Source organism: Colwellia psychrerythraea (assembly GCF_000764225.1).
In the GTDB taxonomy this organism is placed as follows: domain Bacteria; phylum Pseudomonadota; class Gammaproteobacteria; order Enterobacterales; family Alteromonadaceae; genus Colwellia; species Colwellia psychrerythraea_D.
This window is the reverse complement of the sequence record NZ_JQED01000055.1, coordinates 519043-576713: the sequence shown is the minus strand read 5'-3', so window position 1 is coordinate 576713 and position 57671 is coordinate 519043. Positions and strand designations below refer to the sequence as shown.

Sequence of the window (57671 nt, the reverse complement as noted above, 5' to 3'; positions counted from 1 at the left end):
TTTGTGAAGTGCTTCGTCTAGCTCATAACAAATTGCGTTAGATAAAGTAGGAGATGAAACTGAACCGATAGTTAAAGATGACTTATAGCATACTAACTTTACTAATAATTCGGTGTCCTCCGCTTTCCAATCTTTTAATAAATAATTTGCTTTTGAATCGAGAAACTTAGCAATATTTTTTGAGGAAATTGATTCAAAGAAATTTTTGAAGTCCATTCTTAATAAATAACTTGCACCAATATGAACATTTGCATGATCAAAGATATTTAATTTTTTTCTATAAGCAAATGCTGAATTATGAATTGGCAGTTTAACTAATATATCTTCATGAATAATTCTTTGAAGTGTTTTCAATTCTCTTGCAGGATGCAGTATACTTCTAAAACCACCTGTTTTTTTAGGTATACTGAATTGCTTATATCTTTGTGAAGCAGTCTCTGCTAGCTCCATAATGTATGTTTTATCAAGTAGTAGGCTACTCGATAAATGATCAAGTAATTTCATTGGTTATACCTGACAGTGTTTCACGAAATTCATCAATAAATAATAGATCTGCTAAACATTTAGCTCGTAATTGTACTGATTTTTCCAAGGTGAGCTTCGTAGATTGGTGAGCATATAATTTAATATAATCAATGCATGTAAAAAGCATTATTCCCTTCACCTCAGTAAATTGAACTATACCCAATGCAATACATAAAGATAAAACAAATGATATCTCTTTAGCTTGACTCACTTGCTTACCAAAACCAATTTTTCGGCTTACGAGTTCGCATATTTCTTTCTCTGATACAGGACCAAGTGCTGTAACAACATACAATATAAAGAACAAGAACTCTTTCCGAGAGAATTTTAAATGGCCAAACAGTTCAGTTGACTCATTAAGCTTTTTCTTCTGCTTTCTGCTTAATCGTTCAACTACTTGTGGCATACAAGTTAATATAGTAGAAAAGTCTGTAAAAATTGTAGGGCCGAAATTTGAATCATTATCAACCCACCTAACAGGGCCTGTATTTATAAATGACTCATCTTTTTCAAACTTATTATTGATAATTGGTAAAAGCTTCTGCCTCAGGGGCGCACTAATAGAGAATGCCCCTAACTCAGCGACAGTACCAAATGACTCAACTAAAATAATCACTGCATCAGAAAATTCAGCCAGCCATTTTTCCAAATCAAGCGCATTTACTTTATTGGTATTCTTACTAGCAGCATTAGAAATAGCCTCCCAAGCATTCTCTGCACGGAAGAAAAGTAAATCTTTGTGGTGTTTTAATAAATACTCTTCAATTTTATGTCGGTTGAAACAAAATTTAGGATCACCTCCACAAATGAAGAGTATTTTAGGCAAGTGATTTGATAAGTCTTTTAAGCTATTTTCATCGGCTTCCTCTAGAAAACACTTTTTTGCGTTCAAGTATCTTGGATGATTAAACCACAATGCGATAACTTCCTTATATTAAAATATCCTTACTAGAGGAGCCTGCGACTGTACGTAACTACGTAAATTACGCTCAGCGAGTTCCGAGCGGTTCGGAATTTACGTAGTTACGTACTACAATTCCGAACAATACGAACGGGTCGGCTATACACCAACCACAAAAGAAAATACCGAGGCACTTTCTTCAAACTAAGGATAAGAGAAGAATAACATAAGGTTACGCTAGGAATAAAGGGATGATAATAATTACAATTGACTATTGCTAATGGATACATTGAAATTATCAAGTAAAAACGAATCATTTCAGATTCGCCTTTAAAGAATTGTACTGTTAAAACTTAAATGCCAGCTCCCAACTTTACATAACTAAACAAAATCTAAACCTAAAGCTTGCTCAGGCTCAGATTGACATTCCCTCCAACGTTTAATTAAGGTTGCAACACATGGGTTTCCAGCTAGTTGGTTTACCCGAACCCAGTCAACATCAACCAATGCAGCAATTAACTCTGGATTAAAGCGTCCTTGAAGACTGTGCCATTGTCTAATACTTGGTTGTCTTATAATCTTTGATTTAGGAGAAGCTAAACCACCTACAATAAAGTAATGTTGCTCGTCGTCGTACCATAAACGTTGTATGCCGGGTACATTACGTAACCACCCTTTTATATCTTTAAGAGGAAGATCAAGTACACGGCTTAATAATTCATCCCAAGCACCTATAAGTTGAGTATCAGCTCTTTCTTTCTTTTCACCTTCTGGTAGGGTTAAATTTTTGTCTATCCGCCACTTTTTGAATACTGATTTTTTAATATCCTTGTATAAGCTTTCATCATTACCTAATAATAACAATTCTCGTAACGTGTTATTCCAAAAAAGAAGTAACTTATCCAACTCTTCTAATAATTTAGTAGCAAGACCTTTTTTTAATACCTCTTCTTCAACTAACTCAGAGATCGATTGCTGCAAAGAATCTTTATTAGGGAGCAACCACTTTCCTAGTTTAAAACTAATTTCTTGCTTATTAAGAATCTCTTTTACTTCGTTTAGTCCCAATGGCAGCATGTGAGGTGTATCATACTTAGGATCTTGGAACATAACAGATACACCATTATTTTTTTCTATTATAAACGTCAACCTTCGAGCAAATCGTACTAGTTTTTCAGCCGGACTTCCAAAGCCCTGCATAACTACTTCAGGCCTATAGTTATACGGCCACTCCTTCTGTAATGATGCTAATAACAATGCAACAGATAGTCCATATTCTTTCAATACACTATCGCACTTTGAAACCTTTTCAGGTGTTGATGGATTAAATGGTAATAAAATAGGTCTGTCAGATTTAACAGTAAACAAATAACCATCGGTTATTACAACTAAGTTCTCATTTAAGAAACTAGCTTGTTCTGGTAGCGACTGAGCTATAGAAGTACTGCTATTTAAAAGTAAACTTTTTAACTCTAACTCTTTGACAACAATCTCAGCATTTCTCAATAAAGCACTTTTATTTTCCTTTGTTTCAAATTGCTCTAAGCTGTACTCAAAATAAGTTGAATCAGTTTGAAGAATTAAAGATTCCTTCCCTGTTTCTTTATCTGTTTGTTGAACAAGTAGATTGTCTACTATTGAGTCTGAAGATAGGTCATGTGGATTTACGTTAATATGCTGACATGCGACCTTACGCCTTAAACCTATGGTTAAAGGATATCTATCATCAACAATGTTTGGTTTCTGATCCAATAAAACTAAGATTCTTTGTGTAGACTTAAATTCATATTCATTTATGTTTTCAGGTGTTACTTCAGGCAATAATGTTAATTTAGAACCTAAGCTCTTTGCTTCTAATAATGATTGTAATTTGGCCACAATATCTTCACCAGAAACAGACTCAGAAACCCTAAGATCAATAACATCTATATTTTTTTCAAGGTTTAAACTAGAAAAAGAAGATTTTGTCTTATTACTCTTATATTTAGTATTCAACGGAAGTGGTTTTAGGTTTAATATCTTCGCCTTAAGTTTAAAACCAAAACGTCCAGCTTCACGAATAAATTCATCTTGAATCGGCTTTAAAATCCATGGCCAACTTTTCTCAAAGCCACGTTTAGAAGAAACATCAATAAATGCTCTTTGGGTTCTTTTATTCTTATTCTTTTGTATTTCTCGATATACAGGTCCCGCTGGCTTTTTAGTATGTTCAGGAAACCAACGCATCAATACCTTTTTATCTCTATAAACCCATAAAGATATTTTTTTTCCAGAAGCACTATTCAAGTCATCCACTTCTCTTAATGGAAGGTTTTCATGGAACAATACTACTTCTGTTGCACTTCTATCCTTTAGCATCTGAGTTCGACAATCTAAACTAATAGAATTAATGCCAGATCCTGACTTTCCTCGCCAAATATCAACCTGCATAATTGGTCTGCCAAGGGTATGACTTCCAATACAATGAGCACCAAATGCCCGTGTTTTACGCATAATTAATCTAATCCAAATTGGATTCAATTCGGATGCATATTCTACTTTAAGTGGTTCTACCTCAATTCCATCGCCATTTAAAATCTTTGGAGCAGCTTCTAACTCATTATCTACAGCAACAAAAAGTCCAAATTGTCCCTGGTGGCTTTTCATCAAGTATGGATAAAATTTATCTGAAAGTTGGTCATCTAGCTGGCTTTGCCACTCTTTCCATCTATAGCTTTTTGACAGCACATAATGATAAACAACTAAGGATTTTGCTTTATTTACATCAATTTCACTATCTACATAAGTCATATGAGATAATGGAAGATGTCCTGACACTACATTTTTATTCATTGATTTCATAATTCAATTTAATCCTTACCTTCACTTTCAATAATGGATACTAACTGTTCAAAACCTAAAGTGTGCTGCTCTATTGCTCCAGAAGTAATACAGCCATCTAAGATGAAAATGGATGCTCCTGATGCTGAAGCGCTCTTCAACTTGTCATCAAAACAATGTAACGCTTGTTCAGCATCACGACCTACAAAGTTAGCAATGATTAATTTCGCATTCTTTCCATAAACAGTTTGGAGTGATTCAAGTTTTCCTATTAAGCCCATTGGCGCAGTTTCTTCTTTAGCTCCATCAGATAACCACTTTTGGTACTGTTCATCAGTATTATCTAAGGTAATATTCCCCCAAAATTTAGCGTCGATAAATAGAGGTTTTTCCTGGACTTTAAAGTCAAACAGCTCAAATGACCTTATGTCATTAACTCTAGAGCTTGTTAATATTTGCCGATCACTTAGCAAAGCTTTAATAGCTTCCTCACCTAATCTTCCTTGTAATAATCTTTGGATAACTTTTGGGTGATAAATATATTGTTCTTCTAGGATATTAGCTTCTGGAAAGAAAGATGTTCTATAGCCACGCTTGTTAAACCAATCAACAATCACAGGAGATTTACTGATATGTTCATACAAGCGTGTCGGATTAAATTTTACTAATTTTGGTAACTGCTGCTCATAGAAAAACTGCCAAGTATCAGGGTCATACCATAGTGTATTTCCTTTTGCACCCTCTGGCCTTTCAATACATGCCCACTGATAAAGCTCACTATTAATACCAAAAACATTCTCTATAGGTTTCCATGCGTAATCGAACTGAAGAACAGCTTTTCCAAGCTGATTCCAAATGCTAACTATATTATTTTTATCAACACCGGATTCCCTCGCTTCCCTAATACCTTGAACTAATTTTAAATCAATTATACTTTCAGCAAGCTCTCCTTTTTGCTGCGGTGTCATTAGAAAAGCTAATAAATCTACCTGTTCATCTTCTCTTCTTCTAAGTAATTCATCTAAAAGTTGGTTATTTAAATCAGATATTTTATTTTTATTGTTGACATAAACAGGAAGTGATGAAAATTTACTCAGAATATTAGATAATTCTTTTGATAAATGAATTTCAATATTTGGAACATGGCTCCATGCTCGCTCGATACGTCCGATTTGTTGCTGTATATCTGACGCTGTATTCTTAATATAATCCGAGGTGTTTTTATAAATACTATTTAAGTCAGCAATACCCTTAGAGTTATTTTCCATAATAGGGAGGATATATTTTCGATGCTGTTGTCGAGATATTTCTCCAGCCCTCATTAATTTTTCAAGGTTTCTCAATTGATACCCTGCATGTGCCATATCAACCCCATCATCAGTACCTTCAGATGAAGAAAAATAAAAATGCCTTGATTCTAGTAGGTACAAGCAAGATAGATCCATCTGCTTACCAGTTTCTGGAAGTGTAAAATCAAGATTAATCCCATTAGTTGCAGAAGCTGTTTGAGTTAAAACCAAAACAATTTGGCCACTATCAAAAGCCGCTTGATATACATCTCTAAAGTGTGATCTTTTTTGGCTTTCTGCTGTTAATAAACACAAAATCATTTCCTTATCATGTGCCATTACAGGAACAAAAACATCTTCAAAGCCTGAACAAAATTCTGAAGGGACAATTTGGTCAATATGAACATCTGAAAGTCGTAACCAACTAGCCTTTTTTCTACTTAAGCTAGCTTCGTCTTCAAATAACCATTTTTTAAAAAAACGAATAGAATTAACGAAAGCTAATTGACCTTTATGCTTTGGTTTCTTTGAAGATAATTCAATTACATGAAGTATGTTCAGCAATAGATTGGATCGATGATCATTTGTAAATTGTGATATTGGCATTTCATCGATTCTAAAAAATGAAGAAGGTAAACTATTAACCAGTTCATTATCACCGGTGTTATCACTCTGCGACAGGCCCTTATCAACACAAAGTGAAAGCACTGACTTTCTGATACTTTTTTTAGTTTCCTGGATATGCTGTATGACTATTTCCTGATTAACTAAATCATCTTTACTAGGCAAATATGGAATTGGTTTTTTAAACCATGCGTCAGGTCTTTTATCAAATTTTTCCCCTAAAAAACTATTTTCTTTGTTACCTGTTCTAGCATCAGCCGTATACTTAAGAGCACTTTGAATCCACCTTAAATCAAATGAACCAACAGCCCTTTCTATACATGAAGTAGCAGATAGACCATAAACTAAGTTGCGACTGCACACTGAAACTAATAAACCTTCAGGAGTTGTAGGTAAAAATGCCCGTTTAATTTGTAATCTCAATGGGTCAATATCTGCATCTGCTGCATTTTGCTTGAGTAACCAGTTTGTAAGGCCAAAAATATTTGCATGAGTGTTTGGTAATAAATTACTTTTACGAATAGTGTCTAGTTCTGGTAAATCAGCCCTCGGAAGTGAAAACATTGAAACATTTGGCAAAGCAGAACTGTAATAAGAAGGCCGATAGTCATTTGCTGAGTCAAACAATAGTCTACTGAGCTTTAATAAATAATCTTGTGCTTCATCCTGAGAAACTGAAATATCAGAGACCAACAAACTAAACCGTCTTATAAATTGCTCCATAAGACGAAGAAAATCCCCTATAGGCAAAGCATCATTAGCAAGCTGTTGGCTAGGATCCACAATCCTAACTTCGTAACCATGTTCGGCTCTTTGCATAGAAAGTCGTTCACTAGTTACTAGATGATCTGAACGAAAGAGATATTGAGTCTTAAAACTATTTTGTTGCTCTATCGGTACTAGCAAAGCCCTAGCGTCAGATAAATTTATTTTTTTATCTGATAAAGAGTCTTCTAACTCCAGAATCAACTCGTTCAGGCTTTCATAAATTTTAGGAATAGGTGCTACATCTACCAAGTGCATTCGTTTGAGTAAGCGCTTCCCCCCTTCTAACAATTGCCCTAAACACTCAGGGGGCTCTTGAACTAATTGTGCTTGTGACAATAGTTGTTGTAATACATCAGCTTGATAATCAAATTCATCAATAAAAATAACATGTCCAGCAAGATCACCACTAGACATTCTAACCTTACTTTTACCATCATAAAATGAAGAGAAAAGCTTTTGAGTCGTCATTATCAACAGGTGTTGCTTTTCATCCTTCCACACTATCCCTGGAAATACTCTTCTTACCCATTTATTTTTTCTAAAACAAAACAATCGTTCTTCAGCGGCTTTATATTGCTCACTTTCATCACCATATTTTTTATGGTTAATTTTTAACTGCTTCTCTACCCCTTTCATATTATCAAGCAACAATCGCTCAACATACGAACATAAACGCCCGAGTTTTTCTTCATCTAGAGCAAGATATTCTGATGAATAAGTAGTACCTGCCTTCATGCGTTCTATTCGAATGGCAATTTGTTTGATTTTTTTACATGCACTAATTAGTTGTTCTTTAGTTTCTTGTTTTGAAAATAAGCCAGCTTTATCCATCCCTTCAATAGATATAAAAGGACAAGGAAAATCTGAACTCAAGTAACCTTCTTCATGTGGCAGCGGTCGCTGTGTTACAGCTGCCACAAGATTTTCACTTTGTGCATATAATACACTTGCCGTTATTGATGAACCATCCGTACCGATTGCTTCTGAGGCATTTTTATAAACTTCATGCAAAATATTCCAGCGGTGGGTAACAAAAATAGATTGGTAACCATTTTTATCTATGATTTCAAGGGCTGGGGCTGAATCGTCATCATGCCCTTTTTGAAATAGGCAGCTTGTTTTTCCACCTCCTGTAGGGCCTTGGAGTTGGCATAAACCTGAGATACCTCTGCGGTTTAAGGCTTGATTTTTGGGAGATTGTGCAGCTAAGTGAATAGCTTTAGATAGTGTACTTTCAATAATAGCGTTGTACGAACGCAATGATCCATCGTTCATTTTCTACCTCATTCAGTTTCGGGTTATCGAGGTTAATTTAATCGTGTAAAGTTTCACTTTCACGACATTTCAAATTGTCATTTTTATTATTAACTAAACTTTACATCCTGGTCAACAATTAGTCACCATTTTTTACTCAACTAAAAATAAAAGCATAATAAAACAAACACTTAAATAATTACAAACCACTTTATCTCTATACTCTCTTTAAATTTTACAAAATGTAATACTCTGTAATATCACATATTCAAATCTAATAACTTTATTTAATCTGGATATATTCGACGCGGTGCGTCGGTACCTCATTTCAAAGAAATGAGAAAAACGCCATAAACTTACATTTTTAGTTTATAAAAATAATTATCGGTAATATTTAATTTTTATTGTTCTCAATTATATAAGGAGCACCGATTTTAAAAAATTTACAGTTGAAGAAGTAAAAAGATTTAACTTCAAAGCAAAATACCAAATTTAAATTTATTACAGAATTTTGTGCTAGATTTTCAAGGATAACAGAACGTTGAAATTAACTTAAAAACTCTAATAATTACCCTTACTTATGACTAAATAGTGAAGTTTATGGATAAGTTCTGGCTGCATATACTGGTAAACATCATCAATATTGAGGACTTCAACTTTTTGAAGGTAATGTTTTCCAGCATACTCTGAAATCCTGTCAGCATGCATAGGTTTCATTATAAAAATTCTAGCAGCCCAATTTAGTAAATCGATTGTACAAAGCGTACTGCCATATTGTTTGCAATACTTCTCACTCAATCCTGCCGACTTGAATTCAAAATCAGGGTGCTATTTTTTGAAATAATCTTCAGAAGTCTTAGAACGATGCATGTTAGCTGTACACAAGAAAAGAATATTCATCTACGAAAAATCTCCTGTTTTCATACGCTCTAACATCCCCAAAACCTCATTAATACCCTCAACGGAACCTAATAATAACAAAGGCGAAACACCATCTAGCGACACTTTAGGTCTAATTAACCAATCCTCAACCATATCTTCATTGCCTTTAAATAAGTTCATCAGTTCATCAATTACCTGTTGCGGTATTTCGACACCTTGAATTGTTGTCTTCATGATTTATTCCTTTTATTCCACGGCTGTTTCGCGGGTAAATGGCGATAAAGCCATTGTTTATCGAACCTAAATAGCCAGTTGTAATGTACAGACGCAGCCTTTTGAATTGCATGCCTTGTATTAAGTGATTCATTTCTCATTGCAATGAGTAGCTTAGCTCTACGGATATAACGCTTCATCCAATACCGGCGCTTAAGACGAGCTTCTACAACATCAGGGTTTTGGGATAGAATTTGCTCTACAGCCCCAACTGAGAAACCCATATCTATCGCTACAGACTTAGTTTTTTCATGACGCTTTAACTTTTCAAGAATCAGTACTCTTTCGTCCTCAAAAATACACTGCTCTCGCCTATTGATTTTAATATTATTTATAACCGCAATTTGCTTTACTTTCCCTACACTAAGGCTACTGTTTCTACTTGCTTCGCGTAAGCTATGTCCTTTTCTTAAAGTATTAAGCGCAACATTTTCATTATCATCAAGTTCTTGTTCTGTAAGTGTTTTTAGCTTAGTTCTATAATCAAAAACACTTTGTTCAAACATCAGAAGTTCTTCCATACTTTCAAATAGCATGGCAATAATCAAAATGTGCTTTAATGGGTGGTGTTGTGATTCAGAGTGATAGAATATGCTTGAAGGAAATGTTCGTGATTTTCCTAGTTCAAATATATCTGCAATGGCTTCATCATCCATCACTGGAGCCCAGAAGTCTTCAAGTAAAGTTCTAAGCTCAGTTTGATTAACAGAAAGAGATTCAGAAGCTAAACCAATATTTAAAAGCTTGTAACGATAAATATCGGCAAGCCTTTCCCCGTCTAATTGATGAAAGCTATTAGCCAACAAGTATTCAGTCACTTTAGCCAACTTTAAGGACTCAGGGCTTGCGATAGTCAATACAGAGCTATTTAGTTCTTGAGGAGGTAATCGAAGGCTTCTACGTTGCTTTACGTAAGGTATTAGTTTTAGCCCATGCTTAACGCATGCAGATACTCCAGGTAATTGATGCGTAACATGCCAGTATGCAACACCTTTATTTTCAATGTCACACTTTGAACATTTAGGGCAATAAAGTAATTCACTTGTATCATTAACTCTATTGGCTGTAATAGAGAGATATTTATGAATACGTTTAGTATCACCGGAGTAAATTAAGGATATGACTTTGTGGTAATTACTCTCACAGACGAAGCTTCGAAAAAAAGGAATAACAGTATGTTCATTTAATAGTTTATGAGCATTGATGCCCGACAGTTTCTCAAGTTCTGGGATAAAGCTTGGGAATGTAGAGTCAACCTGCTTACCTCTACTCCCCAAAAGTTCAGTTAGAATTCGTCCAAGATAAGGTTTTGGTGTATCAATAACCCAGCGAGAAACCCAGCTATATAAAGTCTCATCTTCAAATAATGCCGGGCAATATTGAACTAAGTCCTTATTCATCGGGCTCATCTCCCATCACCAATTTCAAAAACTCATGTTCTAAGCCAAGAGACTTGAGCATTAGTAACAGACTAATAGGTGGAACCTTGTTACCTCGAAAAACCGTAGTGACAATATTTAATAACTTTTGGTTTGGTTTTAATATCGATAGCTTATCTCGATTAAAATATGCCTCTATGACGCCATCATTAAGCCATTGGTTAAAGTCCAGCTGCATATTAGTAACATCTTTACGTAAAGATAAAGGAAGATTTCTAGGAAAAGAATCAAAACCAAAGTGACGCTTCATCAAGCCAATAAGTGATTCAACGGGAACAGCGGAGGTATTTTGTTGAAGATATAAACTTATAGATTCAATCCAATTAATCAATACTGAAGTGGGTAACTCTTTTGCTACCCACACACTATTACATGCAGGACAAAACCCGTCATGAGGCGGTAACCAGAATCTTTGAAATGTTTGAAAATTAAAGCCGCAGTCAGCGCAAGTTGTTTGTAGGGCGCAGCCGTGTTTATAGCATTTAAGCAGTGTTGGAACTTGGTGGTTGGTATGCCAATAGGTCGTACCATATTCTTGATAATCATCATGAGCACATTGCTTACACCACCGCCAATAATGAGCATGCTTAAGGTTTTGCTGTAACTTAGGCAGCAACTTGAAACTCTCCCCGCTCTTTAATAGTTCATCATTAAACAACCCAAGTTCTGTTGATGTTAAGAATGAGCGATAATAAGGAAGTAGAGTATGTTCTTTAAGTATAACCTCAAGCGGCATAGTCTCTTTATAATGACTAGCTAAATCACGAAAAACAGGACGCCAAACTGCTGAAGGCGTTAATTTTGTCAGGTTTGACGATACTTTTTTGCAAGTCATCAAAAAATCATTTCGCCCTGTTAAATCAAACCACCGAGCCAAGACACTTAGCAAATGCTCGTTAGGGAATAAATACGGCAACTCAACATTATTGTTCATCGTTACCTATCCCCTGTAAAAATTCATCAGAAGACAAGTCACTAGATACGCTAGCAACTGTGCCTTTTGAATTATCATCTGTTTTCAAAACTTTTGTAGGGTTGCTTTGTTGTAACTTAGCTACATTTTCAGCTTCAAGCTTTTCGCTATTAGAATAGGTAGGTTTTTTAGTCGACTTATCACGTATTAAAGATTCAAACTTTTCAGCGTTGTGCTTCCTCAAAGCAATTAACGCAGGATCAATCAAACTAAATTGCTGATCATAAACAACTCTTAATAATTCAGGGCTGAGTGTTGTAAAACCTTTTGATTGGTCGGTGACTTTATTAAAATCATGCTGCACTGCTTCATGATGCAAAAGTGCTAATCGAGTCATAATGGCAGGAAGCCCGCATGATAATCGGTGAAATTCAGATCGAAACTCTTCTAAACGAGTAGTATTAGTATCTAATATGAATGCACGGGGAAATAAAGCATTAAACAGGGTATTAAAGTGTTTAGAATCAAACTTATTTAAACCAAGGACGAATTGTCTATCGCTAAGCATACGTCTAACAATAGTAATATCATGACCTATGCGATGGTCATCCTCTTTGAGTGTTTGAAACAAATCAACACCTTGTCGGGTACAGCTTAAAATAACGGGAATGCCGATTTTATTAAATAAGCTTTCCAGTAATTGCAATGAAGGGCTATTTTCAACTTTTTTATAGCCTAAAATAAATTGTAATTCATCAATGTGAATTAAGCCTAAGAAATGCTTCATCGCTACATGTTGAACAGCGCCAAACATAACATCAGCACCAAATTTATTTTTATCTACCCATTCTTTTTTATGCTCAGTACCAAGTACATCATCTACCGCTTTAAAAAAGTTAGCGCACAAAGCTTTAGGGGAGCCTGTAGCCGGCATATCAATCGATAACCAATTCAATTGCTTTTTATTAAAAGGGGTTCCCTTATAGCTGCTATGCTGTACAGCTTGTGGAGTCTTGCTTAGTACACTTCTGATCAACGTAGTTTTACCGGTTCCTGATTCACCTGAGACAAGAACAGATGGTGCTGTTGTAGGAGCTAGCCCAGGGTAGTTTTCAGGTTTATACAGTTTTTTTTCACGTAATGAGTGTGAAATATTGGTATTTATTTTTACTGTTTCCGCAGAGAATGGGTTCCTATGGGTATAACCAAAAAGCTTCAAACTCATGATTTTATTATATAAAGCCTGGGTATAAGGATGAGGTGAATTAACAACTGATAATTGTCTGAGTTGCGACATTTGATAAACTTCAGGTAGCTGCCAATAATTATCCTGAGCATTGGGTAAAATTGTTAATGAATCGATCAACTTTTCGTTCGATAACTCAACCTGAATCGATTCCGACAAAGGATTGTTATTTAAATTTAAATCAAGGTGCTTATTATAACTTGCAGGTAATATCATGATGTCTCCTATAACAACGCATCGTTGTCAGAATCTAATTGAGGTTGAATTTGGGTAGGTGCTTGCGATAAAAGATCGCCCTGCAAAGCCAATTGATGGTCAATTGCTTTGATTACATGCTGAACGGCAACGAATACCTTTTGACGCTGCTTAATATCTCTTTGCACGCTTTTAGAAGTGTTTGTATCAGCACCTTCGATGGCATCCTCATTTAACCGCTTAAGCTCGGCTAATAAGTTGTTTCTTTGGATAGTCAGCTTTTTAGTATTTAGCTTATTTTGATGCCGTTTATCTTTAAACTGCTCTAATAAATGCTGTACTGGCTCCCAATGCTGGCCAATAAAAGGGCTACCGTTGTTAACATTTTTCAAGTCGAAACGAATATATTGACCGTCTGCCGTTTTATGCCACAAACTTGAAGTCCAAGATTTAGGTCTCTTAACAATAATCTTGAAAGAACCATTTAGGTTGGCAACTTTGAACCAGTCAGCTTCTTTTGCATAATCGGATAAGTACACTAAACCTTTAAAGTAGATCCCGTCCCCTCTGACAGTTGCTTCTTCCTCAGGAAGAAAAGCCCAATGGATACGGCCAGGGTCTATTTCACGACCATCTCTTCCACCATTCATTTCTTGCTTTAGTCCATGTAGATAAAGTGCTTCAGGTGTGATATCAATACCTGATTGAATCGCATTAATATCAAATCGGTGAAGTCTATCTGCTGATTTATTATTCTTAATGATTAGGTCTATTAACTGTATATTAATTGAGTCGTAATCAAGAAGTGCCTGCTGAGACGCATGTTGATCTCCACGCTGGGCATGTTGATTTAAAGCTCCTGGAACAAAGTGAACCCCTTTATTTTCTAAACACCTGAAAGCGCCTTCTACTGTACCTTTTGCATCCCCTCTGTAAACAGCTGCAAAGCTATAACCTCGAATACCAAGCTCAGCCTGTAAGACGGTACTAATCACTTTATCGGGTTGCTCAGTTCCATTATCTACTGCTGCTTGTACTGGAACATGATGAGCAGGCCAATCACCTTCAGTTATTGAGTAATTAAACCGTGCAGCAAATTCAACTTTACATGAGCAAGCATTAACTAAAGCTTGTGCTGCCCCTTCCCAATTAGGTCCATCAAACCCTAAATAGAACCCAACAATCATTGTTGAGTAAACATCGATAACTAAATAAAGGACAGGACGCCCCATACTGTATTGGCCTGTAGTATCGAATGGATATCTCACATAAACATCAAGTACAGTAGCATCAATTTCATAGCGATATGTTGATCCGATAACCCCCTCTAATGCAGAGCCTTGTCTATCAGCGAAATCTTTTTCGTAACTAATATTTCCGTGTTTAATTTGAAGGTATAACTGTTTATCAATAATGCGTTTTAAATGATAATAAACCTGCTCTTCAGATAAGCAGTCTTCTTCTCTTTCGAAGGGAATTCTAATTTGGTGAATTTCACCTTCAATTTCCCGTTCTAGAATGGTCGTTTCAAAGTTGAACTGATAAAGCTCAATCGCTTTCTTAAAAGTAAAGTTAGGATATTCTTTTTTACCTTTTTCAGACTTTAAAAATTTAACTAGCTTCGCAATATTGCTTTTGTGCTCAGCAGTAATACCAATATTGGAGGCTGAGATTCTTGCCTGCCTAACGGGTTTACGGCCCCTTTTAATATTTGTATCTTCAATTTTTAGAGGGACTTTATAATTACTACCAGAATTTTTAAGTTTACAGGGCAACAATGCATTAGGATGACAACCAAAGACAATATAACGATTCAAGGCATTGTAATAAGCGCCTTTTGTTGTCCATACCTCTTTCTTCTTATCGGAATTAACCTTAAGTAATTTAGCTTTTAGTAAATCAGCGTTAGCTAAATTACTTTTAATCAGTTCCTCAAGCTCATCAGCAACACCGTCACCATAGATATATTGATTAATTAGCTCAGGAGTCGTTAAAGGTGCAGTTAACCAGTGCTTCCAATCCCGATTAATGAGCCATGTCTCACGCCTCTGTTTAATAAGCTCTTTATCACTAAAAGACATCTCTCCTGGATAATCAAACTGCTCAGATTCAACGCCTTTTTTACGTATAAGAGCTACTAAGTCTGTTACTTTCCAGGGTTTAGGTTTAGAAAAGTTATCCTTACTACTAACATGTTTAGCATCTGCAACGGCAGCGAAGCGATAATCAAGACTCACATGGCAAACCAAGATTTCTTGCTGAGGGCTAGGAACTTTAATCAATTGACCTACATAAATCATAATTCGAGCTCCACTGGACGGAACAGCCGAATATGTTTATCACAATTGATAGGTAGCAAATTATGCAACCCCATATACTGGAAAAGGCTCTGGATATGCTGAAAAGACTTACCAGTTTTGCCTGCTAACGTTTTAAAATGATCTTGCAACCACTTGTGTGGTGCTGACAACCAAGCTTCAACAAATCCAATAGCAAATTCAGTGAGCTCACTTTTTGAAGCCTTAAAATCATACGCTAACTCGAAGTAATCAAAATTCCATGCTTCAGCCTTTGTGGCATCTCGCTCGGTAAGCACGCGATAATCAACACCCCTTGCTTTCCAATATTGTCGCTCGATATCAAACTTCTGCCACGTGCGAGGTTTAATCTTATTTACCTTACCATCTACTTCTTCATAAATTTGCTCCCAGTACTTAAAGGTGTATGCGACACGGTATGTTGAGCCACTTTTATTCATATATGTAACAACAAAGTCGGTTGTCATTACATAACCTAAATTCGTTTCCCAATCTCGTGGGTGAATTGCATTTAAAGCTATAGCAATATCAAGCGTCTCATCAATATCAAGAGCATACTGCTCTTCAATTTTTACAACACTTTTAGATGAAAGGATTTTCTTATAGGTTCGGTATTCACCGTCTGATAGCAGGTGTACATGCCGCTTTTGAATAGGACAAAATAACCAATGACGGCGACCAATTTGATTAACATCTCGCACGGTGAGATAAGGTCGGTATTTTTCAAGAAGATCCTTCTTCCATTTATTCAATTTTGTAACAGTTTCTTTGTTTACTGTTACCTCAGTTCTTCTTTTTACTTTGCTCATTTTTCCACCTATTTTTAAAAGGCGAAATGTAGCAAAAACAATCTACTCACGGAAGACTGCACAATAACATAAGAGTATGATATAATTAGACTTTATTATACAGTATCGGCTGAAATGTCATTAGATATTAAATACTAGAAATAAAAAACCAAAACGGAAATAGATAAGTAATTGATAGATATGAAAATGAAAAAACAGGCTGATTTAGCATATTAATAAGTATCTATAATGGCATTTAATAAAAAACCTCCCAGATATTCATATTTGTTATATCAACAGTGTACCTATTCCAAAATGTTCTACTCCAAAATAAATTTATTTTTTAGGTTAATATAAAAATAGTAAATAACCAGAAGATTGATGAATAAACTACCTAAAACTTTCGCTAAAAAATTCATCATTTCGCTAGGTAACATAGCTAAATTTGGATGAGTGAAAATATTTGCTCAATATGTACCTTTATAACTTTGACTTAGAAACGGTCCAAAAACCCACCTCTTGATGCTAATCAACTTAAAGCACAAGAAATGGAATGACACACACATCAATGTATGCTTAATATTTACCTATTAAATTAATGAATCATCAAGAGATTTTGATATGGATATCCAAATAAACAACTGCAATAACATCACTTCGGCAAATGTTGCAATTTCACCCAATAAGCTGAATATTAAATTTGCACCTAACGGAACCGGGAAAAGCACTATTTCCAAAGCCATCCAGTTTGCTTCTAGTAATGATGAAGTTGCACTTGCAAACCTTCTTCCTTTTAAGCTACGAGAAAACAACCCAGATAACATTCAACCAGAAGTTGTAGGGATTGAACAAGAATATGACACGCTTTGTTTTAATGAGGAATATGTAAGCAAATTCACATTCCAACCCGATGAGTTAGTAAATAATAGCTTTGATATTTTTATTCGAACAGAGTTTTACCAAGAAAAAGAGGCTGAAATTCAGGAGTTTATAAAGGCTGTTCGTGAGCAGTTTGTAAATGCTCCTGACTTAGAAAATCTTTTGACACATCTAAAAGAGTTATCTGGTGCTTTTAAAGTTACCGCTGCCGGAGGTTTGGCTAAGACATCTACTGGAGCGAAGGCTCTGGCCGGGGCCAATAAGATTGACCATATACCGGCAGGGTTGGAATCATACCAACCATTTATTCAAAGCGATAAAAGTGTTACATGGGTTGATTGGCAATCAAAAGGGCATAGTGATTTTTCTCACCTATCAGATTCATGTCCATTTTGTACTAACGATGCCACGGACCAGAAAACTCAAATTGCCAAGGTTGGTGAAGAATACGACAAAAACCTAATTAAAAATCTCGTAAAAATTGTCACTGTAATTAACGAGCTTGGTGACTACTTTTCTGAGACGGCACTTATCGACTTAAATGTCATTAAATCACTGGAAAATGGACTAGAAAGAGAACATGAAACATTTCTCGTTACAGTGAAGTCACAAATTGATGATTTAGTTTTAAAGCTTGAAAAACTCAAAAGCCTAACAGGGTTTGATTTTGAAGAAGGCGAAAATGTTCGAGAAAAACTAGATGCATATAAAATAGATCTTCAATTTTTCGATAAGCTGAATTCTGATAAAACAAATGAATCAATTAACACCATTAATCAATCAGTAGACGTTCTGATGCAACAGGCTGGCCCTTTACAAGGCAAAATAAATCAACAACGTGGGGAAATGCGGAGACTAATTGAAAAACATCAGAATGATATAAACGATTTTCTTACGTTTGCAGGCTATCGCTATCAAGTTCAGATTGTTGGTGAAGGTGAACAATCACAATTAAAGTTACGTCACTTAGAGCATTCAAATCATCTAAGCGGCGGTAGTCAGCATTTGAGTTTTGGGGAGCGGAACGCTTTTTCTATAGTGTTATTTATGTATGAGTGTATAGCTAAGAGCCCTAATTTAATAATTCTAGATGATCCAATTTCGTCATTTGATAAAAATAAAAAATTTGCCATCTTACAGATGCTTTTCAGGCGTGAAGCAAGAGAATGTCTAAAGGGACGAACGGTACTAATGTTAACCCATGACGTTGAGCCTATAATCGATACCTTAAGGTCAGTACGAGGTCAATTTAGCAATCAAGTTTCAGCTGCTTATTTAAAGCTACTAAATGGAGAAATAACAGAACAATCAATCTCAAGTGAGGATATCAAAACTTTTATACAAATTTGCGAACAGGTGTTCCAATCTGATTTAGACCCAATTATCAAACTCATTTATTTACGCCGAAGATATGAAGTTTTGGGGGAGCTTGGTAACGCATACCAGACTCTTTCGAATATATTTAAAAAGCGAGAAGAGGCTATAGATCATAGAATACCGCTAGACGATGGTGGTGTAGCTCTAATGCAACTTGATGCCTTGAACTCAGGTATAGCTGAAATATGTGGATTTATCCCAGAACTTTCCGATAATTATTCATCAATAGTAGCTATATTTAGTGATGATGAACGTGTTAGAGGGTTATATCAGGCAAGTATTAACGGTTATGAGAAGCTACAATTAACAAGAATTTTGTTAGATATTGAAGTCATTGGGAATTCGGTTATCCGAAAATTCATCAATGAGACATATCATATTGAGAATGAGTTTATCTTTCAGCTAAACCCGACACAGTTCGATTTGATACCGGAATATGTTGTGGATGAATGTGACAAGATTTTAGCTGATGTCATGCCCTGAACAATAATTAACTAAGACACTATTTTGACTATCAACTAATAACCATGATATTTATTACGACCATCAGGTATTTATTAACATAAAAAAAGCGAACCGACTGGTTCGCTTTTTAATTAATCGTCTGATAACTGATTTAATTAGTCACAATCTCTATTTCAGTCACAACCTTTATTAAAATAGTCACAAACTTTATTATCAGTTATCATTTGAAAAAATTAATCTTCGTAAGCTGATACAGGAGGACATGAACAAATTAAGTTTCTGTCTCCAAATACATCATCAATACGGTTAACCGTTGGCCAGAACTTGTTAGCCGTCACTGCTGTTACCGGGAATACAGCTTCTTGAACCAAGTAAGCACGATCCCATGGTTCTGTAATATCCGCTAATGTATGTGGTGCATTGTGCAGTGGGTTGTTATCTGCAGTCCACTCACCTGATTCAACTTTACGTACTTCATCACGAATACAAACCATTGCTTCGATGAAACGATCAAGCTCAACTTTAGATTCTGATTCCGTTGGCTCAATCATGAAGGTACCCGCTACTGGGAACGACATCGTTGGAGAATGGAAACCGTAATCCATTAAGCGTTTAGCCATATCAACTTCAGTGATACCTGATGAAGCTTTAAGTGGACGTAAGTCAACAATACACTCGTGTGCAACACGGCCGTTTTTACCTGTATATAAAATTGGGTAATGTTCGCTTAATTTCTTCGACACGTAGTTAGCGTTAGTGATTGCATATTTAGTTGCATCAGTAACACCTTTTTTACCTAACAAGGCAATGTAAAGGTATGTGATAGGTAAAATACTAGCACTACCAAAAGGAGCTGATGAAACCGCGCCGTTACCTTTTGTTGCTTCATCTACGTTGATTAACGCATGATCTGGCAAGAATGGTGCTAAGTGAGACTTAACGCCAATAGGTCCCATACCTGGGCCGCCGCCGCCATGTGGAATTGCGAATGTTTTGTGTAAGTTAAGGTGAGAAACATCAGCACCGATGAAACCTGGTGATGTTAAACCTACTTGTGCGTTCATGTTCGCGCCATCAAGGTACACTTGACCGCCATTGTCATGAATGATGTTACAGATTTCTGCAATCGTTGTTTCATATACACCATGCGTTGATGGGTAAGTGATCATGATACAAGCAAGGTTGTCAGCTAACTCTTCAGCTTTCGCTTTCAAGTCGTCCATGTCAACGTTACCTTCTTTATCACACGCAACGATAACTATTTTCATATCAACCATCATTGCTGATGCTGGGTTTGTACCATGAGCAGAAGCAGGAATTAAACAGATATTACGATGCGAGTCACCACGGCTTTCATGATACTTGCTAATAGCGATTAAGCCAGCGTATTCACCTTGAGCACCTGAGTTTGGTTGCATAGACATTTTGTCGTAACCTGTTAACTCAACTAACCATTTAGCTAGCTCATCAATCATTGCTTTGTAACCTTGAGCTTGGTCAACTGGTGCAAATGGGTGCATATTAGCAAATTCAGGCCACGATACTGGGATCATCTGTGCGGTTGCATTTAACTTCATTGTACAAGAACCTAAAGAAATCATTGAGTGGTTCAATGCTAAATCTTTGTTTTCAAGTTTTTTGATATAACGAAGCATTTCTGTTTCGCTGTGGTACGAGTTAAATACTGGGTGAGTTAAAATTGCTGACTCACGAACTAATGACGCAGGAATTGATGAATGTCCAGAAGCAACGATTTGCTCATCAAGGTCATTCACGTCTAAACCGTGACCTTCACCTAATAAGATATCAAAAAGTTGTGCTACTTTTGCGCGTGTAGTGGTTTCATCTAAAGAGATTGAGATTTGACCATCAACGTCTGTGCGCAAGTTAGTATTAGCAGCTAATGCACGTGCTACGATTTCGTCTTTGTTATCAACGTTAAACGTTAATGTGTCAAAGTAGTTAGCATGAACAGCAGTTAAACCTTTGGTAGCGGTACCTAAACATAAAATGTCTGTTAAACGGTGAATACGGTTAGCAATAGTTTTTAAACCTTGAGGACCGTGGTATACCGCGTAGAACGCAGCCATGTTGGCAAGTAATACTTGTGCTGTACAAACGTTTGAGTTAGCTTTTTCGCGACGGATATGTTGCTCACGCGTTTGCATAGCCATACGTAGTGCTGGTCTATCACGAGTATCTTTTGATACACCGATAATACGGCCAGGTAATGAACGTTTGTATTTTTCTGATGTAGTGAAGAATGCAGCGTGTGGACCACCGTAACCCATTGGCACACCAAAACGTTGGCTTGAACCAATAACAGCATCTGCGCCTAATTCACCAGGAGATTTCAATAAGACTAAGCTCATGATATCGGCAGCAACCGCTACAATCGCTTTTTTCTCGTGGATTTTAGCAATTAATTCACTAACATCGCTTACTTCACCTGAGGCGCCAGGGTATTGGATAAGTGCGCCGAAAATGTCGTGCTCTGCAGCATCAGCAGCAGGAGCAACAACGATGTCAAAACCAAACATTTCTGCACGTTGTTTAACAACGTCAATGGTTTGTGGGTAAACATCATCTGAGATGAAGAATAAGTTAGATTTTTTGTTTTTAGAAACACGTTTGGCTAATGCCATCGCTTCTGCTGCTGCTGTACCTTCATCTAATAATGAAGCAGAAGCAAGCTCAAGACCAGTAAGGTCGATACACATTTGTTGGTAGTTCAATAATGATTCTAAACGACCTTGTGCAATTTCTGGCTGGTACGGCGTGTAAGCGGTATACCAACCTGGGTTTTCTAGTACGTTACGTAAAATAACGTTAGGTGTTAAGGTACCGAAGTAACCTAAACCAATATATGTGTCGTTCACTTTATTTAAGCTAGCTACGGCTTTTAAATCGGCCAATGCTTGTACTTCAGTTTTGCTTTCTTCAACATTTGGAAGATCAGCAAGACGAATATCACTTGGTACGATTTCATCAATTAACGCATCAACAGATTCTACGCCAAGGTCATTTAGCATGGCTTGAGTTTCTGATTCACTTGGGCCAATATGGCGACGGATAAAATCTTGAGTTTGCTCTAACTCAGCTAATGAGTTAACAGTTGCTTTTGAGGTCATAACAGTTTCACTTAAATAATCTAGAATAAAAGAAAGCCTCAAACCTAATGAGTTAGAGGCTTAATATTAAGAACTATGTTTAACAAAAGTAATCAATGCTTAGGCAAGTAGACTAAACGTGATTAAGGTCGCTAAATATTAGTCTTCGTCGATAGAGTTCTTGTAACCTTCAGCGTCAAGTAAGTTTTCTAACTCACCAGCATCATCAAGTTTAACTTTAAACAACCAACCTTCACCAAAAGCATCTGAGTTAAGTAACTCTGGCGCGTCTTCAAGTTCTTCATTGATTTCAACAACAGTACCCGATACAGGTGCGTAAATATCTGAAGCAGCTTTAACTGATTCTGCAACAGCAACATCATCACCAGCGCTGATTTCATCATCAACATCAGGTAACTCTACAAATACCATATCACCTAAAAGGCCTTGAGCGTGGTCACTGATACCAACAGTAGCGATACCGTCACTGTCTACGCTAACCCATTCGTGTGAAGTTGCGAATTTTAATTCTGAAGGAATATTGCTCATTTTTATGTTTCCTGTTTAAATTTTTTATTTATTTTAAATAAAGTAACCACATATTCACGTTAAGTTACTCAGTAGAATTTTTACTTAAGTTAGTTACTCTATAATATAGAACATCTAACTTAATTTTCAATTAGAATACTTTTTTGCCGTTACGAACAAAACTAGGTTTAGTCACTTGAACTTTAATCAGTTTTTTACGCATTTCAACTTCAATGGTATCGCCTACTTTCACGCTACGTGGTACACGTGCTAAAGCAACACTGTGTCCTAATGTTGGTGAGAACGTACCAGACGTAATTTCACCATTACCAAATTCACTTACTACAACTTGATGAGAACGAAGAACACCTTTACCTTCAAGTACTAAGCCAACAAGCTTAGGTTGATCACCCGCTGCTTTTTGTGCGGTTAGTACGTCACGACCGATAAAGTCACGGTCTGTAGGATCCCAGCTGATTGTCCACGCCATGTTAGCGGCTAATGGTGAAACAGTTTCATCCATATCTAAACCATAAAGGTTCATGCCCGCTTCTAAACGTAGTGTATCACGAGCACCTAGACCACAAGGAACTACACCTTCGTCTAATAGTTTTTGCCAAAAATCTTCAGCAGAGCTATTTGGTACAATAATTTCGTAACCGTCTTCACCAGTATAACCTGTAGTAGCAATAAATAAATCACCTACTTGCACACCATAGAATGGTTTCATGCCTTCAACAGCAACAATTTGCTCTGCTGTTAATAAATTAGCTACTTTTGCTTTCGCTTCAGGGCCTTGTACGGCAAGCATGCCAAATTCAGGGCGTTCTGTGATAGTAATATCAAAACCTGAAGATTGTTTAGCCATCCAAGCAAGATCTTTTTCACGTGTCGCTGAGTTAACAACTAAACGGTAATCAGTATCAGAGAAGAAGTAGATGATTAAGTCATCAATCACCCCGCCTTCTTCATTTAACATACCTGTGTATAACGCTTTACCCGGTGTTGCTAATTTAGCAACATCGTTAATCACTAAACGACGTAAAAAAGCTTTTGCATCTGCGCCTTGCACATCAACAATCGTCATGTGTGAAACATCAAACATGCCGGCATCGGTTCTTACTGCGTGATGCTCTTCAATTTGAGAGCCGTAGTTGATCGGCATATCCCAGCCAAAGAAATCAACCATTTTTGCGCCTGATGCTAAATGCTTTGCATGTAATACTGTTTTATTAGTCATGTGTTCCACCTAAGAATTTTCAAAGTTGATTGATTATAGCCGCCACCCGCTGTTGATTCAACAGGAAAATCCATTTTTTTAAAATTTAAACCAGCGTTTTATACAAAATCAGAATTAAATTTTTCAAAGGTGCCTTTTACAAAATTAATCTCATTATTGACTCAGTGTTCTAGGCATAGAACAAATAAAAGCCAATAAGTATTTCTACGCGTTATTGTAAAAGATGCGGTTTTTAAGACAATTGAGCGACAATTACTAGAAATGTCGTCTTTTTAATGGGCTTTTCTTTAATAAAGGCAACAAGTTTACGACGCCTTATTTGATATTTTCAAAAATGATTAGTACTCGTTCCCTTTGCATTATTTTACTAATGCTTAATGTCGACAAGTTTATGTAGGTTTAGAGGTTACAAATAGTAGGTATTAAAAGGGATGAACTTAACGATTGCTACTATACCTAAGAAAGACTCTTTTTATACTATCTGAGAGTCTTTCTCAGTACGCTTTGTATTACACTTATTTGATGAAGCGTTATAGTGCATCTTTTTGGTAAGCAAGTTCTGGTAGGTCAGATTTGATACCTAATGCTTGAGCAATAAGACGATTTTTAGCAGGAGCAAAGTGATTAAGCACATTCATACCGACACCACGAAGCAATTTAACGGGTGACTGTTGTGGGGCAAAGGCTTGTTTTATACCAGCCATTGCGGTGATCATCTCTGTTGCTTCACTTTTACGCCAGCGAGAAAACGCTTTTAGATCTGATGCATTAACTAGTTCAGGGTAATTTTCATCATGCTCATCAAGCGTTGAAGTTAAGGTTTGTGCTAAAGCTGCCGCATCGAGTAAACCTAAATTAACACCTTGTCCAGCAAGTGGATGTATAGTGTGCGCCGCATCACCAATAAGCACTACACGATCTTTTACAAAGTCTTGTGCTAAACGCATGGTCAGTGGGTAAGTAAAGCGCTCGCTTTCAAGCGTGATATCACCTAACTTACCATCACTAGCTGCTGTTAGCTCTTTGGCAAAGTCGATACTATCAAGTGCTGTTAACCGTTTTGCATCTTCTGGCGCAGTTGAATAAACAATAGAGCATAAATTATTTGCTGAGTCAGCAGTGCCTTGTAGAGGAGTTCCTTGTTTCCCTGAATTTAAAGGTAAAAAGGCTAATGGACCTGTTGGTAAAAACACTTGCCATGCGGTATTTTTATGACCTTGAGGGCATTTAACTGTCGCAACAATCGCGTGATGATCGTAATCTTTAAAGATCATCGCCATGTTCATTTGTTGACGTACCCATGAGTTAGCACCATCGGCACCCACCACGAGTTTTGCGATAATTGGTGCTGTGGGTGAACTGTCGCCATGACGATCATCAGGCGAAGGTTCACTAGCAAAAGTGGCAAAGACTTCACTATCGCCCTGACTAATACTGGCTAATTTATTACCATTAAAAAAATGAATTCCTTCATCGAGCTCTGCTTGTTGCCATAGAGCGTGGCGAATCACTTTATTTTCAATGATCCAACCAAGATTGTCTTCTGAGGGGAAAGTCGCGCTATCTTTAGCTGAAAAATCAAGTTTACCTAACCCCGCTTTATCCCATACGTGCATGTGCTGATAATCTTGTATTCGGCTATTTTCTAGAGCAGACCAAACGCCTAGATTAGCAAAGATATTTTTGCTAGCGACATTAATCGCACTGACTCTTACATCGATAGTGTCATCAAGTTCAGGTACCGCTGAGGTATCAACCATAGCAATTTTTAACTGGCTATTTTTCCGTAAGGCTAACGCAAGTGTTAAACCTACCATGCCTGCGCCAACGATTAACACATCAAATTTTTGCATTTTCTCTCTTCTTGAAGTTAACAATACCACACCTTGAATACTCACTCTTAGAGCCTCAGCTAGGGTTGGTATTTATCTATTTTTTAACGCATTAAGCCTGACAATGCTAATATCCCATAGTTTTCTTAACTAAAGCATTTTTTAACGGCGACATCATATTAAGTGTTTGCAAGCCAATATTTCGACCAACGACTAAGGGTAGCAAATCATTAGCAAACAAGGTTACTAATGAGTCAGTTAATTGGATGACTTGTTGCTGATCTTTTATCCGATTCATTTGATACTCATGCAATAAAGCAAGATTACCAATATCTTGCCCTGCTGCCAGCGCTTTTTTAACGAGGTCTGCCATCACTTCAACATCACGTAAACCTAAGTTAAAACCTTGCCCTGCAATAGGGTGAATAGTATGCGAAGCATTACCCAGCAACGCCATACGATGATAGGTTTGCTGTTGCGCTTGTAATAACACTAGGGGATAAACATCACGTTTTCCTACATGGGTGATTGCACCAAGGTAGCTGCCAAATGCTCGCTCTAGCTCAACTTTAAAAGCATCATCGCTCAACTGTTTAATTTCTTCTGCTTGTGCTGGCGTCATCGTCCAAACTAACGAGCAACGTGATGCTCCAGCAGCAAAAGATTTCGTTTTTACCTTCAATGGTTTTAACGGCAGCATGGCAATAGGACCAAACTCAGTAAATCGTTCAAAGGCTTTTTGCTGGTGTGTGTTACTGGTGGTGACATTGGCAATTAAGGCCACTTGTTGGTAATCATCACAAGTTACCTCGATGTTTGCGAGCTTTCTTACGGGCGATTGAGCACCATCACAGCCAAGCAATAAACTAGCTGACAATATTTTTCCTGAGTTAAGGGTAACCGACACACCTTCTTTGACAGCTGATTCTTTATCTTGCCAGCTAATATCAGCAATAGAATCAGGACTAAACCAATGAATATTCTTTTTCAAACTGACACTATTTGTCACTGTATTATCACTGAGCGCTTTTAATTGCGCTTTACCAATAAGTGCCATGTCGATAACATAGCCAAGTGCATTCACACGATACTCTTTTGCCGTTAACCTTGCCTTGGCAAAATGACCACGATCAGAGATATCAATATCAGTAATGGCACTGGCGTCATCTTTTAGGTATTGCCAAGCACCAAGCTTAGCGAGATATTTAGCACTACCATGTGATAGCGCTAAGACACGTTCATCAAACAGTGTACTTTCATCTACAGATTTAGTTTGATTAAAAGACAGGGTTTCAATTATAGCGATAGATAATAAGTTACCATCAGCTTTAGTGAGTTGACTTAAACTTAACGCCATTAAACTACCAGATAAGCCACCGCCTGAAATAATGACATCAAAATGTTGGTTATTTTTTTCCATCGCGCTCATCTTAGTATTTTTATTTTAGTAATGTTGCTATTAGCACTCATGCTGACATGACTTTTTATCGTTAACATACTGTTAGTTTACTTAACTTTTACGAGTACTTTATTGATTTATACCAAGCTGACTAGCTTAATGAGCGCTTAACGATATCGGAACAATTTTTATAAGCAATTAAGCTGCTCAGATAATCAGCTTATGCTTTCATCAATGCTTCAATATCTTCAATTGTTTGGGGTGAATTAACGGTTAAGTTTTCGAAACCATTTTCGGTTACGGCAATATTATCTTCAATACGTACCCCGATTCCTCGCCATTTTTCATCAACATTGTGGTCACTGAGTGGGATATAAATGCCAGGTTCAATTGTCATAACCATTCCAACTTCAAACGCACGCAGCTGTTCTCTGTCGGTATTTATTTGATAATCACCCACATCATGCACATCTAATCCTAACCAATGACCAAGACCGTGAATAAAATAATCTTTAACTTTGTTATCACTGATCAGTTCAGATAAATCACCTGCAAGTATGCCTAAGTCCACTAAACCTTGTGTTAAAAAAGCATTAGTTAATGTATTCAATTTGGCAAAAGACATGCCTGGCTTAATCGCATTAATGGCAAGATTTTTAGCATCAAGCACTAATTGGTATATTGCTTTTTGCTCAGAAGAGAACTGTCCATTAACAGGGAAAGTACGTGTGATATCAGCAGCATAGCCCGCTAATTCAGCGCCAGCATCAATAAGTAATAATTCTTTGTTTTTCAGAACATCGTTATTATTGGTGTAATGTAGAATATTGGCGTTATCACCACCAGCAACAATACTGGCGTAAGCAGGGTCCCTAGCGCCATGGCGAGCAAATTCATGTAGAATTTCTGCTTCTATTTGGTATTCAAACTGTCCTACTTGGCATTTTTGCATAGCCCGTTGATGTGCTAAGCCAGAAATATAGTTCGCTTGGCGCATCAAAGCTAATTCATTCTTCGTTTTAACTAAACGTAACTCTGCCACAATAGGATCAGCATCTGTCAAATGTTGTGGTGTTTTAGCCCCTTGACGTATGTTGCCTTTTACTTGCTTTAACCAATCGAAGACTTGTGCCGCAAAACCATGATCACTAAAACCAAAAAATACTTGGCTCTTACCATCGAGATAATCAGGTAATAAGGTGGTAATTTCTGCTACTGCAAAACTTTCATCAACACCGTAATCTTGCACCGCTTTGATTTGACCTACACGACGGCCCTGCCAAATTTCATGCAAAGCATCTTTTGGTAATGAAAATAAAGTAGACTGACATTGCCCTTGGGCATTCTTAAGCAAAACCAATAAAGCATCTGGCTCATTAAAACCGCTTAAATAAAAGAAGTTTTTATTCTGACAAAAGGCGTATTCGGTATCATTACTGCGGGTTAGTTCACTAGCAGCAGGAAATAATGCAATGCTATTATTTGGCATTTTCTTCATGAACGCAGCGCGATGTAGTTCATAGTCACTTAACGGTAACTGGCGCATTGATGCTTTATTTGAAGGTGTAGTGGTCATGTATTATTCGCGCCTATTCAAAGTTGTACTTATTTTTTGGGGCATAAAATTACTGGCGCTAATGGGCCAGTAATTACTTGAACTTACTTTTCAAGAAGCAAGATTAGTGAATGATCTTTTTATCTGCGCTATTGCTTGCATGGTTAGGCGGTGTCGCAAGTTCACTAAAACATAATAAAGCGGAGATTCGAACATACTCTGCAATTTCAAAGTACGCTTGTTCGGTATCTTCATCTTCTTCCATTTCATCTGACAAGTTAGCAATTTCACCAAAATCAGTAAGCACTTCTTTCACTTCATCAGAGAGAACTGGGCTATCTTTTTGCTGTAAACCAAAGCCTAAATTAAAGCCTTGTACCCATACACTTAATGCATGGCCACGTTCTGCAATAGAGTCATCATCATCAGGTAATAATAAGTTAAAACTATAACTGTCATCTAATATACCGCTCCACAATTCACTATACATTTGTTTGAGCGCTTTTTTAACGGCTGTTGGAAAACCTTCACCGTCATTAAATAAATCATGTAGCATGACGACATAGCTTTGATCTTCAAATGCAAAACCGGCACAAATTAACCCTGTCAATACACCATGAAGTTCACTGGCATGGGACTTCAGACCTTCACTAGCCAAGATGCCTTGCATCGTAGCAAAGTCTATTACGTTATTGTCGGTATCGGTATTTGAGGTTATTTCAGTCATGATTTACTTTCTATGGCTACAAGGAATTATGGGAAGTAATGGTATCACTGCCGAAAATGACAGAAAAGGAAAATAACAGAAAATGACCATAAAGCGCGCTATTTACTTGCATAGGGAGCTCAGCATCGCTATCATTAAAAATAATAGGCTAAAATTTCGTTATTTTATCTATATTATTAATAATACTTGGAATTTTCTGTAAATGTCACAACGCACCGTAGAAATCAACATTGTTGATCGCAAGCTAAAAATAGCTTGCCCAATAGGGCAAGAAACTGCCTTATTAACTGCGGCGCAAGAACTCAGTGATCGTTTAACAAAAGCCGGTGCTGGCAAAGCAATCAGTACTCCTGAGCAAACCTTATTAATGACCGCTTTAAATTTGGCTAATGATTTATTAAAGACTCAACAACAATTAAAAGTTGAGCAACAAGATAATCAACAAAAAATTGCCCTACTTCAAACAACCATAGAACAAGCTCTTTCCCATACAAAGAAAAAAATTGCTTAAGCAGTAGTTGCCTACTCATAATTAATTCATTCTTATCTTTACCTAGCTTAATGATGTTAAAGCTTAAAAATAAAACATAACGAATAAATAGTCATCATTCAGCTGAAAATTACAAAATAAAACTTATTCGATAATCTTTTTTTCGCTATACTAAGTTTGTCTTCTGGGGTGTTTGTATGCGAACTATGTCCCTGAGCCGATAAGTTTTACCTAAGGAAATTGACTATTAACTATTGTGCAAGCCCGGCTCGAATCGGGAAGCCTACGGTTAGCATGATATTTCCGCCCTGAACACCCGGTGTTCAGGACAAATGTGAGCTGCGGCACCTTGGAAGCGACTTTTCCTTTTTAAATTCCCTTAAAGTCATTAATAAAATATCAGCGATATTTCCGCGCTGCTCTATAAAAACACCCGGTGTTCAGGACAAATGTGAGCTGCGGCACCTTGGAAGCGACTTTTCCTTTTTAAATTCCCTTAAAGTCATTAATAATATATCAGCGATATTTCCGCGCTGCTCTAGAAAAACACCCAGTGTTCAGGACAAATGTGAGATGCGGCAATCATGCATTCGACAAAAGCAACTTTTCCTTTTTTAAATTCCCTTAAAGTCATTAATAAAATATCAGCGATATTTCCGCGCGGCTCTAGAAAAACACTCGGTGTTCAGGACAAATGTGAGATGCGGCAATCATGCATTCGACAAAAGCAACTTTTCCTTTTTTAAATTCCCTTAAAGTCATTAATAAAATATCAGCGATATTTCCGCGCGGCTCTAGTTCTTTACTTTAATAAAAGTGCACCCTATGTCCTCTTCAGGACAAATGTGAGCTGCGGCTAAATCACATTCGTAAAAAAAGGGAAGCTATGTTTCCCTTTTTAAATAATCTCACCAGCAGTAACTAACTCTTATTAGCCTAGCGGTACTGACTAGACGACAAACTTATCAGAAACTTGATTCAGCTCTTGAGATAAAAACTCAAGCTCTTCAAATTTTTCTCGGGAAACAGATGAACCCTCACCTATTTCGTTCGCAAGATTAGCAATCCCAGTAATACTTTCGGCCACTTGACTCGCAACGGTTGATTGCTCAGAAGCGGCGGTAGCAACCTGTATATTCATTTCTGTTAGTTCTTTTATTGAACCCGATGTAGAATCGATCAGGCCTCTAATAGCCGACATTGCGTCAGATACAGCGGCTCTTTTGTCGGCGGACTCACTCATATCTTGAATAGTGCGTTGAGAGCTACTTTTCAAACTATCTAAAATATCAGATATTTCTACAGTACTTTGCTGTGATCTTTGCGCTAAAGTACGAACCTCATCGGCAACTACAGCAAACCCTCTTCCTTGTTCACCAGCACGTGCAGCTTCAATGGCGGCATTTAATGCCAGTAAATTTGTTTGTTCTGAAATACCTTGTATTACACCAAGCACTGAATTAATTGATTCAACATTACTACCTAACTCTTGCACTGAATGCTCAACATTTTCCAATAATAAATTCAGTTCGTTCATACGCTGGTTTGAAGAGTCTACTTGGCTAAGCACATTCTGCATTTCTACTTCAGCACTTTCAGCTGAAGTACGAGTTACTTCAGCACTATTGGCAATTTCTGCTGATGTTGAAGCCATTTCTTCAACGGCGCTAGCAACTTGTGTGGTTTCTTGCATTTGTTGATCTGAAGAGTCTTCAAGTCTTCGTTGTCGCAGGGTTGATTGCACTGCCATATCGGCTAAGTTAACACTGGTTTGTTTGATATTTCGGATATCGCCACCGAGTGTTTTGAGAAAACGATTAAAATTATTAGCAATATCACTTAAGACATCAATAGGGCTATCAACTATGGTCTGCGTTAGATTTCCTTCACCTTTTGCTAATGCTTCTACAGATGAAGATAAGTTTCTCAGGGCGCTATAGATGCGTTTAATCGCAAAAGTCACAATAAAGCCAACAATCAGCGCAATAATTAACGTGGTAACGAGACTTTTAGTGATATTACTGCTTTGAGATTCAATGATGGTTTCATCTATTGAAGCAATGACCTCTTCCATCGAATCAATATAAAACCCCGTACCTATCATCAGGTCCCACTTATCGATATAAATAGCGTAACTGTATTTAGGTGAAGGCACAGATTCATTTGGTTTAGGAAACCAATAGGTATAAAAGCTAGCTCCTTGTTTACTTTTTTGAACTAAATCTCGAATAATATATTGACCCTGCTTGTCTTGAAGGTCCCAATAATTGTTACCAAGTCCCGCGGTTTTACTGCCCATCAACACTCTTTCACCATCATTTTTATAGGCAAATATATAACCAGAACCTTGATCAAAGGTCATATGAGATAACATTTTCAAGGCTTCATCATAGCCTTGAGTACCGGGTTTATTAACATGAGGTTGAATAAGTGACTCTACCGAGTCCATGATTGCTTTAAGGCGCTCTTTTTCGATAGATAGGATGGTCTTTTCTGTTAACTCTGTAACATCATCGCCAAAGTTTTTCAGTGAATTAAACTGTAGAAATAGCTCCAATAAAGCTACGAATAAAAACGGTAAAAATGCTAGTGCGTAAATTTGTACTCTAAGTGACTTGAACATAATCTTACCTAAATTAAACTATCGAAATTCATGAGAACATCAAAATCATACACTAACAGCCCAATTTAGAAATACTCTGTTAGTCTAAAGAAATGGCTTATCAAGTACAATATTAGAGCGTTAAGGCAATTAGTAAACTACCTTAAAACTCTATCATTCTCATTAGCGCAAATTAGTTATTTTCCATAGACCATGGATGGTAACCACAAGGCGACTTCAGGGTACATAATTAATGCCCCAAGGCCCAATAATTGCAAGAGTATAAAGGGTACTACGCCTTTATAAATGTCAGTAAGTTTGATCTCTGGTGGACAAACCCCCTTTAAATAAAACAAGGCAAAACCAACGGGCGGGGTTAAAAATGACGTTTGCAATGTAACCGCAATCAACATAACAAACCAAACCAAGACCGGCTGATCTAAGCCATTAACCGTACCAATGCCAAAATCTAACATACTTACTACCGGTGCCAATAATGGTAATACGATTAAGGTAATTTCTATCCAGTCTAATAAAAAACCTAATAAAAATACGATAGCCAAAATAACGAACAATACACCATAAGGTCCGAAGGGTAATCCGGTTAACATGCTTGAAATAAATTCATCACCACCGAGTTCACGTAATACCAATGAAAAAACTGTTGCACCAATAAATATCGCGAAGATATACGCCGTCGTTTTATAAGAGGCCATCAACACTTCGTGAAATACTTTTAGATTAAGCTTTTTATTCACAGCGGCTAAAATGGTTGCACCTAAAGCGCCTACTCCACTTGCTTCTGTTGGAGTCGCAATACCAGCGAAGATAGAACCTAATACCGCAATAATGAGTGTTACTGGCGGTAAAATTGCGCGAAAAACATCTTTTAATACTTGCAAGTTCAATGGACGACGATTTTCTGGTGCCGGTGCTACTTCCGGTTTAAAAAAAGATAAACCTAAAATATAGGCTAGATAAACCACACCTAACATTAATCCAGGGAAAACCGCTGCAGTGAATAAGTCGCCTACTGACAAGGCGAGTTGATCAGCCATAATAACCAACATAATGCTTGGTGGTATTAAAATACCTAGACAACCAGCACTACAAACAATGCCTGTTGCAAATGTTTTAGAGTAATTTTGTTTCATCATGGCAGGAATTGACAACAAGCCAAGTAGCACAACAGAAGCACCGATAATGCCGGTAGAGGCGGCTAAAATAATACCGATTAACGTTACAGTGATACCTAAACCACCGCGAACTCGGCCGAATAGTTCTTGCATTGCCATCATCATACGTTCTGCAACGCCTGACTTATCAAGCATTAGCCCCATAAAAATAAACATGGGCAAGGCAACAAGTACCCAATTCTCCATTAAGGAAAATATTCGAGAGACGACTAAACCTAACACATTGAGGTCAAGGCCAGTAAACGTATCTAAATGCATATCTGATAGGTAACCAATACCACCAAATATGACACCAACACCCGCTAAAACATAGGCAATTGGAATGCCAGTAAAGAGAAAGACGATGAAGGTTAAAAACATGCTAATGACTAGAATTTCGTTAATTTCCATGATCATGCCTCCTTTTGAGTGATGGTAATGATATTTCGGAACAGTCGAGCCAATACAGCCATAGCTAGCAGAATGAAACTTGCAGGAATAGCGGATTTAATTAACCAGCGAAATGGCATGCCTAATGGTGAAGATGAACTTTCACCGAGTAGATATGAGTTAGCGACATAATCGAAACTATTAAATAAGATGACAAAAATGGTTGGAAAGACAAAAACAATCGCGCCAAATATTTCCCATTTAAGTACTGTTTTTGTTTTTAACATGGAGGCAACAACGTCAACTCTCACTTGTGAGTTGGTAATTTCTGCATACGATAAACCGAACATGATACCTATCGCATATAAATGCCATTGAATTTCTTCAAATAAAATAAGTCCATTTTGAAAGCCGTAACGCATGGTCACATTGCAAATAATGACAACAATGAGTAATGCTGAAGACCAACAACATACAGCAGAGACTTTAAGGATAATAGCCTCAAATACATCGGCTATTTTTAGCATCAGTCGTGCTAAAGCGTTATTAGGTGTGGACAATGAATCAGTCATAAGATTCTCCTAATTCAATAAAAAAACCTAGAACCCTGAGGTTCTAGGCTGTGCTAATAATGGGAGTTACCGCACATAAGTAAGCTTTTAATTTAAAGGCTAGGTTTGGGACGAGGTAAGAAAGCGTTTGATTCCCATAAATCGTAGTTTTCACGGAACTTAGCTAAGTCGTCATGGATTTTCTTAAAGGCAGGATCTGCCGCTGATTGCTCTGAAACTACTTCGTCCCATTTATCTTTGAATGTCGCTAACATTTCAGGCGACCAGTACTTATTTATTACGCCATCTTCTACATTATTTTTCATTACAGGGGCTTGAATCGCTTCACCAAGGGCAATAGCTTCTAAAGTCGCTGATTTACATAAATGTTCAATAACTGACTGTTGACGGTCACTCATTTTCTTCCATGTATCTTTATTGATAATTAATTCCATAATCGTGGCTTGTTGATGCCAACCAGGGAAGTAATTATATTTCAGCAATTTTTTCAAACCGATGCGCTTATCAACGACTGGCATTGAAAATTCTGTAGCATCAATGACACCTTTTTCAATTGCAGGGAATATTTCACCACCAGGTAAACCAACAGTACTAACGCCAAGTTTTTCCATTACTAAGGCACCTAAGCCGAAGAAACGCATTTTCAGTCCAGCTAAGTCTTCAGGTTTGTTGATTTCATTTTTAAACCAACCCGAGGTTTCAGGCGCTAAAACACCACATACTTGCACTTTTACATTTAGGTTGTTGTCATCATACAATTCTTGATGCAATTTATTGCCGTTACCGTGATAGAACCAAGCTAAATACTCAGGAGCTTCTGGGCCAAAAGGCACCGCTGAAAATAAACGTGCCGCGGGGATTTTTCCGCCCCAGTTACCTGCGGTTGCATAACCGGCTTGCACTTTACCCGTAGATACGGCATCAAGTATTTCTTTCGGATTCACGAGTTTATTTGGCTCATAAATTTTCATTTTCAAACTGTTACCGCTTAATGTTTGAATATTGTCCGATACATATTTAGCTGTTGAACCTAAGCTTGGTAGTACTGAGTTATAATAAATTGGCGTCTTTAACAGCATTTTCTTTTCAGCCATAACAGCACTTGAGAAACTGCCTGCAATTAAAGTACTTAGTAGTAATAAAGGAAATTTTTTCATTGTCTTTCTCCTGTCTCGTTGAGTGAAAAGTAAAAATTAAAGAACGTATTTTGCTGAGAATTGTAAGTAGTTAGAGTTTTTATTAACTTTTGACATTTCGAAATTACCGACTTCAACGCCAAAAGAAAGTTGCTTCGTGTAGTTTTTGAATAGGTTCACCGCCACGTGGTTATTCTTAACGTTGCCTAGATCAGTATCCGTGGTGCCGTAATAAACAGTTGAACGCAGATCTTCAGTCCAATAGTGACGGTATGCAGCCATGATTGATGTTGATTGTTCCGCTTCTTCACCAACTAAATCTCTTGCAGTAACTACGCTAACATAACGGCCAGTTTTGCCACCATGCACTTGGAAACGAAAATCATCTTTGCCGAACGTTTTAATGCGACCAGCAACACCAAAGCCAGCAGCAGACACGGTATCGCCACCAACAGTATTTAATTGACGGGCTACACCTGAAACTGACACATTACCCCAGTCACCTTTGAAGGTGTATTTAGCAATAACATCAGGAATTGAATCTTGGGTGTTATCACCTTTGTCTGAATGTGGATTTTCTAAAGACAACTGTAAACCACCATTTGTATAACGGATCTGACCTTGTCTGATGAATGATTCGGCAACCAAAGGCCCACCGAAATCTGCAGATTCTGGTATTGCACTGGTATTCATAAAGGTGGTCCATGTTTGACCGACAGTGATGTTTTTATATTTTATGAATGCGTGACGTAATCTAGGATGTGATGAGTTTGAAATGATTTGATTGCCACCGCCACCGTAAAAATCAAATTCAATAAAGCCTGTAACATCACCATGAATATATTTAGCATTAAAACGTGTTTCATTGGCTGTAAATTTGGTTGTTGAAATATCGTCTGTCACTGAGGCAGCGCCTATCCAGTAATCATTGCCTGTTGCTGGAGCGCTTACATCACCATTAACAGTACGTATGTCTGCTTTGATGAAACCACCAAAAGTAATAGAATCTTTATCGCCTAAATCGAACGTATAACCTGCATATGAAGGTGCGGATACTATTGCTGCCAACATAAAACCGGATTTTATTATATTTTTCATTATTGTTACCCTTTTTATTGAGACTTGGATGATTTGAATCATCTCGCTTAGTGCTAGATATACAATATTGAAATTACCCACTACGCGTAATCGGCGAATGTACGTATTTTTTCTACGTGTTTACACTTAGTTTTATTAAAAATCGGGCAAATACCGTTTAAAAAAGCAACCAAAAAGGCAAATATTGAAATTATTTAGCTAACTATTTACATATGACTTAGCTAATTTATGCATCACTAGTTCGGCTAGATAAAGTAATGTGGCTATTAATAGTATGACGTTGTGCTTAGCGTTATTCTGAGGGAGTACTCTGTTGATGGCTCTGAAGGTTAATCGCGACAATGAGTCTGTAATTATCAACATTAATATGCAGTATCTGTAGAGGAAGAGGTATAGTCATAGGAATAGGTATGGGTAATTTTCTGACATTTAACTTAAAAAGCAGAAGAGCCCTAAGTATTAACGAAAGCGATACGGGTTTATTGACAATAGCCAGCCATTACATGCATTTTGGAAATAAAAAATTAATTAATACACCATTATTAAAATGTAACATAAAGTATAGACTCAATATTCTGATGAAAAATTGACTTGTATAAATCAATAATCACGACCAATACTTAAGTTAAGGGTAGCTGTCTTTGATTGTAAACTTGTGACTACTCACAATACTGAACAGCTTAATTAATTCACCAAGATTATGTTTATTAAATCAGTTTGTAAAAACACTGTATCAATACATATAAAGCACATCTCATCAATAATAGAACAAGTACGAAAAATGACAGAGCTAGCTATAGTAATAGCAGGAGCAGTTAAATTGGCTTTTCACATTATGCCAATATCGATTAACAACCGTTAGTTGATTACATGGATAAAGTAACACTATTAGAAGCTATTAATGAAAGTCACTCTTTAAAGTGATTGGGTATAGTCAAAGTTATGTTTAGACAACATGACTTGAGAATAAGGGTTATTAAGTGAATATTAATTTAAAATTACAACTGGTTACTATCGTGCCTTTGGTATTAGCGCTGGTTGCTGTGCTCATCGTAACACAAGTGCAATATCAGTCCTTATCTGAACAAACCGTTTATGAGTATCGTCATGGCATAATGAAGCACCGAAAAGACGAGTTACGTAATTATGTCGCGCTTGCTGAGGGCGCCACAGAGCATATTTATCGAAATAAAAACCTAAGTAATGAACAAGCCCAATCGTTAGTTAAACAAGTATTGTCTAATATGCGCTTTGGTAAAGACGGTTACTTCTTTGCTTATAACTTTGATGGCACTGCATTACTGATACCTGGGCAAGAGTGGCGCATCGGGAAAAACTGGCTCGATCTTGAAGATAGAAATGGCGTAAAGCTGATTCGAGGTCTTATAGAGAATGCAAAAGATGGTGGTGGTTACCTAAATTATGTTTTTAATCAACCATCAAAAGGTGGTGAAGTTGGTAAGAAAATAGGTTACTCGAGGGAGCTAGAAGATTGGCAATGGATGATAGGCACTGGTGTTTATATTGACGACATTGATCAAGAAATTGCCGTGTTAAATGATTCGATTAGTAAACATATTCGTAATACTTCTATCATGACGCTAATCATTGGTTTAGTCGCCATTATTGCCATATTTTTTTCTGGGCAATTTATACGTTTTAGTGAAAGAAAATTGGCAAACCGAAAATTACGTGAGCTTAATGAGCGAATATTTCAGACCCAAGAAGAGGAGTGTAAGCGAGTTTCACGAGAGCTTCATGACGGTATTAGTCAAACAATTGCTGCAGCGAGATTCTCCTTAGAAACAGCCCAATTGAAACATCAAAACAATGATGATGCCAGTAATGAAATGGATCGTTCCATGGAACTTATTTGCAAGATAATGGGTGATATCCGCGCTATTTCGCATCAATTGCATCCAGGTTTGCTTGAAGATTATGGTTTAGGTGCTGCACTAGAAGAACTGGGCAGAGACTTTTCTCAACGTACTGGTATTCATGTTAATGTAGAACGGTTATCGCTTCGAAATATTTTATCAACTGAAGTTAAGACCGCTTTATATCGAATTGCTCAGGAGTCGTTAACGAATATTGAGCGTCATGCCAATGCCACAACAGTAACTATCACATTAAAGTTAATCCCCAATTGGTTAGCATTAGAAATTATTGATGATGGCCAAGGTTTTGATTATCAACGCTACGATAAGAATGAAGATAAAGATAAGAAGACTAAAGTTCATCAGGGAATTGGCCTACGTAATATGAAGGAGAGGTTAAACTTTTATCAAGGAGATTTGACGGTCAAATCAGAGCACAAAGGTACCAGAGTTTTAGCCCGCATACCGCAATCACAACTGCGTTTTAATGCTAGTAATGCCAGCGAGAACTAACATGAAAGAGAATATTATGATTAAAGTGCTATTAGTTGACGATCATCCACTTTTTAGAGAAGGACTTAAACATCGTTTGAGTCTTGATGGCAGCCTAGATGTTGTTGGTGAAGCTGAAAATGGCAAGCAAGCCTTAGAACTGATTAAAAGTCTCGATTTCGATATTGTACTCATGGATATCAACATGCCTGAAATGGATGGTATGTATGTGCTTGAATTAATTAAAGAGCAAGATATTGATTGCAAAGTACTCATGCTCAGTATGCATGACAATAAAGAATACATTTTAGGAGCTATGCGCCATGGCGCCGATGGTTATATTTTAAAAGATGTTCCTGGAACTGAATTAATAGACGCCATTAAAAAAGTCATCTCAGGTAAGCATTATTTCAGCTCAGAAGTTACCGAGATTTTGTCGAAAGAGCTTGCTAGTGAACAACGAGGCATTGTCACTAGAAGGGAGCAATTGGTGCTAAGACTTATTTCACAAGGCCTTAATAATAAACGTATAGCGCAAGAGCTAAACGTTAGTGTTCGTACCGTGGAAACACACAAGCGAAATATTAAGCAAAAGCTAGGTATTGACTCAACGGTTGGTCTTATGCGTTACGCCATTGATTATGGCCTAGATCGTTAGAACTTATATTATATTTCTTAGCTTTTTTAATAAGTTTTGCTTTTAATTGTTCGTTTTAATGCTAACAAAATCAGGCCTTGGTAATTTATCCAATATACTATAAAAATAAATAACGAGTAGTGTTAACGCAGCCGCGATAAAGAATAGCCAAGAGCCACCTAATTGGTCGAGAATAATTCCCCCGCCTAGCGGTGCTATTGCATAGCCAAATTCATAAAACGAGGCAGCACCAAAATAGGCACCACGTAAATGATCGGGAGCCAAGCGATCAATGTGAACATTCATGGTTGGGAAAAGAATCGTTTCCGCTAAGCTCATCACGACAATGGCGCCTATCCATCCCCAAAAGAGTGTTAATGGATTAACCGCTAGCCAAATTTGCGAACACATCAGCAAAACCAAGCCAATTTGTATTCGACTAATTAACGCTAAATGTGCCATTAATTTCAACAACAAAAACTGAGTCGAGATGATAACTAACGCATTGGTAAAAATCATGGCTGAAATCAGCTCAAGTAAATCGGGAACTTCAGCGCGCGTTAAATATTGTATTAGTGAACTATCCATTTGTGCGTATATAAACATACATAAAATATTAGCCAGAATAAGACACTGTAATAATTTATCGGCGGCTAATACCTTCATTATTTTCTCACTGCCAGCACTTGTTGCGTGGTCTTTACCTGCTGGCTGAGACTGTACTGCACTAGATGCTTTTTGATTAGCTTGCAATGATTCTGCGTCAAACTGGCTGTGTTGATGAAATCCCCACCATAAAAGCACTAATAAAAAGGCAAAGGCTGCCGCAGTAATGTAAAAACTCGATTGCTCGCCCGTTAAACCTAACCATAGCCCTAACATCGGGCCGACAGCACAGCCAACATTCACGATAAAATATAACGACTGCATAGCAAGTTCACGAGTACCTTTATCATTGATGATATCGCCAATTAACGCAGATGTGAGTGGACGCCATAATGCAGTAGCAATAGAACATAAAGTAATCACTAAGGCATAACCGACAATAGAATTAACTTCAGCTAATAATGAGAAAGATATGATATATAAAATGCCGCTGGCATACATTAATTGATGCCGACCAATTCGATCAGATAATGCACTACCAACAAAACTCACTAACACCGAAATTACCGCAGCGCTTGAAAGAATAAGTCCAACATGTGTGGCTGATAAAGCAAATTTTTCATATAGAATTACCGCTAAAAATGGCCATACCATGTAGTAACTACCACGGGTAATAAATGAACCAAATAATAAAATCCACATTAGTGGTGGAAATGCTTTAAAGCGCGCTATTGAAACAACATTAGACATTTACTCGCTACCTTTTGGAGTGCATGATTTAAGTGGGTGTTAAAAATGAGATAGATAATGCCTTTTGCTTGAGCAATAGTTATGCCCACGTTCAAACAAATAACGGCAATTCAAACGTTTATCCTCCTCATTGAAGAAACCCTTGAGGAAGCAACAGGCATATACTTGCTTCCTCAAGTTGAAACCAGTTAATTAAAACTATATCTTACTTCAAGCCGCAATTATATAAACAAAAAACCTTACTTAATTAATTGTATTGCTTTTTGGCTGATAAAAGCAATACAATTTACTCGAACAACCTATTTACTTTGGCTGAGCAAAAACTATTATCACTCATAAAACCAACCGAAATATATCCAGCGACTCAGCTCCTATTGGCGTTTTCGATTCTGGCGTTGGCGGATTGTCAATTGCTAAATGCATTGCCCAGCAACTCCCCCATGAAAATATCATCTACTTTGCTGATAGTCTTCACGCTCCTTACGGTGAAAAGTCTGTTGATTTCATTATTAAGCGGGTTAATCTCATTGCAAAGCAACTTATTGCTAAAGGCGTGAAAGCGATAGTTATTGCCTGTAATACTGCAACCGTGAACGCCATTGAGCAACTAAGAGCACAAGTTAAGATTCCAATCATTGGTGTTGAGCCAGCAATTAAACCCGCGGCAAAACAAAGTATCAGTAAAAAAGTGGCCATTCTAGCGACACAAGCAACAAGCGAGAATAAACGTTTTAAAACTTTAATTGACTTACACCACAATGGCGCCAATGTGATCATTCAGCCGTGCCCTGGTTTAGTTGAATTTATTGAGCAAGACAAACAAAATAGCCAGGAATGTAATGGCTTATTGAAACAATATATTGAGCCATTAATTATGCAAGGTATAGATACCTTAGTACTTGGCTGTACTCATTATCCCTTTGTTCAAAAACAAATTAGCCTTATTGCAGGTCAGCAAGTCAACATTATAGAAACAGCCGCACCAGTGACAGTGCAATTATCGAAGAAATTAGCTGAAAACGAAATCGAAGCATGCAAAACCCAACGAGGACAATGTCAGTTTTACAGTTCTCTTGAGACAAAAGAGCAAGAAAAAATATTTAGTAAACTATGGCAAGAGCCACTTACTTTATATGCACTATGCCCCTAACAAAGTCATTTGCTTACGATGAAATCTAGCAATAACTTACGCTAGTTCAATAAAATCATAAAAATCTAGAGACGTTTAGCCGTCTAGGCGTAAAAAAGCTAGAAAGTTGTTTTCAACAGGTGTAGAATCGCCCCATTATTTTGTATAACTCAAATTTTTCTGAGGATTTATGTCTAAACATTTTTTTACTTCCGAGTCTGTTTCTGAAGGCCATCCGGATAAAATAGCCGATCAAATTTCTGATGCGGTATTAGATGCCATTATTGCCAAAGACAAATATGCCCGTGTGGCCTGTGAAACTATGGTAAAAACCGGTGTTGCTATTATTTCTGGTGAAGTATCAACGAATGCTTGGGTTGATTTAGAAAAACTTACCCGTAACGTTATTAGTGAAATAGGCTATACCTCATCAGACGTTGGTTTTGATGGCGAAACTTGTGGCATCATGAATTTAATTGGTCAACAATCGCCTGAAATCGCTCAAGGCGTAGATCGCAGCAAACCAGAAGAACAAGGTGCAGGTGATCAAGGTTTAATGTTTGGTTATGCAACCAACGAAACTCCGACACTAATGCCTGCACCATTATATTACTCACATCGTTTAGTTGAACGTCAAGCTGAAGCACGTAAATCGGGTGTGTTACCTTGGTTACGTCCAGATGCAAAATCACAAGTAACTTTTATCTATGAAGATGATAAACCGGTTGCTATTGATACTGTTGTTCTTTCCACTCAGCATAATCCTGATATTAAGCAAGAAGACTTAGTTAATGCTGTCATGGAAAACATTATTAACCATGTATTACCAGCAGAATTATTAACTAAAGAGACCAAGTATCATATCAACCCAACAGGTCGTTTTGTTATTGGTGGTCCAGTAGGCGATTGTGGATTAACCGGCCGTAAAATTATTGTTGATACATACGGAGGCATGGCTCGTCATGGCGGCGGTGCTTTTTCTGGTAAAGACCCTTCTAAAGTTGACCGTAGCGCCGCGTATGCTGGCCGTTATGTTGCTAAGAACATTGTTGCGGCAGGTCTTGCAGATCGTTGTGAAATTCAAGTGTCTTATGCCATTGGCGTTGCTGAGCCGACATCAATTTCTATTGATACCTTCGGTACTGGCAAAATTTCTGAAGAGAAACTAGTTGAAATTGTACGTGAACATTTTGACTTACGCCCTTATGGCATAACTAAAATGTTAGATCTTTTACATCCAATGTATCAGCAAACAGCGGCCTATGGTCACTTTGGTCGTGAGCCATTTGAAATGACGGTTGGCGATGATACCTTCACCGCTTTTAGCTGGGAAAAAACGGATAAAGCAGACGATTTACGTAAAGCAGCAAACTTATAGTAGCCCTCTATAGAGATTAAGCTCTGTCCAATCAAGATACGGGCTTTCACAAACTCAACGGGTAAAAAAACCAGTTTATCAAGTATGTAAACTGGTTTTTTAGTTTAATTTAACCTATTGTCATTGCTCGAACTAGTTAGCAGCATCAAGTTTTTTACGTAACGATTTACCCCAAGCTTTAAATAGATTTTTGGCATCTTTAGCTCTTTCCATCGCAGTATTTGGTTGATAATCACTACCAATGGCTTGTGTACCTTCAAAGATATGAATCAGACTTCTTGTTTTACCATCACGTAAGTGAACAGATAAGTGGAACTCACCAGAGCCTTTTGTTGTTGTTTCAGTATCTTCTTGTGAGGCATACGGCATAAAACTAATAATTTCTACATCAACAATCAGTACGCCCTTACCTTCCTTCTCTACAATTTCGTAACGGCCGTTATTCTCGGTTAAGCCTTTCTCAACACCTTCTTTAAAGCGTGCTTTCAAATGAACGCGGTTACTATCAGTGACTTTCCACTCGAAACTTTCCTTGTCGATCCAAGGAGGTGAAATAATTTTGGTGTGGGAAATGTCTAAGTCTTGTACATAGACTTTATCGTATCCACTTAATGAAATAATTGGGCTAGCAAAGTTTTTATCCACAGAGATCATTTCACCAGCGATAGCTGATTGTCCTGCGAGTCCTAAAGAAAATACACTGGCCGCAAGCGTGGTAAGTATAATTTTTTTCATTGTTAATCCTTTTTATTTATATTACTTAAGAAATTACAAGTATTTTCGTAGCTAGTCAAATGAAAACAATAAACAGTACAACTTTATACATTTATAGATTAATGCATTGTTTTTTGCACTTGTCGCCCTTATTTTAGTTTAATAATCATGATTTTCCATTAAGCCTATTATGCGTAACCCAAGAATATTTCAACAAAGTCAGTTTACTCTTAACGAAACGATGCCATTATCTGATGATGCGTTTGGTCATGTAGTACGAGTTTTACGCCTAAAGACTGGTGACACAATTACATTATTTAATGGTGAAGAGGCATTTCAATACACAGCAACATTATGTAATGTCAGTAAGAAATCAGCTGATGTAACAATCATCTCCCAAGAAGAAAATAATAGTGAATCTCCGCTAAACATACATTTAGGACAAGGTATTTCTCGTGGTGATAGGATGGACTTTACTTTACAGAAATCGGTAGAGCTGGGCGTAAATACCATTACGCCTTTATTTACCGAACGCTGCGGAGTTAAACTAAATGCAGAGCGTCTTGAGAAAAAACGTCAGCAATGGCAAAAAATAGTCATTAGTGCTTGTGAACAAAGTGGTCGCGCAAGCGTACCCATTGTGGCAGAGCCTATGTTATTAGCTGATTGGTTAAAGCAAAAAACCACTGCGCTAAAAATCAATTTACATCCAAAAGCTCAGCATTCCATCATGAGTTTACCGGTAGAGAATACACGTGTTCGATTGCTTATTGGCCCTGAGGGTGGTCTTAGTGATGAAGAAATCACTCAAGCCAATGACAGTGATTTTCACGACGTACTTCTTGGCCCAAGAGTATTACGTACTGAAACTGCCGCATTAACGGCGATTACCGCATTGCAATGCCGCTTCGGTGATTTACACTAAATTTATTGTTGTTTTGCTCAACGACAGCGTTAAAAATTAATATTGAACAGGATAAAAAATGACTACAAATAAAGTAATAAAACTCGGCATAGTAATGGATCCTATTTCACAAGTGAAAGTAGCAAAAGATTCATCAATGGCAATGATGCTCGAGGCACAGCAACGTGGCTATGAACTCTACTACATGGAAATGAAAGATTTATACCTTGAGCAAGGCCAATGTCGCGCAACAACACACCGAGTAACAGTGTTTGATGATAGCGAGCATTGGTACGAGTTATCTGAGCCACAAGATATAGCTGTGAGTGAATTGGATGCAGTACTGATGCGTAAAGATCCGCCATTTGACACTGAATTTATTTATGCGACATACCTGTTAGAGCGTGCTGAAGTTGAAGGTACACTCATTGTGAATAAACCGCAAAGCCTACGGGATTGTAATGAAAAGTTATTTACGGCTTGGTTTAGCGAATTCACTCCTAAAACCTTGGTTACGCGAAGTAGTGACAAAATTCGTGAATTTCATGACAAACAACAAGACGTTATTATTAAACCTCTTGATGGTATGGGTGGCGCTTCAATTTTCCGCATTAAAGCAAATGATGCCAACGTAGGTGTCATTATCGAAACCTTAACTAATCATGGTGAGCAATATGCCATGGTGCAAGAGTTTATGCCTGAAATTGTAGATGGTGATAAACGTATTCTGATTGTTAACGGCGAACCAATGCCTTACTGTCTAGCACGAATACCTGCTCAGGGTGAAACTCGCGGTAATTTGGCTGCTGGTGGACGTGGTGTAGCCCGCCCTCTTAGCGTAAGTGATAAAGCTATTGCCGATGCCATTGCCCCAGAATTGAAAAAGCGTGGTCTATACTTTGTTGGTTTAGATGTCATTGGTGATAAAGTTACTGAAATCAATGTCACAAGCCCTACGTGTATCCGTGAAATTGAAGCAGCTTACCCAATCAATATCAGTGGTAAACTAATGGATGCTATTGAAGATAACATCACAAAATAAAAGTTGAAATTGCATGGAAAAACAACAAAAAGCAACACTCAAAAGCGGTGCAGAAATAGATCCGTCTCAATCGATGATGAGTTTAGAAAACCAACTATTGATTGCCATGCCTTCTCTAGGTGATCCCTATTTTAACAAAACGGTGACCTATATTTGTGAGCACAATGAAGAAGGCGCCATGGGTCTGATCATCAACTTACCTGTTAATATCACCTTAGCGGATCTACTCAAGCAAATAGAACCTGAAGACAATGAAAAACCTGATAACCTAAGCCAAAGCAGTGAGTTAACTAACAATGATGATATGAATGATATTACGCTTGTCACTGATATCAGCAATAGCTTAGAGCAGCTAGTACTTTCAGGTGGCCCTATTGCACAACAGCGAGGCTTTGTATTGCATCGTTCACAACCAGGCTGGAGTAGTTCATTGGTATTGAGTAAAGAACTAATGATCACTACCTCAAAAGATATCCTAATGTCTTTGGGCACGCAAAAGGCCCCAGAACAATTTATAGTTACTTTAGGTTACGCTGGTTGGGGACCCGGTCAACTAGAACAAGAATTACAAGCGAATTCGTGGCTTACGACACCCGCTGATATTGAAATTCTTTTTGAAACGCCCATTGAACAGCGTTGGAAAAAAGCTACTGAAAAATTGGGGATTGATATCGCTCATTTATCTAGCGATATTGGCCATGCTTAATCGCAACTCTTTCAGTTGACTGTATAACGGTTGAGTAACTTTGCTAAATAAGCAGACGACTATAACGATGAACCATTCAAGGAAAAAAATGTCGACTAAAACTAAATCGCCCATTGGCCAACGCACTGTTATTGGCTTTGATTTTGGTAAAAAATATATTGGTGTTGCTGTAGGTCAAGAAATAACAGGTAGTGCTACACCACTTGGTTCAGTGAAGGCTGTTGACGGTATTCCACATTGGGATAATTTGTCCAAGTTTCTAAAGGAATGGCAACCTGACTTTATTGTCATTGGACTACCACTCAATATGGACGGTAGTGAGCAGCAACTTACCCTTGATGCCAAAAAGTTTGGCAACCGAGTCCATGGTCGTTTTGGAATCCCGGTAGAGTTTCAAGATGAACGGTTAACCACCGCCGATGCTAAAGAGCAATTATTTGCTCGAGGTGGTTTCAAGAATTTAAAAAAAGATAATATTGATGCCGAATCGGCAAGGCTAATTATCGAGAGTTATTTTGAGCAACAATATAATTAATGACTGTAATTAGGCACTTGACTATACCTATACAGTCAATTAATACCATGCTCAACTCAGTCCATATCTAATCAGTATTAATTCAACATTCGAGAAAAAATTGACTTTAAACTCATTGAGATTAAACTAAAAACTAGTCTACATTTCAATGAGATAAATATTCATGTCTGCGAAATTTCCCGATACTTTGCCTAGATTATTTATACTAATTATTTCGTTAATATTACTCAATGCCTGTGATAACAATAAACCTGGCCTTGCCTTAGGTACATTAGAGCGAGAGCGTATAGCTCACACTGCGACCGTGAGTGAAGTCATCATCGCTTTACCTATCAATACGGGAAGCCAAGTAAGCAAAGGCACGATACTCGTAAAACTTGATGATACTATTCAAAAAGCGCTTGTTGCTAAAGCCCAAGCAGAAATGCAGCAAGCTAAGGCAAATTTAGAGAAAGTACACAATGGTGCTCGTGAAGAGGAAGTAGCCGCTGCTACGGCGCAAGTAGCTGGCGCTAAAGCGGCACTGGTAAAAAGCGAGGCTAATTATCAACGAGTAAACATACTGATTAAAAAAGATCTAGCAAGTCAAGCAACATTAGATAACGCCCTTGCTTCGCGTGACGAAAATACAGCTAAGCTTCACAATGCACAAGAAAAACTATTACAACTTATCAATGGCGCTCGCATTGAAGACTTACAAATTGCCAACGCTATTTTAGCAACAAGCATCGCGGTGCTTGATAGCGAAACCAAAAAACTCAATGACTTAACCATTACCGCCAAACGCGATGGTATATTAGATAACTTACCGTGGAATTTAGGTGAACGAGTAACACAAGGTAGTCCTATCGCCATCATCTTGGCAGGCACTGCGCCTTTTGCTCGAATTTATGTGCCTGAGCCCTACCGAGTGCATATAAAAGTTACTGATAAGTTAACGGTATACGTCGATGGCTTAAACGCCCCTATCATCGGAACCGTACGCTGGATCTCTTCAGAGCCTGCTTTTACTCCTTATTTCGCTCTGAACCAAGAAGAGCGTGCCAATCTGATGTATTTAGCCGAAATACAATTACCCGATAGCGCTGCAGATTTGCCTATGGGTGTGCCTGCACAAGTTCAAATGCCATGATTTTTACCACACGTGACGCTGCCAATAATACAAATTATCACCGTGAGCTTGCTATAAACGCTAAAAATCTTTGCCGTAATTTCGGTTCATTAGCTGCTTTATCAGAATTGGATTTAACGGTTGAAAAACAAACTATTTACGGTTTTTTGGGCCCTAATGGCTCGGGAAAAACAACTGCTATTCGATTATTGACAGGGTTATTAAAGCCTACAAGTGGTCAAGTTAACGTCTTGGGCTGTCACTTACCTAAAGAAGCCAATAAACTGCGTTTAGAAATTGGCTATATGACACAAAAGTTCTCACTTTATGATGATCTTACGGTTAAAGAAAATTTGCAATTTGTTAGTAAGATTTATGGGCTAACAGCTAACGAACAAAAATCTCGTTTAAGTGAATTATTAAGTACCCACCAACTAACACAGCAAAGCCAACAACTTGCTGGCAGCATGAGTGGCGGTCAAAAACAACGTTTAGCGCTTGCCGCAGCGCTTATACACAAACCAAAACTACTCTTTTTAGATGAACCCACTTCAGCCGTTGACCCGCAAAATAGACGTGAATTTTGGGAACAGTTATTTGATCTTTGTGATCAGGGCACCACAATATTAGTCTCAACACATTACATGGATGAAGCTGAACGTTGCCACAAGCTAGCCATTTTAGAGAATGGTATTAAAAGAGCAGACGGCTCCCCACAAGCATTAATGAATAATATGGCAGCACAAGTTGTGGAGATAGCCGCAACTGATTTACGTTATATAAAGGACAAACTTACCACGCTGCCACAAATTATATCAGCAGCTCAGCTAGGCACACATTTACGTGTGTTAGTTAGCAAAGTTGAAGCAAATCCAGTAGCCCTATTACAGCGACAATTCTGTATTAAACCGACAGATAAGTTAGCTATTGTGAGACCAAGCCTTGAAGATGTTTTCGTAAGTTGTACCGGTCAAGGGGTAGCACGATAATGAAAACATCCCTATTGAGAATTCAAGCGATTGTCACGAAAGAGCTATTACAACTAAGACGAGATAGAATGACTTTTGCCATGGTCATCATGATCCCACTAGTACAGCTACTTTTATTTGCTTTTGCTATTAACACCAATGTACGAAACATACCCGTCGGCGTAGTTGATCATAGCCAAACATCATTAAGCAGAGTATTACAACAAACCGTTTCAGCAACCGGTATTATTACTTTTACTCACAATTATCACTCAACAAAAGCGGCACAAAAAGCGATAGATAGTAATGAGGTGCGGGCAGTATTAATTATTCCAAAAGACGTAAGCCAACGTTTGGTGCGACATCCCAGTGTCGGCTTTGGCCTACCACCTTCAAGTAAACAAGAAACCAGTCGGCCCATTGCACAATGGTTAGTCGATGGCTCTGATACTGTCATAGCCTCTAGTATAAAAAGTTTGCGTAATATGCCGCTTGTTGAGCTGCTTGATAAACCCGCCAACCGAAATACCCCTACATTTGAAGTAACCTTACTTTATAACCCTGAACAACGGAGTGTAGTGAACATAGTGCCAGGACTTGTCGCAGTTATACTGACGATGACCATGATAATGTTTACCTCAGCAGCCATTGTCAGAGAGCATGAACGTGGCAATATGGAGATGCTCATTACCACGCCACTTGCTCCTATTGAATTGATGATAGGTAAAATATTTCCTTATATTTTTATTGGTGCTATTCAAGTTGCCATTATTTTAGGGCTAGGTTATTGGCTTTTTAACGTGCCTTTTAACGGTGGATTAAGTCAACTTGCTATTGCTACCTTGTTATTTATTTGTGCGAGTTTGGTACTCGGGCTAGTCATCTCAACCGTAACTAAAAACCAATTACAATCAATGCAAATGACCATCTTTATTTTGCTGCCCTCAATACTATTGTCTGGTTTTATGTTTCCCTATGAAGGTATGCCGCTGCCTGCGCAATATATTGCAGAAGCATTACCTGCCACACATTTTATTCGTTTGATTAGAGGCGTCGTATTACGTGACGTCGATGTTATTGAAATGAATTTTGATATGATCTGGTTAATTGCTTTTACCTGCTTAGGTTTACTCATTGCGGCAATGCGATTTAAAAAGACGCTTGATTAACCTGCTTGCTATGACACTCCTCATATTAAAGCTTACTTGCTCCAACCATGATCATTGCACGTTTAGGGATAAATACTATACCTGCATCATCAACAAACTTGAATGGTATAGCGATATTTTTAAGCCCTGAATTTTTAATGACAGAAAAATGTAAATGAGGCCCAGTTGAAAATCCCGACGACCCTGAACGAGCTAACTTATCACCAACAGCAACGTTATCGCCTTCTTTTACGATGGCAGTGTCCATGAGAATATGGGCATAAGAAGAGAAAGTACCATCATCATGCAATATTTTAATAACATTTGCTTTGTCTAAAAAATAATTAGTCCTGCCGCTCATATGATAATCATCTTTAACCCAAACGACTGTACCAGCTCTCACTGCGGTTAAATAAGTACCAACATCCATTGCAATATCCACTGCATATTTATTGTAGTCATTAGTATGGGAAAACTGTCCATTAAAGGCTTGGGTTATTTTATGCCCTTTAGGTGAATTAAAAGGGGCACGATATTGGTAATTATCAGCAATACTGTTGGGATCCCCAAGAGCCCAACGATAATCAACTGTCAGCGTTTTATTTTTACTATCAAATAGAGCAATACGGCTTCTTGCAGGGATAACTTTACTGATAAGGGTTTGCTTATTTGGCGGGGTGAAGCCAACTTCAACAGGAGCATAAAAATCATTTTTAGCATAGAGAGTATAACCATTCTTGTTCTTTACATTATACAGTTGCACTTTATAGCTTGTTTTTTTCGGGCTACTAAACTGTAAAGTAGAAAAATCTTGTTCTTTTTCAGGTGGTTTATCACTAAATACCCAATGGCCGTTGGCATCTTTATATTTATACATTTGCCCAGCTTGGCATACAGAGCATAACCCTGTGAGTAATAATAATAGACATAATCCCTTCATTAAAGCATTCCTTGAGTTACTTAAGCGACATATTGCGTTACGAGTGCCCATAATTTTTTACAAAATTCATCCTCGTGAGCTGCCACAAGCCAATTAAGCTATGTTATGGTTTCTACCTAGGAATAATTTAGCGCTCTTATTTACACGATAAACACTATATTAACAGTATTAAGCTACAGGTATTAAGTTACAAAGGGAATTTATGGATAACTTGACAAGAATAAGCATTATTTTACTGGCTGCAAGCTGGAGTTTACCATTTAGTGCAATGGCAGAGATTTATACTTGGACTGATAAAAGTGGCAAGGTTCACTTTAGCGACAAACCAATAAGTGACGAAAAAGTTACCACAATAAAGCCAAGTGAAAATAATAATATTGCAAAGCCTGTTAGCAGTAACAGCCAGTGGCAACAAGACTATAATAAAGCGAAACAAGCTAAAGCAGAAAAAGCGCAAAGCAATGCTAAGCAAAAACAAAAAAATAAAGGTTATTGTAATCAATTAAAAAGCGAACTTGCTCTGTATCAGCAAGGTGGCCGCCTTTACCTAATGTCAGCTGATGGCGAGCGAAATTATCAAAGCGAAGAGCAACTAGCAGAACAAAAGAAAAGGTTTACTAAGTTAATTAAACAAAACTGCCGTTGATTTGAATAACAAAATATTAACTATACTTAGCAAAATGGTTGTCCACTAGAGGTAATCATGACTAGACCATTACCTGTTATCAATATTAAAGCACAAAGTAATCACCACGCACTTTTTTTAATGTTAGTGTCAGTCGTTATCGCACTTTTCACCTTCATATTTAGCCAAGGTTATTGGCGACAGTTTCATTTGGTGATTATTTTTATTTACTTATGCGCATTGGTGATATTTATCACTGGTTTAGCAAAGTACCTTGAGCCTAAATACAGTTTATCCCTAAATCCTACAGGCATAAAATATCAGCATAGGTATGGGCAATGGCAGGTTGAGTGGCAAGAAGTCCAACGCATTTCTTTAATCAACGAAACGTCAGGACTCGCCACAATACAGCTTCCTTATATAGGTATTCGTTTATTAAATTTATCCTCGTTAGCCGATAAAATATCACCGCGTTTGGCCAATCGGCTTATTCACGAGCAAAAGCCTCTAGTGGCTTTTGCAATGAGTCAGAAGTTACTTCCCCTTGAACAGAGCTTGATTAATTTTGAGCCCTTTACTTTATCATCTGGTGAAATAATAACAGGACCACTAGCCGCATTCCTACATCACTGCGCACTGTTACATCAGGCATTGGGTTATCATTTATACCTACCTGAAACAGCAATAGACAGAGATCTTAATGAGTTTTGTACTCTACTAACACAATGCATGAGAGCTTCTACTAAATATAACTGAGCAAGGGAAAGTCAGCTATTGTATCGCTTGAGGCATTTTCTCAACGAGTAAATCAATAAAAGACCGAACTTTAGGTGATAAGTGTTTTCGGCTGGGATAAATGGCAAAAACGTCAATTGTTGGCGTGATGTAATCATTAAATAACACGGTTAACTTATTATCTCTTAGTGCTTTTTCCATGACAAATTCAGGTAACCGACAAATACCATGACCGGCAAGCACCATAGCCAACTCCATACTTGCACTATTACATAATAATTTGGCTTCCACTTCAACCTGACTATCGGTGCCATTACTATGGCTGTAAACCCATTTATTCGCTTGCTTTAGATTACTGTAACAAAGGCACTGATGTTCACTCAATTCTTCTGGTGACTGCGGTAGACCAAAGCGTTTTAAATAATCATGTGATGCCACAGTATAGGCTTTGCAACTATATATTTTACGACACACCAAACTTGATTCTGCCAACTTATTAGTAGCACGAATGACTAAGTCAAAGCCATCTTGTACTAAATCAACATGGCGATCATTTAAATCTAGCACTAAATTCACCTTCGGATATTGATGCATAAAGGTAGACATCACATCTTGTAAGTGATTTTCTGCAAACGACGTTGGGCAGCTTACTTTAAGCACTCCTTTAGGTTCTATATGACTTTGCGTTAAGAGAGAAACCGCATCATGTGCATCGAGAACTAACTGCTGGCATTGTTCATAATACACTTGACCTTCTGGGGTCAAACTAATCGATCGTGTGGTTCGATTTAATAAACGAACGCCAACTCGCGCTTCCAGTTTATTAAGTGTTTTACTAATATAAGAATTTGAGTGACCTGTTGCTATTGCTGCACCTGAGAAGCTTCCGCACTCAACTACTTGAGTAAATATCACCATGCCATCAAAAAGTTTAGAGTCGTTATTATGAGTCATATGGAAAAAGTTTTTCTCATTCGAGGCTATTAATTACATTTAATTATAACTATATACTAGCTACATATTAAGTTTAAGTCTGAATCAACGTGTTTAGGCTAAAGTTGTATATTCACTACCTATCAAAGTGCAGGATTTCAGTGGGAATTAAAACCACGTTAGGCAGGGCAAATAATTTAAGCATAGTCATTCTATGATTTGATCATTTAACGCCGACTAAAGTGATTTTAAGCCCATCAAAGAAGCGCTTGAGCAACATTACTCCATCGTTGCTGTGACTTATAATGGCACAACCATTATTTCATCACAGCGCCTTGAATTGAAATTGCTCTAGCACTCTGAAACATGCCTCTTGAATGGTAACGGGTATAACCAGTAAATCATCTAATTTGTAAATACAATAGGAAGCATTATTATGAAATTATTAGCCTTTGCAGCCAGCAGCAGTTCAAAATCGATTAACAAGCAATTAGCGACATACGCCGCTTCATTAGTACCCAATGCGACTGTTGAAATAATAGATATAAATGAATACGAAATGCCATTATTTAGTCAAGATAAAGAAGCGTTATTAGGTCAACCAGCAGCAGCAAAATCATTTTTTGCTAAACTAGGCCAAGCAGACGCCATTATCATTTCTTTTGCAGAACATAATGGCTCATATACTGCAGCTTATAAAAACTTATTTGATTGGACTTCTCGCATAGATCAGAAATTATTTCAGAACAAGCCTATGATATTATTGGCAACATCACCCGGCCCAGGGGGCGCTCAAACAGTATTAACTGCCGCAACAGGCTCTGCACCTTATTTTGCTGGTGATGTAAAAGCTAGTGTCTCGATCCCTAGTTTCTTCGATAATTTCGATAGTGAAAAGCAAGAAATCAGCAACCCGGTTATTTTAGATGAATTAAAATCAGCCCTTGCCCAGCTAAGTTAAGTTAAGTTAAGTTAAGTTAAGTTAAGTGTATCTTTGATTTAATTTGATATCATTCATGGCAATAACCTTCAGCCGATTTTAACTGGGTTGTAGGTTATTTATGCTTCATCCAAAGTGGACCTAATCATAATTCACAGTAGAAGTCTTGAATAATATTGACGAAAAGCTTCCGCAAATGATTCAAGTTATGAGCTATAACATTTTACCTTGTCGATATTACACTTAGCCCTTGAATAGTACGACAAGTTAGCATAGATTTAGTTACATTCTGTTTGCTCAATACTCAATGATTATTCTATGACTCCAGTTAGCTATTTCCCGCACAAAAATAACAAAATGTTTGTTGAAGATATTGCTATTAGCGATATTGCTCAGCATGTACAAACCCCTTTTTATTGCTATTCAAGCACAGCCATTGAAACAAGTTTTCAAGCATATCAAAACGCTTTTGCTAACCAAGATGCCCTAGTTTGTTATGCCGTGAAAGCCAATAGCAACCAAGCCGTTCTTGCCACCTTAGCTAAATTAGGCTCAGGTGCAGACGTGGTGTCAATGGGTGAAATTCGCCGTGCAATCACCGCAGGCATTCCTGCAGATAAAATTGTCTATTCTGGTGTTGCAAAAACCGAAGAAGAGATTCACTACGCATTATCACTAGGAATTTTCCAGTTTAACGTTGAGTCAGAGCCTGAACTAGAATTAATATCAAAAGTCGCCACTTCCCTTAACAAAACGGCTGCAGTTGCTTTTCGAATTAATCCTGATGTCTGTGCGCAAACCCATGCAAAAATTTCCACAGGGAAAGCCGAGAACAAGTTTGGCGTCCCTATTTCAAAAGCTCGAATAGCCTATAACCGAGCAGCATCATTACCAGGCATCAAGGTCCAAGGTGTTGATGTACATATTGGCTCACAGTTAACCAGCTTGGCTCCTTTTGAAGAAGCATATCAACGAATTGCAGAACTTGTTGTTGAGCTACGAGCGGATGGACATGAAATTAGTGTTGTTGATGTTGGCGGGGGTTTAGGTATTACCTATATTGATGAAGTTATTCCGAGCAAACAAACCTACGCTGATTTAGTAAAGGCGCAACTTGGTCATCTAAATTGCAAAATTATTATTGAGCCAGGCCGTTCGTTATTAGGCAATGCAGGCATTTTAGTCTCAAGTGTTGTTTTTGTAAAAACAGGTGAAGAACGGCAATTTTTAATTCTTGATGCGGGAATGAATGATTTGATCAGACCGAGTATGTATGAAGCATATCATCAAATTATTGCCGTCAATAAGGATGACAACGCATTAAAGACCTATGATGTGGTGGGCCCTGTATGTGAGACAGGCGATACTTTTGCTAAAGCTAGGCAAGTCCATGAGTCGGATGCAGGTGATCTAATTGCGATCATGAGCAGTGGTGCTTATGGTTCAGTGATGTCGTCTAGTTATAATACACGTATGTTAGCACCAGAAGTGATGGTAAAGGGTAGCGACTTTGCTGTGGTAAAAAAACGTCCTAGCTATGAAGAAATTATCAAGCAAGATATTATGCCAAGCTGGTTGTAAAATAAACTTGTTCACTAATATTGAGGGTATTAACAGTTTATATTCTCAAGTCTCTTATGCAAAAAATGGCTTTTAATCCTAGTGAGTAAGAGCCATATACATTATTTAAACGTCGTGATTTTTATCTTTTCAATTCTCTTCTCGATCATTAACCGAGTGAAATGCAAAAACGGTGCTTAATGCGCTGTTAACACTATTTTCTGTTCAATTTCACGAGATAGCGTAGACAATAGTTTTATTACCTCAAAACTTGCCGACTCCATTAAGGTTAATTTTTCAACCGCTAATTCTGTATCACCTGATTTGAACGCTTTTAACGCTTCAATGCCCCTCAAATGCACTTGAGCGTGCGGTTGTTCAATTTTAGTAAAAGACTGTCGAGAAGAGTATTTTTTTGCCCCTTCACCTTCATAATACCATTTCCCCAACCTACACATACTATGGTCTGCAAAGTCATCGGGGGATTTATCTGACATGCCTAACATTACTTTATAAACGTCAAGCTTCCACACCACATGATCCATTTTTACTGTTTGAATAAACGAGTCCGACGTAGAATTAGTAATGACGGTATACATATGCTGAGATAGTTGCACTATTTTATTTGCAATTTCTTCTATAGATGAAGTGCTTGTTTTGATTTCGCCACTCTTATCACCTACCTCTTGAATGCCCTGAATAACATCACCCATTTGTTGATTAACTTGCTCAATGAGGTTAGAAATCTCATTAGATGCTTCAGCTGATCGTTGTGCTAAGGTTCTTACTTCATCTGCAACAACAGCAAAACCACGACCTTGTTCGCCCGCTCTAGCGGCTTCTATTGCTGCATTCAATGCAAGTAAATTTGTTTGGTCTGAAATTCCTTTGATTATATTAACAAAGTCGTTTATTCCACCTGTAACTGTCTTTAATTGGTCGACCGAATTTGACGCATTATGGGTATCTTTACTTATCTCTGTTGTCGACTTTATGGTTGTTGTAAGCATAGCCATAATCTGGTCAAACAATTGTTGAGATGATTGGAATTGATCTCTATAGTCAATGAGTTCTGTAGACGTAGTGGCAAGACTCTCTCTAATTTGATCGACCAAAGTTGAAGACTGTAAC

44 protein-coding genes and 1 other RNA gene (2 of these 45 only partly in view) are annotated in these 57671 nt (G+C 37.6%); 18 read left to right on the top strand and 27 right to left on the bottom strand.

From position 1 onward, the window contains the following. The 10 genes from ND2E_RS01355 to ND2E_RS01395 form a co-directional block, all read right to left on the bottom strand. Window positions 1-504: the 5' portion of a retron St85 family RNA-directed DNA polymerase gene (locus ND2E_RS01355; RefSeq protein WP_033095746.1), read on the bottom strand. Its footprint begins 420 nt before the window's first position; the window shows 504 of its 924 coding nt (coding positions 1-504); the start codon lies at window positions 502-504; the stop codon falls past the left edge of the window. Continuing rightward, window positions 491-1441, bottom strand: coding sequence for a retron St85 family effector protein (locus ND2E_RS01360; protein WP_223303709.1), 951 nt, complete (start codon window positions 1439-1441; stop codon window positions 491-493). The genes ND2E_RS01355 and ND2E_RS01360 overlap by 14 nt, the downstream gene beginning before the upstream one ends. Before the next feature lie 366 nt (window positions 1442-1807). Then, entirely contained in the window at window positions 1808-4267 is a 2460-nt protein-coding gene (locus ND2E_RS01365; RefSeq protein ID WP_033095744.1) for a hypothetical protein, read from the bottom strand. A gap of 8 nt (window positions 4268-4275) precedes the next feature. Continuing rightward, window positions 4276-8202, bottom strand: a complete 3927-nt coding sequence (locus ND2E_RS01370) for a hypothetical protein (protein WP_033095743.1) — start codon at window positions 8200-8202, stop codon at window positions 4276-4278. Between the two features lie 879 nt (window positions 8203-9081). Then, window positions 9082-9297: an MbcA/ParS/Xre antitoxin family protein gene (locus tag ND2E_RS01375; protein ID WP_033095742.1), complete on the bottom strand. Its 216-nt coding sequence runs from the start codon at window positions 9295-9297 to the stop codon at window positions 9082-9084. Beyond that, window positions 9294-10736, bottom strand: a complete 1443-nt coding sequence (locus tag ND2E_RS01380; RefSeq protein ID WP_033095741.1) for a TnsD family Tn7-like transposition protein — start codon at window positions 10734-10736, stop codon at window positions 9294-9296. The genes ND2E_RS01375 and ND2E_RS01380 overlap by 4 nt, the downstream gene beginning before the upstream one ends. Continuing rightward, complete coding sequence (locus ND2E_RS22565; RefSeq protein ID WP_052057004.1) at window positions 10729-11709, bottom strand: TniQ family protein; 981 nt, start codon at window positions 11707-11709, stop codon at window positions 10729-10731. The genes ND2E_RS01380 and ND2E_RS22565 overlap by 8 nt, the downstream gene beginning before the upstream one ends. Next, the gene (locus ND2E_RS01385; protein ID WP_033095740.1) at window positions 11699-13150 is read right to left on the bottom strand and encodes an ATP-binding protein; all 1452 of its coding nucleotides are present in this window, start codon (window positions 13148-13150) and stop codon (window positions 11699-11701) included. Before ND2E_RS01385 ends, ND2E_RS22565 begins: the two co-directional genes overlap by 11 nt. An 8-nt stretch (window positions 13151-13158) precedes the next feature. Further along, the gene (locus ND2E_RS01390; RefSeq protein WP_033095739.1) at window positions 13159-15429 is read right to left on the bottom strand and encodes a hypothetical protein; all 2271 of its coding nucleotides are present in this window, start codon (window positions 15427-15429) and stop codon (window positions 13159-13161) included. Beyond that, a complete protein-coding gene (locus ND2E_RS01395) occupies window positions 15426-16256 on the bottom strand; it encodes a TnsA endonuclease N-terminal domain-containing protein (protein ID WP_033095738.1) in 831 nt (276 codons plus the stop codon). The genes ND2E_RS01390 and ND2E_RS01395 overlap by 4 nt, the downstream gene beginning before the upstream one ends. Before the next feature lie 600 nt (window positions 16257-16856). On the opposite strand from ND2E_RS01395, the gene ND2E_RS01400 reads away from it, so the two are divergent. Then, window positions 16857-18974 (top strand): AAA family ATPase, encoded by a 2118-nt coding sequence (locus tag ND2E_RS01400; RefSeq protein WP_033095737.1) that lies wholly within the window; start codon window positions 16857-16859, stop codon window positions 18972-18974. Between the two features lie 215 nt (window positions 18975-19189). Here ND2E_RS01400 and gcvP read toward each other — a convergent pair whose 3' ends face one another. The 7 genes from gcvP to ND2E_RS01435 form a co-directional block, all read right to left on the bottom strand. Continuing rightward, on the bottom strand, window positions 19190-22087 hold the full coding sequence (gene gcvP, locus ND2E_RS01405) for an aminomethyl-transferring glycine dehydrogenase (RefSeq protein WP_033095736.1): 2898 nt from the start codon (window positions 22085-22087) through the stop codon (window positions 19190-19192). 138 nt (window positions 22088-22225) lie between these two features. After that, a complete protein-coding gene (gcvH, locus tag ND2E_RS01410; protein WP_033095735.1) occupies window positions 22226-22615 on the bottom strand; it encodes a glycine cleavage system protein GcvH in 390 nt (129 codons plus the stop codon). Between the two features lie 130 nt (window positions 22616-22745). After that, window positions 22746-23834 carry a glycine cleavage system aminomethyltransferase GcvT gene (gene gcvT, locus ND2E_RS01415; protein WP_033095734.1) on the bottom strand — a complete coding sequence of 363 codons (1089 nt, stop codon included), beginning with the start codon at window positions 23832-23834 and terminating at the stop codon, window positions 22746-22748. 530 nt (window positions 23835-24364) lie between these two features. Beyond that, a complete protein-coding gene (locus ND2E_RS01420) occupies window positions 24365-25687 on the bottom strand; it encodes a UbiH/UbiF/VisC/COQ6 family ubiquinone biosynthesis hydroxylase (protein WP_033095733.1) in 1323 nt (440 codons plus the stop codon). 106 nt (window positions 25688-25793) lie between these two features. Beyond that, window positions 25794-27086, bottom strand: coding sequence for a 2-octaprenyl-6-methoxyphenyl hydroxylase (gene ubiH / locus ND2E_RS01425; RefSeq protein WP_033095732.1), 1293 nt, complete (start codon window positions 27084-27086; stop codon window positions 25794-25796). Between the two features lie 199 nt (window positions 27087-27285). Further along, the gene (pepP, locus tag ND2E_RS01430) at window positions 27286-28611 is read right to left on the bottom strand and encodes a Xaa-Pro aminopeptidase (RefSeq protein WP_033095818.1); all 1326 of its coding nucleotides are present in this window, start codon (window positions 28609-28611) and stop codon (window positions 27286-27288) included. 133 nt (window positions 28612-28744) lie between these two features. Next, on the bottom strand, window positions 28745-29347 hold the full coding sequence (locus ND2E_RS01435) for a UPF0149 family protein (protein ID WP_033095731.1): 603 nt from the start codon (window positions 29345-29347) through the stop codon (window positions 28745-28747). A gap of 202 nt (window positions 29348-29549) precedes the next feature. On the opposite strand from ND2E_RS01435, the gene ND2E_RS01440 reads away from it, so the two are divergent. Together ND2E_RS01440 and ssrS are read left to right on the top strand one after the other, a co-directional pair. Further along, window positions 29550-29858 carry a cell division protein ZapA gene (locus tag ND2E_RS01440; RefSeq protein ID WP_033095730.1) on the top strand — a complete coding sequence of 103 codons (309 nt, stop codon included), beginning with the start codon at window positions 29550-29552 and terminating at the stop codon, window positions 29856-29858. Between the two features lie 157 nt (window positions 29859-30015). Continuing rightward, window positions 30016-30197, top strand: a non-coding RNA gene (gene ssrS, locus ND2E_RS22850) — 6S RNA. A 589-nt stretch (window positions 30198-30786) separates the two neighbouring features. On the opposite strand, the gene ND2E_RS01445 is transcribed toward ssrS, so the two are convergent. The 5 genes from ND2E_RS01445 to ND2E_RS01465 form a co-directional block, all read right to left on the bottom strand. Next, window positions 30787-32460, bottom strand: a complete 1674-nt coding sequence (locus ND2E_RS01445; RefSeq protein ID WP_033095729.1) for a methyl-accepting chemotaxis protein — start codon at window positions 32458-32460, stop codon at window positions 30787-30789. A 176-nt stretch (window positions 32461-32636) separates the two neighbouring features. Continuing rightward, window positions 32637-34025, bottom strand: coding sequence for a TRAP transporter large permease (locus ND2E_RS01450; protein ID WP_033095728.1), 1389 nt, complete (start codon window positions 34023-34025; stop codon window positions 32637-32639). Between the two features lie 2 nt (window positions 34026-34027). Beyond that, window positions 34028-34576, bottom strand: a complete 549-nt coding sequence (locus ND2E_RS01455; protein WP_052057002.1) for a TRAP transporter small permease subunit — start codon at window positions 34574-34576, stop codon at window positions 34028-34030. Between the two features lie 92 nt (window positions 34577-34668). Continuing rightward, window positions 34669-35733 carry a TRAP transporter substrate-binding protein gene (locus tag ND2E_RS01460; protein ID WP_033095727.1) on the bottom strand — a complete coding sequence of 355 codons (1065 nt, stop codon included), beginning with the start codon at window positions 35731-35733 and terminating at the stop codon, window positions 34669-34671. Between the two features lie 36 nt (window positions 35734-35769). Further along, window positions 35770-36810, bottom strand: a complete 1041-nt coding sequence (locus tag ND2E_RS01465) for a DcaP family trimeric outer membrane transporter (protein WP_033095726.1) — start codon at window positions 36808-36810, stop codon at window positions 35770-35772. A gap of 980 nt (window positions 36811-37790) precedes the next feature. Between ND2E_RS01465 and ND2E_RS01470 the strand changes: the two genes are divergently transcribed. Next, window positions 37791-39200: a cache domain-containing protein gene (locus ND2E_RS01470; protein ID WP_033095724.1), complete on the top strand. Its 1410-nt coding sequence runs from the start codon at window positions 37791-37793 to the stop codon at window positions 39198-39200. Window positions 39201-39216: 16 nt separating this feature from the next. Further along, window positions 39217-39837: a response regulator gene (locus ND2E_RS01475; RefSeq protein WP_052057000.1), complete on the top strand. Its 621-nt coding sequence runs from the start codon at window positions 39217-39219 to the stop codon at window positions 39835-39837. 42 nt (window positions 39838-39879) lie between these two features. Here ND2E_RS01475 and ND2E_RS01480 read toward each other — a convergent pair whose 3' ends face one another. Further along, window positions 39880-41172 (bottom strand): MFS transporter, encoded by a 1293-nt coding sequence (locus ND2E_RS01480; RefSeq protein WP_033095722.1) that lies wholly within the window; start codon window positions 41170-41172, stop codon window positions 39880-39882. Window positions 41173-41497: 325 nt separating this feature from the next. Here ND2E_RS01480 and murI point away from each other — a divergent pair, with 325 nt between their 5' ends. Together murI and metK are read left to right on the top strand one after the other, a co-directional pair. After that, complete coding sequence (murI, locus tag ND2E_RS01485) at window positions 41498-42322, top strand: glutamate racemase (RefSeq protein ID WP_317628139.1); 825 nt, start codon at window positions 41498-41500, stop codon at window positions 42320-42322. Between the two features lie 169 nt (window positions 42323-42491). Further along, complete coding sequence (gene metK / locus ND2E_RS01490) at window positions 42492-43679, top strand: methionine adenosyltransferase (protein WP_033095720.1); 1188 nt, start codon at window positions 42492-42494, stop codon at window positions 43677-43679. Between the two features lie 132 nt (window positions 43680-43811). On the opposite strand, the gene ND2E_RS01495 is transcribed toward metK, so the two are convergent. Next, complete coding sequence (locus ND2E_RS01495; protein WP_033095719.1) at window positions 43812-44414, bottom strand: DUF3313 family protein; 603 nt, start codon at window positions 44412-44414, stop codon at window positions 43812-43814. 169 nt (window positions 44415-44583) lie between these two features. On the opposite strand from ND2E_RS01495, the gene rsmE reads away from it, so the two are divergent. The 7 genes from rsmE (at window position 44584) to ND2E_RS01530 (ending at window position 50828) form a co-directional block, all read left to right on the top strand. After that, window positions 44584-45318, top strand: a complete 735-nt coding sequence (gene rsmE, locus ND2E_RS01500; protein ID WP_033095718.1) for a 16S rRNA (uracil(1498)-N(3))-methyltransferase — start codon at window positions 44584-44586, stop codon at window positions 45316-45318. Window positions 45319-45376: 58 nt separating this feature from the next. After that, complete coding sequence (gene gshB, locus ND2E_RS01505) at window positions 45377-46339, top strand: glutathione synthase (protein ID WP_033095717.1); 963 nt, start codon at window positions 45377-45379, stop codon at window positions 46337-46339. Between the two features lie 73 nt (window positions 46340-46412). Next, window positions 46413-47045: a YqgE/AlgH family protein gene (locus ND2E_RS01510; RefSeq protein ID WP_033095816.1), complete on the top strand. Its 633-nt coding sequence runs from the start codon at window positions 46413-46415 to the stop codon at window positions 47043-47045. An 88-nt stretch (window positions 47046-47133) separates the two neighbouring features. Next, a complete protein-coding gene (ruvX, locus tag ND2E_RS01515; RefSeq protein ID WP_033095716.1) occupies window positions 47134-47580 on the top strand; it encodes a Holliday junction resolvase RuvX in 447 nt (148 codons plus the stop codon). A gap of 163 nt (window positions 47581-47743) precedes the next feature. Further along, window positions 47744-48712 (top strand): HlyD family secretion protein, encoded by a 969-nt coding sequence (locus tag ND2E_RS01520; RefSeq protein WP_033095715.1) that lies wholly within the window; start codon window positions 47744-47746, stop codon window positions 48710-48712. Then, window positions 48709-49680, top strand: coding sequence for an ABC transporter ATP-binding protein (locus ND2E_RS01525; RefSeq protein WP_052056997.1), 972 nt, complete (start codon window positions 48709-48711; stop codon window positions 49678-49680). The genes ND2E_RS01520 and ND2E_RS01525 overlap by 4 nt, the downstream gene beginning before the upstream one ends. Further along, window positions 49680-50828, top strand: coding sequence for an ABC transporter permease (locus tag ND2E_RS01530; RefSeq protein WP_033095714.1), 1149 nt, complete (start codon window positions 49680-49682; stop codon window positions 50826-50828). The genes ND2E_RS01525 and ND2E_RS01530 overlap by 1 nt, the downstream gene beginning before the upstream one ends. Before the next feature lie 25 nt (window positions 50829-50853). On the opposite strand, the gene ND2E_RS01535 is transcribed toward ND2E_RS01530, so the two are convergent. Further along, entirely contained in the window at window positions 50854-51747 is an 894-nt protein-coding gene (locus tag ND2E_RS01535; RefSeq protein WP_033095713.1) for a peptidoglycan DD-metalloendopeptidase family protein, read from the bottom strand. A gap of 202 nt (window positions 51748-51949) precedes the next feature. On the opposite strand from ND2E_RS01535, the gene ND2E_RS01540 reads away from it, so the two are divergent. Together ND2E_RS01540 and ND2E_RS01545 are read left to right on the top strand one after the other, a co-directional pair. Beyond that, window positions 51950-52393 (top strand): DUF4124 domain-containing protein, encoded by a 444-nt coding sequence (locus ND2E_RS01540; RefSeq protein WP_033095712.1) that lies wholly within the window; start codon window positions 51950-51952, stop codon window positions 52391-52393. A gap of 57 nt (window positions 52394-52450) precedes the next feature. Next, window positions 52451-53128: a DUF2982 domain-containing protein gene (locus tag ND2E_RS01545; protein WP_033095711.1), complete on the top strand. Its 678-nt coding sequence runs from the start codon at window positions 52451-52453 to the stop codon at window positions 53126-53128. A 15-nt stretch (window positions 53129-53143) separates the two neighbouring features. On the opposite strand, the gene ND2E_RS01550 is transcribed toward ND2E_RS01545, so the two are convergent. After that, window positions 53144-54061 carry a LysR family transcriptional regulator gene (locus ND2E_RS01550; protein ID WP_033095710.1) on the bottom strand — a complete coding sequence of 306 codons (918 nt, stop codon included), beginning with the start codon at window positions 54059-54061 and terminating at the stop codon, window positions 53144-53146. 415 nt (window positions 54062-54476) lie between these two features. Here ND2E_RS01550 and ND2E_RS01555 point away from each other — a divergent pair, with 415 nt between their 5' ends. Further along, window positions 54477-55001 carry an NADPH-dependent FMN reductase gene (locus ND2E_RS01555; protein WP_033095709.1) on the top strand — a complete coding sequence of 175 codons (525 nt, stop codon included), beginning with the start codon at window positions 54477-54479 and terminating at the stop codon, window positions 54999-55001. Window positions 55002-55298: 297 nt separating this feature from the next. Further along, the gene (lysA, locus tag ND2E_RS01560; RefSeq protein WP_033095708.1) at window positions 55299-56561 is read left to right on the top strand and encodes a diaminopimelate decarboxylase; all 1263 of its coding nucleotides are present in this window, start codon (window positions 55299-55301) and stop codon (window positions 56559-56561) included. A 176-nt stretch (window positions 56562-56737) separates the two neighbouring features. On the opposite strand, the gene ND2E_RS01565 is transcribed toward lysA, so the two are convergent. After that, window positions 56738-57671, bottom strand: the 3' portion of a protein-coding gene (locus tag ND2E_RS01565) for a methyl-accepting chemotaxis protein (protein ID WP_033095707.1). It continues 188 nt past the right edge of the window; the window shows 934 of its 1122 coding nt (coding positions 189-1122); the start codon falls outside the window, past its right edge — the gene reads right to left on this strand; the stop codon is at window positions 56738-56740.

Excerpts from the sequence above, each read along its gene's own strand:
- ND2E_RS01365 (WP_033095744.1), bottom strand. The coding sequence starts at position 4,267 with ATGAAATCAATGAATAAAAATGTAGTGTCAGGACATCTTCCATTATCT.
- ND2E_RS01370 (WP_033095743.1), bottom strand. The coding sequence starts at position 8,202 with ATGAACGATGGATCATTGCGTTCGTACAACGCTATTATTGAAAGTACA.
- ND2E_RS01375 (WP_033095742.1), bottom strand. The coding sequence starts at position 9,297 with ATGAAGACAACAATTCAAGGTGTCGAAATACCGCAACAGGTAATTGAT.
- ND2E_RS01380 (WP_033095741.1), bottom strand. The coding sequence starts at position 10,736 with ATGAATAAGGACTTAGTTCAATATTGCCCGGCATTATTTGAAGATGAG.
- ND2E_RS22565 (WP_052057004.1), bottom strand. The coding sequence starts at position 11,709 with ATGAACAATAATGTTGAGTTGCCGTATTTATTCCCTAACGAGCATTTG.
- ND2E_RS01385 (WP_033095740.1), bottom strand. The coding sequence starts at position 13,150 with ATGATATTACCTGCAAGTTATAATAAGCACCTTGATTTAAATTTAAAT.
- ND2E_RS01390 (WP_033095739.1), bottom strand. The coding sequence starts at position 15,429 with ATGATTTATGTAGGTCAATTGATTAAAGTTCCTAGCCCTCAGCAAGAA.
- ND2E_RS01395 (WP_033095738.1), bottom strand. The coding sequence starts at position 16,256 with ATGAGCAAAGTAAAAAGAAGAACTGAGGTAACAGTAAACAAAGAAACT.
- ND2E_RS01400 (WP_033095737.1), top strand. The coding sequence starts at position 16,857 with ATGGATATCCAAATAAACAACTGCAATAACATCACTTCGGCAAATGTT.
- gcvP (WP_033095736.1), bottom strand. The coding sequence starts at position 22,087 with ATGACCTCAAAAGCAACTGTTAACTCATTAGCTGAGTTAGAGCAAACT.
- gcvH (WP_033095735.1), bottom strand. The coding sequence starts at position 22,615 with ATGAGCAATATTCCTTCAGAATTAAAATTCGCAACTTCACACGAATGG.
- gcvT (WP_033095734.1), bottom strand. The coding sequence starts at position 23,834 with ATGACTAATAAAACAGTATTACATGCAAAGCATTTAGCATCAGGCGCA.
- ND2E_RS01420 (WP_033095733.1), bottom strand. The coding sequence starts at position 25,687 with ATGCAAAAATTTGATGTGTTAATCGTTGGCGCAGGCATGGTAGGTTTA.
- ubiH (WP_033095732.1), bottom strand. The coding sequence starts at position 27,086 with ATGGAAAAAAATAACCAACATTTTGATGTCATTATTTCAGGCGGTGGC.
- pepP (WP_033095818.1), bottom strand. The coding sequence starts at position 28,611 with ATGCGCCAGTTACCGTTAAGTGACTATGAACTACATCGCGCTGCGTTC.
- ND2E_RS01435 (WP_033095731.1), bottom strand. The coding sequence starts at position 29,347 with ATGACTGAAATAACCTCAAATACCGATACCGACAATAACGTAATAGAC.
- ND2E_RS01440 (WP_033095730.1), top strand. The coding sequence starts at position 29,550 with ATGTCACAACGCACCGTAGAAATCAACATTGTTGATCGCAAGCTAAAA.
- ND2E_RS01445 (WP_033095729.1), bottom strand. The coding sequence starts at position 32,460 with ATGTTCAAGTCACTTAGAGTACAAATTTACGCACTAGCATTTTTACCG.
- ND2E_RS01450 (WP_033095728.1), bottom strand. The coding sequence starts at position 34,025 with ATGGAAATTAACGAAATTCTAGTCATTAGCATGTTTTTAACCTTCATC.
- ND2E_RS01455 (WP_052057002.1), bottom strand. The coding sequence starts at position 34,576 with ATGACTGATTCATTGTCCACACCTAATAACGCTTTAGCACGACTGATG.
- ND2E_RS01460 (WP_033095727.1), bottom strand. The coding sequence starts at position 35,733 with ATGAAAAAATTTCCTTTATTACTACTAAGTACTTTAATTGCAGGCAGT.
- ND2E_RS01465 (WP_033095726.1), bottom strand. The coding sequence starts at position 36,810 with ATGAAAAATATAATAAAATCCGGTTTTATGTTGGCAGCAATAGTATCC.
- ND2E_RS01475 (WP_052057000.1), top strand. The coding sequence starts at position 39,217 with ATGATTAAAGTGCTATTAGTTGACGATCATCCACTTTTTAGAGAAGGA.
- ND2E_RS01480 (WP_033095722.1), bottom strand. The coding sequence starts at position 41,172 with ATGTCTAATGTTGTTTCAATAGCGCGCTTTAAAGCATTTCCACCACTA.
- metK (WP_033095720.1), top strand. The coding sequence starts at position 42,492 with ATGTCTAAACATTTTTTTACTTCCGAGTCTGTTTCTGAAGGCCATCCG.
- ND2E_RS01495 (WP_033095719.1), bottom strand. The coding sequence starts at position 44,414 with ATGAAAAAAATTATACTTACCACGCTTGCGGCCAGTGTATTTTCTTTA.
- rsmE (WP_033095718.1), top strand. The coding sequence starts at position 44,584 with ATGCGTAACCCAAGAATATTTCAACAAAGTCAGTTTACTCTTAACGAA.
- gshB (WP_033095717.1), top strand. The coding sequence starts at position 45,377 with ATGACTACAAATAAAGTAATAAAACTCGGCATAGTAATGGATCCTATT.
- ND2E_RS01510 (WP_033095816.1), top strand. The coding sequence starts at position 46,413 with ATGATGAGTTTAGAAAACCAACTATTGATTGCCATGCCTTCTCTAGGT.
- ruvX (WP_033095716.1), top strand. The coding sequence starts at position 47,134 with ATGTCGACTAAAACTAAATCGCCCATTGGCCAACGCACTGTTATTGGC.
- ND2E_RS01520 (WP_033095715.1), top strand. The coding sequence starts at position 47,744 with ATGTCTGCGAAATTTCCCGATACTTTGCCTAGATTATTTATACTAATT.
- ND2E_RS01525 (WP_052056997.1), top strand. The coding sequence starts at position 48,709 with ATGATTTTTACCACACGTGACGCTGCCAATAATACAAATTATCACCGT.
- ND2E_RS01530 (WP_033095714.1), top strand. The coding sequence starts at position 49,680 with ATGAAAACATCCCTATTGAGAATTCAAGCGATTGTCACGAAAGAGCTA.
- ND2E_RS01535 (WP_033095713.1), bottom strand. The coding sequence starts at position 51,747 with ATGAAGGGATTATGTCTATTATTATTACTCACAGGGTTATGCTCTGTA.
- ND2E_RS01540 (WP_033095712.1), top strand. The coding sequence starts at position 51,950 with ATGGATAACTTGACAAGAATAAGCATTATTTTACTGGCTGCAAGCTGG.
- ND2E_RS01545 (WP_033095711.1), top strand. The coding sequence starts at position 52,451 with ATGACTAGACCATTACCTGTTATCAATATTAAAGCACAAAGTAATCAC.
- ND2E_RS01550 (WP_033095710.1), bottom strand. The coding sequence starts at position 54,061 with ATGACTCATAATAACGACTCTAAACTTTTTGATGGCATGGTGATATTT.
- ND2E_RS01555 (WP_033095709.1), top strand. The coding sequence starts at position 54,477 with ATGAAATTATTAGCCTTTGCAGCCAGCAGCAGTTCAAAATCGATTAAC.
- lysA (WP_033095708.1), top strand. The coding sequence starts at position 55,299 with ATGACTCCAGTTAGCTATTTCCCGCACAAAAATAACAAAATGTTTGTT.